Raw genomic sequence first — 57,671 nt, 5'->3', positions numbered from 1 at the left:
GGACGGACAGCAGCCGGTCGGCGATCCGCCGCGCCGCGGACGCCGAGTCGCCGGTGGCCGTGCGCAGCAGCAGGACCCGGAGCAGCCGGTCCTCCTCGCCGGGGTGGTGGCGCCCGTGGAGGGGGTGGGACGGTTCGGCGCGGGGGTCGCCGCCGGGGGCGCGGTCCCCGGCCCGGTGGCCGTCGTCGCCGGGGTGTCCCCCGCCCGCGCCGGGCGCGCGGCCGCCGTCGTGGAACCGTACCTGCGCCACCGCCTCGCGGAGCCGGGCCGCGGCGGCCGGGCCGAGGGTGCCCTCCGTCTCGCGCCGCGCCTGTTCCAGGACCTCCAGGGCGCCCGCCGTGTCGTCCAGGCGCAGCCTGAGGTAGGAGAGCCGCAGGGCGTGCCGGAACCTTTCGGCGGGCGCGGTGACGGTGGAGGAGTGGGCGGTCAGGGCGCGGGCCGCGGCGGGCAGGTCGAGGCCGCTGAGGGCCTGGATCCGCAGGGCCTCCGCCCGCCGCTCGTGCCCCGCGGGGACGCCGTGCAGCACGGCCTTCTCGATGAGCCGGCGGGCGCCCGCCGGATCGTGCTCGACCACGCCCTGGGCCACCTCCATGAGCAGCTGCGCCATCCAGGGTTCGTCCAGGCGGTGGGAGCGCAGCAGATGGGCGGCGACGTCCTCGCTCGGGTCGCCGCGGTAGCGCATCCTGCGGGCGGCGAGCCGGTGCAGTTCGGCGCGCTCGGCGCAGGGGATGTCCTGGTAGAGGAGTCCGGCGAGCAGGGGGTGGCGGAACTTCATGTCGTGGGGACAGAGCAGTCCCGACTCGGTGAGTCTGCTGATACATCGACACGCGTCCTCGGTGGGGACGCCGCAGAGGTCCGCGAGGAGGGCGGCGTCCACCGGGCCGCGCAGGATGCTGGCGGCGCGGGCGATGTCCAGTCCGTGCGGGTCGATCCGCCGCAGCATGCACAGGATGCGCTCCTTGACGGCCTGGAGTCCCAGTCGCTCGTCCGGCGGGGCGCCCGGGGCCCGGCCGGCGCGCCCTTCGGCCGGGTGCGCGGGCAGGGCGGGGTAGCCGGGGTGTGCGGAGAAGGCCGGGTATCCGGGGGCCGTCTGCGGCGCGGGCCGGCCGGCCCCGCCATGGGGACCGGCCGGCCCGGCGCCGTGGTCCGCGCCCGCGGGGACGAGGGGTCCGGAGCGGATCGCGGGCCCGGTCCGTATCTGCTCGGTCAGCAGGTAGGGGTTGCCGCCGGTCCCCGCGACGAGCGCGTCCACGGCCTCGTGGCCGTGGCCGTGGCCGCACAGGGAGGTGGCCAGGTCGAGGGCGGCGCTCGGGCTGAGGTCGCTCAGGTGGATGTGGCGGTCGGGGCGCAGCCCCTCCATGAACTCGACCAGCAGGTGCTGGTCGCTGGCCGGTTCGCCGCAGCGCTTGGTGGCCAGCAGGACGACGGGGAGGTTCTCCAGACGGCGGCTCAGGAAGCCGAGCCACAGCAGCGACGGGCAGTCGACGTGCTGGACGCTGTCGACGGTCAGCAGGATCGGGGTGCGCCGTGCCGCCCGGCCCACGCTCGCGCAGAGCTCCGCGAGGAGCGGGTAGTCGGGCTGGACCCGGCCGCCCTCGTGCGGCTCTCCGTAGGCGGCGAAGGTGCGGCCCCAGTCGTGGGCGGTGTCCGGCAGCGTCCCGAGCAGCTGGTGCACGACCCCGAGCGGGAAGCGCTGTTCCGCCGGTGACGCGGTGGCGGAGAGGACGAGCATCCCCTCGTCGCGGGCCGTCTCCTCGGCCCAGCGCAGCAGCGAGGTCTTGCCGGTGCCGATGATGCCCTCCAGCAGGGCCACGGCGCCCGCGCCCGCTCTCGCGGCGGCCAGTATCTCGATGATGGTCTTCGATTCCCCGCTCCTGCCGAACAGCTCCTTGGGCACCGCCCCACACCTCCCTGCCGAACAGTGGAATGACTCGGACGAGGTCGCCACTTCGGCAGGGGGAGGTCGAACGGAAAAGCTGTGGAGCCGACGCCGTCAAGGCCCTTTTCAGGTCATGGCCCGAAACGCCGCCGTCATACTGGAAATGCCTTCTTCAGACGACGTGGAGATCGATCGAAGTCCTCCACGCCGATCCCCCGAACACCGGTGAACGGCCCACACCTCCGAGGATCCCGACGCTAACACGGGGGCCGCCATATTTGTACAGCGGATCTCGTCGCACGGATTCCGGACGTATTCCTTCGGCCATTGCTTCGGTTCCACCGTATTGAGGGAAATGGGGGCCGCACGGGTACGGTCGGCACCCATGCACGGCGGTGACCAGTGAACGTCCCGGAATGCGGTGCCGCGCACGGCAGTTCACCACCGGCCAATTGGCGTGAATCTGATGGAGGGAGCGGTACCCGCGTGTCCGCGATGAGCGAGGAGCTCCGCACCGAACAGTTCGTCATGTCCCTGCGCGGAGTCGTGCCGTACGTGTACGAGCAGGCATGGCAGTCCGTCCTCGACGGCACCCCCCTGTCCCGCACCGCGCTCCACCGCGGCCCGGACGGCCTGCTGCGCCGCACGCTGCGGCCCGAGGTCCGCTTCCGGCTCCAGATCGTGGACTGGCGCGCCACCCGGGCCGCGGTGCAGGACGCCCGGCTCGCCGAACGCCTGGCCGGCGAGTGCGCGACCGGACTGCCCCTCGACCGGGCCCCGTTGATGTGCGCGACCCTGATCCGGCGCTCCGACCGCGACTGGACCTTCGCCTGGCGGTACGCCCGCGAGCTGATGGACCGGCAGGCGGGGCTGCGGATCCTGGAGGAGGCCGCGGACGCGTACGCGGTGCTGCTGCGCGGCGGCACCCCCCGGACCGCCGCCGCCCGCGCCCGGGGACCGGTGGCGCGATGAGCGGCGACCCGTCGGTGCGGCTCTTCTGCCTGCCCTTCGAGGGGGCCTCGGCGGGCGTCTACCTGCCCTGGGCCGAGGCGCTGGGGACCTCGGTGGTCGTCACCCCCGTCGAGCTGCCGGGGCGCGGCCGGCATCCCCGCACCCGTCCCTGCGGCCGGCTGGAGCCGCTGCTCGCCGAGATCATCCCGTACGTCGCCCGCATGCGGGACCGGCCGTTCGCCCTCTACGGGCACGGCTTCGGCGCCCTCCTCGCGTACGAGATCGCCGCCCGCCTGGAATGGGAGTACGACGCGGTGGCGGAGCGGCTGTACGTCTCCGGGGCCGGGGTCCCCCACCGGCGCGCCGCCCCCGAGCACGCCCTCGCGCAGCTGCCGGACGCCGAGCTGCTGCGGCGGCTCGGCCGGCGGGGCCGGATCCCCCCGGGCGCCCTCGACCCGCTGCGGGCGCCCCGGGTGCTGCCCGCGCTCCGCGCCGACCTCGCCGTCCTGGAGGCGTACCGGCGCGACCCGCGGCACGTCGTGCACTGCCCGGTCACCGCGATGGGCGGCAGCGAGGACCCGAGCGTCACCGGGGCCGACCTGGCCGGCTGGCGCCGCTGCACCCGGCGGCCCCTGCGGGTCGACACCGTCACCGGGGGCCACTACTTCCCGCTCACCGCCCGCTGGGAGCTGCTCGACACCTTCAGCCGGGACCTGATGCGCCCCCGGGTGCGCGCACCGCGGGCCGTCGGCGGCGGCCGTCCCCTCGTGCCGGCCGGTTCCGTTCCCCGTGGTCCGGCGGCCGGTCCCGGAACCGGCAACAAGAGTTGTCCGGTGTCCCCCGCGTCCCCATCCTGGCCCGCGGAGGTGACCGCATGACACCCACTCAGGACACCGGAGGCCCCGCCGGTGACGCCCTCGGCACCGCGGACAGGGCCGGGGGCGACGGCGCGGACGGAGCGGCACGCGCAGGGGGACACACAGGGGGACACGGAGACCGGCGCGCGGACGGGCCCACGGCGGGATCCGCCGGCGGGCCCGCGGAGGGGACCGCGGACCCGGCCGAGGACCAGGCCGGGCACCCGGCCGAGGACGAGACCGAGCAGGAGGCCGAGCTGCACGCCGGCTTCCTGGCCGAGGCCGTCCACTGGCTGCGGGGCCTGCTCGGCCCGGCGGACCGGGCCGGGACGGGCGTCCACCGGATCCTCGACATCGGCAGCGGCCCCGGTGTCGCCTCGCGCGCGCTGGCCGACGCCTTCCCGGAGGCGCGGGTCGTCGCCGTGGACCGGTCGGCCGCCATGCTCGCCCGGGCCCGCGCCCTGGCCGCCGAGCACGGACTGGCCGACCGGATCACCACGCGGCGGGCCGAACGGCCCGAGGAGTTCGCCCGGTCCGGCCCCGTCGACCTCATCTGGACCGGGAACGTCTGCCGCCACCTCGGCGACCAGCAGGCCGCCCTGCGGAGCATGGCCGCCGCACTGCGGCCCGGCGGACTGCTCGCCGTCGCCGAACGCGGTCTGCCACCGCGCTTCCTGCCGCGGGACATCGGCATCGGGCGGCCCGGACTCCAGGCGCGCCTGGACGCCGCGGCCGAGGAGCAGGTCACGGCCCGGCGGTCCCGGCTCCCCGGGGCGACCTCCGTGGTCGAGGACTGGCCCTGCATGCTGGCCTCGGCCGGGCTGGTCCCCGCCGGCACCCGCACCTTCCTCATCGAGTTCCCGGCCCCGCTCGACGTCCCGGTGCGGCGACACCTCCACGCCCGGCTGCGGGAACTGCTCGCCGGCCTCGGCGAGCGCCTCGACCTCGTCGACCGGCTCACCGTCGAGCAGCTCCTCGACGGGGACGCCTGCACCGGGGTCCTGTGGCGGCCCGACGCCTTCTACCTGACCGCCGTCACCGTGCACACCGCGCGTTTGTGCCGACCCCTCGCCGACCGCTGAATCCGGCCGGTGAATTCGTCACCTTGGCCACATCCGATCAGCGACGGAAAAGGAGAACGAATTAACTAAGGAGATTAGCAGCGCCCGTACTTCCGCAATGCCCCCGAAGCGCGCCCGCCCTCGGGGGCCTTCGGCATGTCCGGAATCCGCGCCCCTCCCGTAAGCCCCGTCCCACGGTCCCGGCGCGCCACCCGCACCCCTTGCCCGCGCTTACCGAACGCACCCGCACCAGGCCCGTAGGAACGCACCCCCGCAGATTCTTCGGTCAGCCCTACGGTCCCACCGTATTGAGGCCCTCACCCCCGCACTCCTACGTTCCTTCCCAGAACGGCCGATCCGGAAAGGAACCGATCCGGACGGCACCCGGGCGATGGACGGAGGACACGTGAGGATACGGATTCTCGGCCCGCTGCACGCCGAGACGGCCGGAGCCCCGGTCGTCCCTAGCGCGGCGAAGACACGGCAGATCATGGCGCTCCTGGCGCTCCACCCCGGCCACCCCGTCCCGGTGGCCGTCCTCAAGGAGGAACTCTGGGGCGCGCTGCCGCCGAGCAGCGCGCACAGCACCCTCCAGACCTACGTCCTCCGGCTGCGCCGGTCCCTGGCCGCCGCCCTCGGCGGGCCGTACGGCACGGAGGGGACGGGCGCGGGCAGTGGCGCCGCACGGGCACGGGCCCTGCTGGCCACCGGCCACGACGGCTACCTCCTGCGCGTCGCCGAGAGCGACGTCGACGCCTTCGCCTTCCAGCGCGCCGCGCAGGCCGGGCACAGCGCCTTCGCCGACGGCGACAGCGCCCGTGCCGCCCGGCTGCTGCGCGAGGCCCTCGCGCTGTGGAAGGGCCCGGCCCTGGTGGACGTACGGGCCGGGGCGGCGCTGCGGATCCACGCCGCCCGTCTCGAAGAGGCCCGGCTGCTCGCCACCGAACGCCGGCTCGACGCCGAACTGCGGCTCGGGCTGCACGGCGAGCTCCTCGCCGAGCTCGTCGAGCTGACCCGCCTCCACCCCGCCAACGAACGGCTCCACGCCCAGGCGATGGTGGCGTTCTACCGCGCCGGCCGCCAGTCCGAGGCGCTCCAGCTCTACCGGGGCCTGCGGCGGCGGCTCGTCGAGGAGCTGGGCCTGGAGCCCGCCCCGCGACTCCAGCGGCTGCACCAGGCGATGCTCTCGGTCGATCCGCGCCTGGACGCCCCCGCCCACGGCGGCCGGCCGACCCCGACCTTCGACCTCTACGCGGCCTGACCCCGACCCCTTCCCGCCCACACCTCCCCCGCCCGGCGCCCCGCTTCCCACCCGCGCCCCGGCCCCCTTCCCGCTCCCCACCGCAGCAGACACCCGAGAGAGGCGACACAGTGACGGACCCGGCCACGGACCAGGACCCGGCGCGGCACCAGGCCGCGCCCCCCGTACCCACCCTCTACGAATGGATCGGCGGCACCGAGGCGCTGGAGCGGCTCACCGAGGCGTTCTACGCGCGCGTCCGCAAGGACGAGATCCTCGCCCCGCTCTTCCGGCACATGGACGACGACCACCCCCAGCACGTCGCCACCTTCCTCGGCGAGGTGCTGGGCGGGCCGACGCACTACACCGAGCAGCACGGCGGCTACCCGCACATGGTCTCCCGCCACCGGGGCCGGGCCATCAAGCCGGAGCAGCGGGCCCGCTGGGTGGAGCTGATGCTGACGGCGATGGACGAGGTCGGGCTGCCCGAGGACGCCGAGTTCCGCTCGGCCTTCGTCGGCTACATCGAGTTCGGCTCGCGCCGCGCCATGGCCAACTCGCAGCCGGGCGTCGGCCCCGGCAGCCGCACCACCATCAAGAAGTGGGGCTGGGGCGAGGGCGTACCCGGTGACGAGTGACCCCGGGCCCGGCCTCCGGGGCGCCGGCCGGCGCGGCCCCCGGGGCGCCCGCCGGAACCGGCCCTCCCCCGGGCCCCCGCGCCGTCCCGGTATCGGCAACAAATGTTGTCCGCACGCGGAGCCCGGTTCCAGCATGGGGGCCACTGGTGATCACCACGATCCGGCGGACCGCCGAGGCCGGCAGACCGGCGCGCACCCGCCCTGATCCACCTGCCCGAACCGTCTCAACGAGGAGTCCGCTCATGCGTTTGGCCACCCCCGGGGCAGTGCGACGCGTCCCCCCGCACCCCGTCGCCGCCCCCCGCCCCACCGCCGTCCCGCACCCCGCCCCGACCCCGGCGACCGCCGGCACGCAGACGGGAGGCGGCCACCGATGAGCGTCCAGACCGAGCCCCAGGAAGCGGCCGCGCCCAAGGCCGGCGGACGGCTTCCGCTCGCCGTCTACCTGCTCGCGTTCAGCCTGTTCGCGATGGGCAGCGCCGAGTTCCTGCTCGCCGGCGTCCTCCCGGACATCGCCGACGACCTCGACATCTCCCTCTCCTCCGCGGGCGCCCTCATCTCGGCCTTCGCCATCGGCGTGGTGATCGGCGGGCCTCCGCTGGCCGTCCTGACCCTGCGCTGGCCGCGCCGGACGACCCTGGTGATCTCCCAGGCGGTGTTCGCCGCCGGCGTCGCCGTCGGTCTGCTGACCGACGACTTCACCGTGCTGCTGGTCACCCGCTTCCTGATCGGCCTCGCGTACGCCGGGTTCTGGGCCGTCGCCGCGGTCACCGCGATCTCCCTCGTCACCCCCGACCGCACCGCCCGGGCCTCCGGCGTCGTGGTCAGCGGCCTCAGCATCGCCATGGTCGCCGGCGGCCCGGCCGGCGCCTTCCTCAGCCACTTCACCGGCTGGCAGGGCGGGTTCTGGGCGGTGGTGGCGCTGACCGTGCTGAGCGCGGTCGCCACGATCGTCGCCGTGCCCGCGACCAAGGCGGCGCAGGAGCCCAGCGTGAAGCGCGAGCTGCGGACGATGCGGCAGCCGCAGCTGTGGGTGGTGTACGCCGCGACCCTGCTCAGCACCGCCGCGTACATGATCTCGTACAACTACCTCGCGGCCTTCCTCACGGACATCACCGGTGTCGACTCGGTGTGGGTGCCCGGCATCCTCGTCCTCTTCGGCATCGGGGCCTTCATCGGCCTCTCCATCGGCGGCCGGATCGCCGACGGACGCCCCCACCACGCCCTGCTCATCGGGGCCGGCGGGATCCTCGTCTGCTCGGTGCTGCTCGCGCTCCTCGCCGAGTACGCGGTGGCCGTCGTCCCGCTCGTCCTGCTCCTGGGCGTCGCCGGCTTCGTCCTCAACCCGGCGATCTACGGGCGGGTGTTCACCGTCGCGTCCGGCGCGCCAACGCTCGCCGGGGCGACCGCCGTCTCCATGTTCCAGCTCGGCATCAGCGTGGTCCCCGTCCTCGCGGGCGTGGCCCTCGGCGCCGGTGCCGGCCTCACCTCGATCCCGTGGCTGGGCGCGGGACTGGCCGTCCTCACCATCCCGGTCGTCCTGGTCGAGCGCACGATGGCCCGCAACCGGGCCGCCCGCACCGCCGAGACCGCGAGCGCCCCGGCGGGCACGACCGCGCAGGCGGTCGCGGACAACTGACCACCGTCATGACACACCACCGGTAGCCGCGGAGAGCTCCGTCCCCCGGGACTCTCCGCCGGCTCCCCCACAGGGAGGACCTCATGGACAACGAGCTGGGCTACGAACTCGGCACCTGGGTCGTGACACAGATTCAGAGCCCCGACCGCCCCACGCAGTCGACCTTCTCGCTGCTCGGCAGGGAATGGGACCTGTTGCCCGAGGTGTTCCCGCCCTACACCGACCCCGGTCCCGGCCTGTTCGCGTCCTGGGTGCCGTACGAGCGGGGCACCCGCTTCCTGGAGCTGGGCTGCGGCGCCGGCATCGCGGCGGTGCTCGCGGCGCAGCACGGGGCCGCGCGGGTGCTCGCCACCGACATCAACCCGGCCGCCGTGGAGAACGCCCGGCGCAACGCCGAACGGCACGGAGTGGCCGACCGGTTCACCGCGCTGACCAGCGATCTCTTCGACGGGCTGGACGCCGACGAGCGGCTCGACACGGTCTTCTGGAACACCCCCTTCATCGAGGCGCCCGCCGACCGCCCGTACGCCGGGCACATCGAGCGCGCGGTCTTCGACCCCGGGTACGGCCTGGTGAACCGCTTCTTCCGGGACGTGGTCCGCCATCTGGCCCCCGACGGCCGGGTCTACCTGGGCACCAGCGAGGCCATGGGCAACCCCTTCAAGATGCTGCGTGCCGCCGACGAGGCCGGCTTCGAGGGCAAGCGCCTGCGGACCGAGTCCGTCGAGCTGCCCGCCGCCGACTTCGGCGACTCGCCCGTGGTCGCGGCGCACACCGACGAACGCGGCATCGTCCACATGGACTTCACCCTCTACGAGTTCCGGCGCCGCTGACCCGCGCCGCTCCCGCGCACCTTCCCCGCACCACGCACCAGCAGTTCCGACGCCATCGACCCACCCACACCCATCGGGGCGCCCTGCCGTGCCCCGGGAGATTGGACATTGATGAACGCCAACAGGAACGCAGACGCGGTCGGCACCGGCTTCGACACCGTCATCGCCGGTAACGGAGTCCTGGGACTGTCGCTCGCCTGGGTCCTGGCGCGACGCGGCCAGCGCGTCGCCGTGCTCGGCCAACCCCACCGGCCCTGGGCGGGATCGGCCGCGGCCGGCGCCATGCTCGGCTGTTTCGGCGAGGTCACCACCTCGCTGCTGGCCACCGAGCACGGTCGCCACAAGCTCGAACTCGGCATCAAGGCGACCGAGATGTGGGGTCCGTGGCTGGAGGAGCTGGAGGAGCAGACGGAGGGCGCGCCGGTCAGGACCGCCCAGGGGACCACCGTCGTCCTCAACACCATCGGCACCGCCGAGATCGACGATGCCAACTACAACGCCATCCAGGCCGAACTCACCCGCTACGAGGAGCCGTTCGAGAACGTCGAGCCGGCCGACCTCGACTGGGTCGACGCCGAGCCGATCTCCCGTCCGCTGAAGGCCTTCCACATACCCGGCGAGCACGCGGTGAACGCCGCCGCCCTCCTGGAGCGGCTCGAATCGGCCGCGGTCCGGGCCGGCGTCACCCTCGTCCCCGAGTTCGCCACCCGCGTCGAGTACCAGGGCGAGCGGGTCACCGGCGTCGTGCTCGCCTCCGGCCGCACGATCTCCGCCGACCACGTCACCCTGGCCGCCGGGGCACGCACCCAGGAACTCCTGGACAGCCTGCCCGTGGGCCCCCGCATCCCCCGGCTGGTCAGCGGCTACGGCGTCTCCTCGCTGATCAGGACGCAGGACGGCACCAGCCCGGACAGCGTCATCCGCACGCCGAACCGCTCCTTCGCGTGCGGCCTGCACGTGGTGCCCCGTGGCGACGGACACGTCTACGTCGGCGCGACCAACGTCATCGCCGTGGAGCCGCGCGACACCCCCGAGATGCGCGACCTGGTCTTCCTGCTCCAGTGCGCCCACCGCCAGGTCCGCCGCAACCTCTGGAACAGCGAGGTCACCAAGGTCCAGGTCGGCAACCGGCCGGTCTCCATGGACGGCTTCCCGCTGCTCGGCGACGGCGGCATGCGGGGCCTGACCATCATGACCGGCACCTACCGGGACGGCCTGCACCTGTCGCCGCTGCTCGCGCGGGACTTCGCCGCCCGCATCCTCGGCGAGGAGCCGCAGGCCGACCTCGACCGGTTCGCTCCGCTGAGGCAGCCGTACCGCACCGGCACGCGCGAGGAGATCGTGGACCTCCTCATCGACCACCAGATGGGCATCGGGTACGAGCAGGACTGGACGATCCCCGTCGAGTGGCACCAGTGGATCGAGATGGACCTGCGCCCGGCCACCCTCGCCTGGGCCGAGGAGCTCGACCCCGAGTTCACCCCGCCGGCCGAGCTCCTCTTCGCCTCCCGCTTCGACCCGGAACTGGTCAGCCTGCTGCGGAAGTACTACGCGACCTGCCGCGAGTACCGCTGACCACCGGCGCGTTCCCGCACCCGTCCACCGCGATCGGTCCCACCCGAAAGGACACTCCATGGCTGTCGAGAACATCGACCCGCCCAGCCTCACCAAGCCGTACGGCTGGCACCAGCTGGCCGTCGGCACCGGAAGCCGCGTCATCTTCCTGAGCGGCCAGACCCCGCGCACCGCGGACGGCGAGCCGGTCGGCACCGGCGACCTGGCGGCGCAGACCGAGCAGGTCTACCTGAACATCGCCGCCGGTCTGGAGGCGGCCGGGGCGAGCTTCGAGGACGTCGTGAAGCTGACGATCTACGCGAAGGACTGGTCGCTCGACAAGTGGGAGGCGGTCACCGCGGGCGCCGAGCGCGCGGCCGCCCGGATCGGCGCCGACGTCGTGAAGCCGACCACCCTGGTCGGGGTGGCCACCCTCGCCGAGCCCGACTTCCTCATCGAGATCGAGGCCACGGCGGTCGCCGAGTAGCCGCCCGCCGCGCCCCGTCCCCCGCGGGGCGCGGCGGTTCGGCAGCACGCGCAGGCACGGATCAGGGCCCCGCCGGTCACGGCGGGGCCCTGATGCGCGTCCGGGGCCCGGGGCCCGGACGTGGGGCCCCGGGGTCCCGGGCGTCAGGACAGCGTGTGCTGCTTGGCCAGGAGGTCCTCGATCACCGCCGCCACCGTCTCCGGCGCGGGCAGTGCCGGGTGGCGGCTGGCCGTCCCGGTGGTGGGGTCGAAACCGTCGTGCCACTCGGGCTCGTTGACGAGCCCGCCGTCCTCGCGGATCCGCGCGATGTTCCGCTGCACGGCCGGCTTGTGCCACATCTTCGCGCCCATCACCGGGAAGTGGACCACCGGGTAGTCCACCGACAGCGCGACCGTGAGGAGACGGTTCGGCGCGGCGCCGGCGGCGGCCGAGGCGAGCGTGTGGGCGGTGGACGGCAGCACCGCGAGGATGTCGTGGTCGGCGGCGAGCCGGGAGGGCTTGTCGGTCGGCCAGTCCGCCGGGGACTCCCCGCTCACCACCCTTTCGGCGAAGAGCGCGACGCTCTCCGGGGAAAGGAACGAGGTGGCCGTGTGGGTCATCAGAACGGTGAACGTGCTGCCCTCGATCTGTCGGCGCATCGCCTCGACGTAGGCGGGGAGCCTGGTCACCGCGATGGATCCGGTGGCACCGATGAGTATGCGTTTCCCGGTCGACTCCGGGGAGTTTCGAATTCCCATGGGCTGATGATGCCGCCGTCGTCCCGCCGCAGGTCAAGGGCGCCTTCGGGGGGTGACAGGGCGCGTCCAGAGCCGGTCCAGCGAAAGTCCGGCGGGCGTGCGGCGGCCCGGAAATCCTTCGGTCGTCCCTACGGTCCCACCGTATTGAGACCGTTTGGCCGCAGTCCCTAACGTCGCTTCTCGCAAGGGAATTCGAAAGCCCGGCAGGGCATCCGAGGAAAAGGGACGGACGACGATGGAGGATCTCTTCGCAAGGCTGCGCGGCGGTGCCGGTCACCCCCGCCTGGACGAGGACCGGCTCCTCGAACTCAAGCCGCGGCCGGAACACCGGCACGACCCCTTCCCGCTGACCGACATCCAGCAGGCGTACCTGATCGGCCGCCACAAGGGTCTGGAACTGGGCGGCATCTCCAGCCAGTACTACCTGGAGTTCGACTGTCCCGCGCTCGACCCGGACCGGCTCGCCGGCGCCCTGCACACCGTGATCACCCGCCACGAGGCCCTGCGCACGGTGGCCGGGACCGACCAGACCCAGCGCGTCGTCCCCGCGGCCGAGGTGGAGCCGTACGACATCCGTGTCACGGACCTGCGCGGGCGGTCCGAGGCGGAGAGGTCGGCCGCCCTGGAGCAGCTGCGCTCCGAACTGACCGGCCTGCTCATGCCCCTGGACCGGGCCCCGCTCCTCGACGTCCGCGCCACCCGGCTCGACGAGGACCGGATGCGCCTCCACGTCACCGCGGACCTGCTCTTCCTCGACATGCGCGGGCTCCACCGCCTCATGGACGAGTGGCGCCGATGTTACGACGACCCGGCGTGGCGGCCCGAACCGCCGGAGGTCTCCTTCCGCGACTACGTCCTCGCCCGGGAGGAGCTGCGCGGCGACGCCCTGGGGCGGGAGTCCGCCGCCTACTGGGCGGACCGCCTGGCCGACCTCCCGGGCGCGCCCGAACTCCCCCTGGCCGCCGCGCCGGAGCAGCTCGGCACCCCCGGCTTCGTACGGCACCGGGCGCAGCTCGCCCCCGCACGCTGGGCGGCGCTCCGGGCGGCGGCCGAGCGGCACGGCCTGACGGCGTCCGGAGTGCTGCTCGCCGCCTACGCGGAGGTGCTGCGCACCTGGTCGCGGCGGCAGGAGTTCACCCTGACCGTCACCCAGTTCCACCGGCTCGGCCTGCACCCGCGGATCGAGGACGTCATCGGGAACTTCCTCGACCCGAGCCTCCTGGCCGTCGGGGGCCGCCCCGAGGAGAGCTTCGTCCGGCGCGCCCGCGACCTGGAGCAGCGGCTCCTGGAGGACCTGGCACACCCGCACGGCGGGATCCGGGTGCTGCGCGACCTGGCCCGCCGCCGGGACGACGGCCGGGCGTCGCTGCCCGTGGTCTTCTCCAGCACGCTCGGGGCCGGCGGGAGCGGTGCGCCCGGCGCCGGACGCCTGGAGTCCTTCGGGCCGCTGGTCCACGACCACAGCCGTACGCCGCAGGTGTGGCTGGAGAACCAGATCCTGGAGCTCGACGGCCGGCTCTCGGTCAACTGGAACGCCGTCGAGGGCCTGTTCCCGGCCGGCACCCTGGAGGCCATGTTCGCGGCGTACACCACGCTGCTCGACCGCCTGACCGACGAGCCGGACCTCTGGGACGCCACCCGCGGCGTCGTGCCGCTGCCGGCCGCGCAGGCCGCGGAGCGCGACCGGGCCAACGCCACCGCCCAGGACATCCCCGCCGCGCTGCTCCACGAGCTGGTCGCCGAGTCGGCCCGCCGCAGCCCCGACGCGCCCGCGGTGATCACGCCCGGTGCGGAGACCACGTACCGGCAGCTCACCGAGTCCGCCCACCGGATCGCGCACCGGCTGCTCCGCTCCCCCGGCACCGCGCCTAACGAGATCGTCGCCGTGTCGATGCGGCCCGGCGCCGCGCAGTACGCCGCGCTGCTCGGCGTCCTGCACACCGGCGCCGCCTACGTCGCCATCGACCCCGAACTGCCCGAGGAGCGGCGGCTGCGGCTGCTCGACCGCTGCTCGGTGCGGGCCGTCGTGACCGACCCCGAGCTGCGCGCGTCGCTCGCCTGGCCGGACGGCGTGACCGTGCTGACCCCCGAGGACCCGGAGACGCTGGCCTGCCCGGAGTGGGCGCCCGGCACCCGGCAGGGGCCCGACGACCTCGCGTACGTCATCTTCACCTCGGGCTCCACCGGCGAGCCCAAGGGCGTGATGATCACCCACCGGAGCGCCGCCAACACCGTCCAGGACATCAACCGGCGCTTCGACGTCGGCCCCGACGACCGCACCATGGCGCTCGCCCCGGCCGGCTTCGACCTGTCCGTGTACGACCTGTTCGGCGTCCTCGGGGCCGGCGGGACCGTCGTCGTGCCCGACCCCGCGCGCGGCAACGACCTGGCGCACTGGTCCCAGCTCGTCGGCCGGTACGCGGTGACCATCTGGAACAGCGTGCCGGCGCCCATGCGGATGTGGATCGACGCCCTGGGCGAGGGCGCGGTGCCGCGCGGCTGCCGGCTCCGCCTCGCGCTGCTCAGCGGCGACTGGATCCCGGTCGACCTGCCGGCCCGCATCCGCGAGAAGCTCCCCGCGATGCGGGTGATCAGCCTCGGCGGCGCCACGGAGGGCTCGATCTGGTCGATCCACCACCCCGTCGAGACCGTCCGCCCGGAGTGGTCGAGCATCCCGTACGGCAAGCCGCTCGCCAACCAGACCATGCACGTCCTCAACCAGTGGCAGGAGCCGTCCCCCGTCGGCGTCACCGGCGAGATCCACATCGGCGGCACCGGCGTGGCCCAGGGCTACCTGGGGGACCCCGGGCGGACCGCGGAACGCTTCCCGGTCCACCCGGTCAGCGGGGAGCGGATCTACCGGACCGGCGACCTCGGCCGCTACCTGCCCGGCGGCGACATCGAGATCCTCGGCCGCGAGGACTTCCAGGTGAAGATCAACGGCTACCGCGTCGAACTCGGCGAGATCGAGGCCGCGCTGCTGCGCCGGCCCGACGTGCGCACCGCCCTGGTCACCGCGCCCGCCCACGCCCGGACCGGTCAGCGGCAGATCGCGGCGTACGTGGTGCCCGAGGCGGGCGCCGCACCCGACCCGGTCGAGCTGCGCGAGGCGCTGGCCGCGGTCCTGCCCGGCTACATGGTGCCCAGCCGCTTCCTCACGCTGGAGACCCTGCCGCTGACCACCAACGGCAAGATCGACCACAAGGCGCTGCCGACGCCGTGGAACGACGACACCGAGGCCGCCGGCGGCCGGGTCGCCCCGCGCAGCCGGATCGAGGAACGCCTCTTCGCGCTCTGGTCCCAGCAGCTCGGGCACGAGGACTTCGGCGTCGAGGAGGGCTTCTTCGACATCGGCGGCGACTCCCTGCACGCGGTCGGCCTGCTCACGGTGCTCCGCGCGGAGTTCGGCATCGAGGCCGACATGGAACAGGAGATGGTCGAGGGCCTCTTCATGAACGCCTCGATCTCGTCCTTCGCCGAACTGATCGCCCCGGCGGCGGAGTCGGCGCGACCCGCATCGGCCGCGCCGTCCACTCCGTCCACTCCGTCCACTCCGTCCACGCAGGCTCCGGCGACCGAGGAGTCCGCCGTATGACCACGACCCCGGCGGGCGCCCCGGACTCCGCCGTCGCCGAGTGGGACCACGTCGTCGTCGGCGGCGGCTCGGCCGGCGCACTCGTCGCCGCCCGGCTCGCCGCCCGCGACTCCGGCACCGTCCTCCTCCTGGAGGCCGGCCCCGACCAGCCGGTCCCCCGCGACCGCGCCCACCCGCTCGCCGACGCCGGCCGGCTGGTCCTCGCCGGGTTCAACTGGGACTACCGGGCCAACCTCCGCAGCAGCGGACGCCTGGAGGACCTCCTCAAGGGCGGCGACGGCACCGCGGACCCGGCCCGCGCCCTCTGGGAACGCTTCCCCTACCAGCTCGGCAAGGTCGTGGGCGGCGGCTCCGCCGTCAACGGGGCCATCGCCCTGCGCGGGCTGCCCCGCGACTTCGCCGACTGGGCGGCGCTGGGCAACCCCGACTGGTCCTGGGAGCGGGTGCTGCCCTTCTACCGGGCCATCGAGAACGACGCCGACCACCCCGGCTCCGCGGCGCACGGCGACGGCGGGCCGCTCCCGATCCGGCGGACCCCGCGCGAACGGGTCCACCCGCTGGACGCCGCCTTCTGGGAGGAGTGCGGCCGCCAGGGCGTGGCGGACCTTCCCGACCTCAACTCCGGGGAGGAGGCCGGGGTCGGCCCGATCCCCGGCAACACCGTCGACGGCGAGCGGATCGACGCCGCCACCGCCTTCCTCTCCGGCGTCCGCGAGCTGCCCCGGCTCCATGTACGCCCCGGAGTGCGGGTCACCCGGGTGCTGTTCGACCCGCGGGACCGCACCCGCGCCGTCGGCGTGGAGACCGAACGGGACGGACGGCTCGACACCCTCCGCGCCCGGAACGTGATCCTGGCCGCCGGTGCCGTCGGCACCCCCGCGATCCTCCAGCGCTCCGGCGTCGGCGACCCGGCCCTGCTCGGGGCCCTCGGCATCGACCCGGTGGCCGACCTGCCCGGGGTGGGCCGCGACCTCGTCGACCACCCGTCCGTCGTCATCTGGTCCCGGCCGGCCGACGGCGTGTGCACCCCCGGACTGCCCTGGCGCCAGGTGGCGGCCCGGATGAGCAGCGGCTTCGACGAGGACGTCGACATCCAGACGGGCCTCCTCAACAACGTGGAGAGCCACACCATCCCCGGCTTCGTCGACCGGCTGGGCTGGCCCCTGGTCGTCGGCATGTCGGTGATGCTGCTGCGCCCCCGCTCCCGCGGCCGGGTCTTCCTCGACAGCGCGGACCCGCTGGCCGCGCCCGTGATCGAACTCGGCCTCGGCACCGATCCCGAGGACGTCGAGCGCCTCTGCCACGGGGTCCGCAGGGCGTGGGGCTTCTTGCGCTCCCCCGGCCTGTCGGCCCGGTTGACGCGGACGCAGTTCTGGAGCGACCGGATGGTCGCCAACGACGGCGTGCTGCGCAGCGGGGTCCGTCACATCATGAACCCCGGCTGGCACGCCGCCGGTTCGTGCCGGATGGGCCCGGACTCCGATCCGTACGCCGTCGCCGACCAGGAGGGTCGGGTGCACGGCACCCGCGGCCTGCGGATCGTCGACGCCTCGCTCTTCCCGACGATCCCCAGCGCCCCCACCAACCTGACCACCCTGATGCTGGCCGAGAAGCTGGCCCGGAGCATGGAGGAATGACCGTGCACCCTGTCACGAGCCCTCCGGTGCGGCTCTACTGCTTCCCGCACGCGGGCGCGACCTCGCAGGTCTACCGCGGCTGGCAGCCGCTGGGCGAGCCCCGGCTGCGGATCCGGGGCGTGGACGCCCCCGGCCGCGGCGCGCGCCGCCAGGAGCGCAAGGCGGTCAACTACCACGGTCTGGTACGGGCCATGGCCGAGCAGGTGGCGGCCGACCTGCTGGCCGAGCGCGAGCGGTCCCCCGGACTGCGCTGGGCGACCTTCGGGCACAGCTTCGGTGCCACCATGAGCCTCGCGGTGGCCGAGCACGTCGCCCGGCAGACCGGGGTGAAGCCGGTCCGGTCGGTGCTGTCGGGGGCGGTCCCGCCCGCCCTCCAGCGGCCCGGTGCCCTGCTCGCCGCCGTCCCCGACGACGAGCTCCTCGCCCGCACCGCCGCCGACGGCGGGACCCCGCCGGCGGTCCTCGCCGAACCGACGATGAGCCGGATCCTGCTGCGGATGCTCCGCGAGGACGACTGCGTGCGGGCGGAGTTCGCCCGGGAGGCGGCGGGCCTGCGGGTGGACTTCCCGCTCACCCTGATCGCCGCGCGGGAGGACGTCCACGCCCCGCCGGAGCGGGTCTGGCCGTGGGACGCGCACAGCTCCGCGCCGGTCCGCCGGGTAGAGATCGAGGGCGGCCACTTCGCGGCCGTCCGGCATCCCGCGGAGACGCTGACGATCATCACCGACGACACCGGCCCCGGGGAGGACTGAGCCGTGACACAGCACCGAGGCAGCCGCCCGCCGATCCGGTACGAGCCGGAGCACGAGCAGTTCCGGGAGACCTGCCGGGAGTTCCTCGCCCGGGAGGTTCTCCCGCACCACGCCCGCTGGGAGCGGGACGGCATCGTCGACCGCGAGGTGTGGCGGGCGGCGGGCCGGGCCGGGCTCCTCGGCATCGGCGTCGACCCGGCGTACGGCGGGGGCGGCGAGCCGGACTACCGCTACCCGGCGGTGTTCCAGCGCGAGATCATGTGGGCCCGGGCCACCGCGCCCGGCTTCGTCGCGCACAACGACGTCATCGCCACGTACCTCGCGGAGCGGACCACCGAGGACCAGCGCAAGCGCTGGCTGCCCGGCCTGTGCGCGGGCGAACTGATCGCGGCCATCGCGATGAGCGAGCCGGACGCCGGCTCCAACGTCGCCGACATCCGTACGACCGCGGTCCGCGACGGGGACTCGTACGTCCTCAACGGGCAGAAGACCTTCATCACCAACGGCGAGAACGCCGACGTGGTCGTCGTCGCCGTGAAGACGGACCCCGACCGCGGGGCCCAGGGCATCAGCCTCCTGGTGGTGGAGCGCGGCACGCCCGGCCTGACCCGCGGGCGCCGCATGGAGAAGCTGGGCTGGCACGCCAGCGACACCTGCGAGCTGTTCTTTGACGACTGCCGGGTGCCGGCCGAGAACCTCATCGGCAGGGAGAACGCCGGCCTGGCCTACATGATGGCCGGACTGCCCCGGGAGCGGCTGAGCATCGCGACCGTGGCGGTGGGGGCGGCGGAACGGATGCTCGCCGACACCCTGGAGTACGCGAAGACCCGCGAGGCCTTCGGCCGGCCGATCGGCGGCTTCCAGCATAACCGCTTCCAACTGGCCACCATGGACACCGAGCTGACCGTCGCGCAGGTGTTCCTCGACCACTGCGTCGCCGAGCTGAACGCCGGCCGCCTGTCGGTGACGGACGCCGCCAAGGTGAAGTGGTGGACGACCGAGCTCCAGGTGGACATCGCCAACCGCTGCCTCCAGATCCACGGCGGCTACGGCTACCTCAAGGAGAGCGCGATCTCCCGCGAGTGGGCCAACAGCCGCGTGCAGACCATCTACGGCGGGACGACGGAGGTGATGAAGGAGCTGATCGGCCGCTCGATGGGCCTCTGACGCGGGCCGCCCCCGAAGACCGCCCCGCCCGGCGCGCGCCCCACCCCCGACGCGCGCCGGGCGGGGCGTCGGGCGTCGGGCGTCGGGCGTCGGGGGACGAGTGCGGCGGGGGCTGGGAGGGGGCGTCCGAAAACAGCACCTGTCTTTGCAAATTCCGGGACGACTGCATGTAATGACGGCGTGGAGCAGCCCTCGTCCATCGCCCAGGCCCTGTCCGCCGTCGGTCCCCGACTGAAGCGATTGCGCACCGCCCGCGGCGTGACCCTCGCCGCCCTGTCGGAGGTGACCGGCATCTCCAAGAGCACCCTCTCCCGTCTGGAGGCCGGCCAGCGCCGCCCCAGCCTGGAGCTGCTGCTGCCCATCGCCCAGGCCCACCAGGTCCCGATCGACGAACTGGTCGGCGCGCCCGACGTGGGCGACCCCAGGGTGCGCCTCAAGCCGCACGCGGTGAACGGCAACACGGTGCTGCCGCTGACCCGGCAGCCGGGCCCGCTGCAGAGCTACAAGATGGTCCTACCGGCGAGCCGCGACACCCCGGAGCTGTGCACCCACGAGGGGTACGAGTGGCTGTACGTGCTCTCCGGCCGCCTCCGGCTCGTGCTGGCCGACCACGACATCGTCCTGGACCCGGGCGAGGTGGCCGAGTTCGACACCCGGCTGCCGCACTGGTTCGGCAGCACGGGGCAGGGCTCGGTCGAAGTCCTGAGCCTCTTCGGCCGCCAGGGCGAGCGCATGCACATCCGCGCGAGGCCGACAGGCCGGACGCCCGCCTCCGGCGACTGAGCCGGAGACGGGCGTGAGGGGGGAGGCGGCGCCAGGGGGGCTTGCCGATCAGGCCGCGGGCACGGGCTCCGACTCCCCGGCGGCGGCCCGGTGGGCGGCCAGGTCGCGCGCGATCTCCTCGTCCACCAGGTCGTGGTTGAGCGCGAACGCGGCAGCCGCTCCCATGCCGGCCGCGGTGACGGCCTGGGCGCGCGAGTCCACCACGTTGCCGACGGCCCAGAGGCCGGGGCGGCTGGTGCGCCCGGCGCGGTCGGTGACCAGCCAGCCCTGCTCGTCGCGCTCGCAGCCGAGCCCGTCGAAGGCGGAGTCGTTCGGGGTCATCTTCGGGAAGAGGAAGACCCCGGCGCAGTCGACGGTGCGCCCGTCGGCGAGCTCGACGGCGTGCAGCCGCCCGTCCTTGCTGAGCAGGTTGGTCACGGACTCCTCGACCACCCGGACCCCGCGGGCGTCCATGAGCTCCCGCTCGTCCTCGCTGAGCGGGCGGTCGTGGGAGACGTACACGACGTCGTGGGACCACTGGCGCAGCAGCAGCGCCTGCCCGGCCGACGCCGGGTGGACTCCGAGCACGACGATCTTCTCGTCCCGTACCTCGTAGCCGTGGCAGTAGGGGCAGAAGTGCACGTCGCCGCCCCAGAGCCCGCGGACGCCGGGGATCTCGGGCAGCTGGTCGCGCAGTCCGGTGGCCAGCACGACGTGCCGCGCGTCGAGCGACGCGCCCCCGTCGAGCCGCACCACGAAGCCGCCCTCGTCGCGGGGCTCCACCTGGTCGACACGCCCCTCGATCCGCACGGCCCCGTAGCGCGCGATCTCCGCGCGCCCGGTCTCCAGCACGCTCAGCGGGGACACTCCGTCACGGGAGAGGAAGCTGTGCATATGGGCCGAGGGAGCGTTGCGCGGCTCCCCGGCATCGACGACGGCGACACTGCGCCGCGCCCGGGCGAGCACGAGCGCGGCATTGAGCCCACCCGCCCCGCCGCCTATGACGATCACGTCGTACGAGGTCCGGACCCTGTTCTCCATGTGTGCGCCGGTCATGGCGATCACCTCCACCGCCAGGGTGCGGCCCCCCGGAAACGGGAACAATCTTTGTTGCCGTTTCCGGGACGGGGGCGGGGCGGCAGCAGGGGGAGGCGGCATCCCCCTGCCGGGAGGGTCCTGGGGGAGCGTGGCCGCCGGCGCACCCTCCCCCACCGGGTACGCGCGCAGTCACTCGCCCCACTTCATGTAGATGACCGGGGGCTCGCGGCCCGGCAGCTGGCGCAGCGGGGCCATGTCGAGGCCGAAGACCTCCCGCAGGGCGGTGGTCTCCCCGGGCCACTTGGGGTGGGCCAGCTCGTCGAAGGCCAGGATGCTGCCCTTGGTCAGATGCGGCTTGATGGCCAGCAGGAGCTCCTTCGTCGGCTGGTAGAGGTCCAGGTCGAAGTAGGCCATCGCGATGACCGTCTCAGGGTTCTCCTCCAGATAGCGCGGGACCGTCTCGCGGACGTCGCCCTGGACGACGAAGGAGCGCTGGGTGTGCCCGAAGGGCTCGGTGGCCTCGTGGGCGGCCAGCACCTCGCGCAGGTGGTCGACCTCGCCGTCCGGGGTGGCGAAGCGTCCCGGCACGGCGCTGGTGCTGACCTTGTCGACGTCCTTGATGTCGTCCGGGAAGCCGGTGAAGGTGTCGAAGCCGACGATGCGGCGCAGGGAGTTGTAGGGCTCGTAGATGCTGCGCAGGGCCGTGAGCGTCGCCAGGTGACGGCCGTGGAGCACACCGAACTCCATGATGGTGCCCGGCACTTCGGGCAGCATGCGGTAGAGCGCGTCCATGGAGAGCAGGTCGGCGAGCTGCTGGCGGCGCAGGTACACCGGCAGGTTGTCGATCAGGTACTCCGGCGGGATCGGCGTGTCGACGAGGAGCTTGGTCAGGCGCTCGCGGGCGTCCCTGTCCTGCGCCGACTCGTGCGGGACGATCCGCGGGTCGGTGTACGTGTTCTCGCTCATGGGGTGTGTTTCCCTTCGCTTCGTTTCGGGTGCGTGAGGTTCAGGAGAGCCAGCAGTCCGGGGCGGGACCGCCCCGGCCCACGGGAGGGAAGAGCTCGTCGAGCCGGCGGGTGAGCGGCTCGGGCAGGGGCTGTTCGAGGGCCTGGAGCGCGCCGTCGACATGGGCCCGTGTGCGGGGACCGATCACCGCCGAGGTCACGCCGGGGCGCGAGAGCGTCCAGGCCATGCCGACGACGGCGGGATCGAGGCCGTGCTCGGCGCAGAGCCGCTCGTAGGCGTGAACGGTGTCGTGCTGCTCCGCGAGGGCCTGGGCCGCGCGGCCCTGGGCGGACTTGACGGCCGATCCGGTGCGCTGCTTGGCCAGTACGCCGCCGAGGAGGCCGCCGTGCAGCGGGGACCAGACGAGCAGTCCGAGGCCGTGGGCCAGGGCCGCGGGGACGACCTCCAGTTCCGCGTAGCGGCACACCAGGTTGTAGACGCACTGTTCCGAGGCCAGGCCCAGGGTGTTCCTGCTCCGGGCGGCCGCCTGGGCGGTCGCGATGTCCCAGCCGGCGAAGTTGGACGAGCCCACGTAGCGGACCTTGCCCTGGGTCACCAGCAGGTCCATCGCCTGCCAGACCTCGTCCCACTGCACCGACCGGTCGATGTGGTGCATCTGGTAGAGGTCGATCCAGTCCGTCCCCAGGCGCCGGAGCGATGCCTCGCACGCCGCGACGATGTTCCGGGCGGACAGTCCGGCGTCGTTGACCCCGTCGCCCATGGGGTCGCCCACCTTGGTGGCCAGGACCACGCGGTCACGGCGGGACGGGTCCTTGCCGAGCCAGCGGCCGATGACCTCCTCGGTGTGTCCCTTGTGGACGCGCCAGCCGTAGGTGTTGGCCGTGTCGAGCAGGTTGACGCCCCGGTCGAGGGAGTAGTCCATGAGGTCGTGCGCCTCGTCCTCCTCGACCCGGCCGCCGAAGTTGACGGTGCCGAGCGCCAGGCGGCTGACGCGGAGGCCGGTGCGGCCCAGCTGGGTGTGCATCACGTGTCCTGCCCTCCGTGCGGCGTGGCGGCGACCGCGGACGCGGCGGCCTCGGTGTCGCTGATGCGGTCCGCGATGTCGCGGGCTCCGATGACGGCCAGCGCGACGCTGGTGAGGGTGGGGTTGCAGGCCGTGCGGGTGGGGATGACCCCGTTGCCCGCGACGTAGAGGTTGTCGACGCCCCACACCCGGCCGGCCGGGTCGCAGACGCTGGTGCCGTCGTCGTGCGCACCCATGCGCACGGTGCCCTGGTAGTGCAGGGAACTGCCCGAGGGCAGGACCCAGGCCCGCTCGCCCTCGGCGGGGCGGCCCAGCACGCCGCTCAGGCGCAGCGCCTCCTGTTCGGCCTCCGCGAGCGTCGCGCGGTCCTCGTCGTCGAGGGTGTGGTGGATCGTCATGGCGGGCATGCCGGCCCAGTCCCGTTCGGTCTCGCTGAACTCGAGCCGGTTCTCGGGCCGCGGGCGCTGGGACGTGAACAGGTGGACCGCGACCAGCGGTGCGTCCGCCTGCCGGGCCCGGGCGCCGTTCGACACGGTGGCGGGGTCGATGCGGGTCAGCATGGCGTGGAAGGGGTAGCTCCGGCCCTCGTACGGAATCCAGGTGACACCACCGGGCGCCTCCTCCCCGGCGGCGGTGTACCCGTGGACCTCGGTGAGGACCGAGACCTGCGGGTGCTCGTTGAGGTAGCGCCCGAGCGCCCGGGGGCGCACCCCCGAGGCGAACAGCAGCTGCGGGGTGCGCAGCGGGTCGGCCGCCACCACGACGTAGTCGGCGCGGACGATGTGGCCGGCTCCGGTGATCCGGTCGCGCAGGCGCACGCCGGCGGCCCGTCCGTCACGCATCAGCACCTGCTCGCACAGGGTGTTCGCGCGCAGTTCGACCGGGCCGTCCGGACCCGTGGGGAGGTCTCCGAGGATGACGTCCGTACCGTGGCGCACCAGTTCGCCGCCGACGCGGGTGGCGGCCAGGGGCATCGCCCGCACCGTGCGGTCGGGGGCGCGTCCCGCGTCGAGATCGCGGCCCAGCAGCCTGCGCACGTACGCGGCGAAGGAGGAGTCGTCGCACTGGGTGCTGTCCACTCCGAGCAGGCGCTCCGCGGTCGCGTAGGCCTCGTCGAGCGCGGTTCGGGGCACGCAGTCGACGCGCTCGTCGTCACCCGCGCGCGGTGCGGCGCCGAACCACAGGGTGCCCATGCCGCCCACGCCGCACATCTGCTGTGCGGCGGGCAGGCCGTCGGCCGTGACGTCGCCGGAGCCGACGGCGAACATGCCCGGCCTGTCGACGAGGGCACGCGCCCGCTCCTGCGGGCTCTGGTTGTGCGCGACGGCCGAGGCGGCGGCCGTCGCGTACGGACGCCGGCGGGGGCCCTGCGCGGCGACGCGGGCGCGCTGCTGTTCCCCGGCGTCGGTGATCGTGGTCAGGTGCCGGCCGGGCGGGTCCGTGAGCGCGGGGCCCGCCTCCACGACGAGGACGCGTGCCGTGGGGTGCGCCGCGTGGATCCGGTGGGCGTAGGTCGCGCCGGCCGGTCCGCTGCCGACGACGACCACGTCGACGGAGGCCGGGACGCCTCCGGCGCCTTCGGCCGCCGCGTGGGGCGGGTGTGGGGACATGCTGTTCCTCCCTCGGGGCTCGGGTCGGCGGGTCACAGGGACCGGGCGACGATGACGCGCTGGATCTGGTTGGTGCCCTCGATGATCTGGAGCAGCTTCGCCTCGCGCATCCACCGCTCGACCGGGTGGTCCTCGACGTAGCCGTAGGCGCCGAGCGCCTGGACGGCGTCCGTCGTGACCCGCATCGCGGTGTCGGTGGCGAAGAGCTTCGCGCGGGCCGCGGCCGCGGTGACCGCCGACGCGCTCGCACCGGAGTCCAGCGTGCGCGCGGCCTCGCGCACCAGGGCACGGGCGGCGGCGATCTGCGTGGACATGTCCGCGAGCAGGAACGACAGTCCCTGGAAGTCGATGACGGGCCGGGCGAACTGGTGCCGGGTCTTCGCGTACGCCACGGCGTGCTCCATGGCCGCGGAGGCGAGGCCCACCGCGCAGGCGGCGATGCCGAGCCTGCCGCGGTCGAAGAGTCCGGAGGCGATCAGGAACCCCTTGCCGGGCCTGCCGATCATCCGGTCCGCCCCGAGCTCGGCGCCGTCGAAGACGACCGAGGCGGTGGGCGAGGAGCGCACGCCCATCTTCTTCTCCGGGCGCTGCACGTGGAGACCGGGGGTGGTGGCGTCGGCGAGGAGCAGCGAGAGTCCGCGTACGCCCGGGCCTCCCGTGCGGCAGAAGACGTTGTAGAAGTCGGCCTGTCCGGCGTGGCTGGTCCACGCCTTGGTGCCGTCGACGGTGTAGGTGCCCTGTTCGCCGCGCCGGGCCGTGCTGGAGATGGCCCCGATGTCGGAGCCCGCCTCGGCCTCGGAGATGCAGTTCGCGCCGAGCTGCTCACCGCCGAGCATCCCGGGCAGCCACCGCTCGCGCTGGGCCTCGGTGCCGTACGCGGCCAGCGGGTAGCACGCGAGGGCGTGGATGTTGACCGACTGGGCGACCGCGAGCCACCGCTTGGCCAGGATCTCCAGGACGTGCACGTGCGTCTCGTGGCTCTGTCCGCCGCCCCCGTGTGCGGTGGGGTACGGCAGGCCGAGGAGGCCGGCCCGGCCGAGCGTGCGCAGGATGTCGCGGGGGAACCGTGCGGTGGCCTCGAACTCGTCCGCGCGGGGCGCGAGTTCCCTGTCGGCCAGGGTCTCGGTCAGCGCCAGCAGGTCGCGGACGACCTCGTCCTGTTCCGTCGGCAGGCGCCTCGGGAGGCTTTCCGTGAGGGGCAGGGCTGTCATCGTGACGTCGGTCCATCTTCCGGTGGGTGGGGGCGGGGGTCGGGCGCCCGGTGGGGGGCGAGCAGGGCCAGGGCGAGGGTGGCCGGGGGCTGCGGCCGGTCGTCGTACGCGACGCAGACGGCCGCGCCGTGCAGCGGGTGCAGCACCCGCCAGCGCAGGCCCCGGCGGCTTCCGCTGTCGGCCAGCAGAGGTCCCGGGTACGGGGCGGGCAGGTTGATCGGCGTGGTGCCGGTGGCCTTGGCGCACGCCTCGTGGATCGCCCAGCGCCGGGCGACCGCGACGCCCTGCCGTTCGGCTGGCAGGGCGGCCAGCTCGCGCTGCTGCGCCGGTGAGCAGCAGCGGCGCAGCAGCCCCGGGGTGGGCGGCACGGGGCCCTGGACGTCGATGCCCACGGTGCGGCCGCCGGCCACGGCGACGGCGATCGTGCCCTGGCTGTGCGAGACGCTGATGCCGGTGTCCGGCAGGTCCACCAGGACGGGCTTGCCGCGGTCGGTGGCGCCGATGCGGCAGGTCCGTGTCCAGCGCCCCAGGGAGCGTTCCAGCGCCCAGCGCAGCAGGGCGCGTCCGGCGGTGAACTCCTGTGCCCTGTGCGGCGCGTACCTGCGGGCCCGGCGCAGTTCCTCGGAGCTGAGCAGATGGGCGTGGGCCGCCGCCGTCGCCGCCGTGGCACAGGCCACGAGGATGTCGGGGCGGCCGGGGCTCATCTCCATGTGGCGGCTTCGGGCCAGACCCGCCTGACGCGCCTGACCGCGTAGTCCCAGTAGGAGCGCACCGACAGGTCCGCGTAGATGAAGTCCCGCTTGAGGGCGACGTCGTCGTCGGTGGCCCAGGTGTAGGGCACACCGCTCTGCTCCGCGAGCAGTTGCAGGCGGCAGGCTCGTTCGAGGACCTGGGCGAAGACCGCGGCGTGGCGCACGCTCTTGCCGACGATCACCCCGCCGTGGTTGCGCAGCAGCACGCCCTCGGCGTCGCCGAGGGCCTCGGCGATGGCGTCGCCCGTGGCCTGGTCCAGGACCGTGTTGCTGGTCCGGGTGAACAGGGCGAGATTGTCGGTGAAATGCGCGCCGTCGTGCGAGACGGGGCGCAGTTCGAGGTCCGTGGCGCCGAAGACGAGGGTGTGCGGGGCGTGGCTGTGCACGATGCCGTTGACGTCCGGCCGCGCCCGGTAGATCGCCTGGTGCAGGGGGAGCTCCGGCGGCGCGAGCGGGTCGACCGGGGCGTCGGGGTCGAGGGACGCGGCCACCACCTGGGCGGGGGTGGCCTCGTCGAAGCCGCAGAGGGCGTTCTTGATGAAGAAGGTGTCGGAGCCGGGTGTCCGGGCGGATATCTGGCCCTGGTTGAAGTCGTCGTGGCCGTCGAGGGAGAGCATGCGCGCCCCGGCGGCGATCTGGCCGGCCAGCCGGGCGGGCACCCGTGCGAGGGGGGCGCGGGAGGCCGGAAGGGTTGCGGTGCCCGTGGTCACGGAGTGTCCTCCCGGTCGTCGTCGGCGGTCCGGGCCGCCATGGTGGCCAGCAGGTCGTCGAAGACCTGGTGGACGGTGTACGTGCCGTGGGCGTGGCCGGCGGCCCACTGGGCGGCTCCGATCGCCCCGGCCGCGGCCGCGTCGAGGGAGTCCACCCGGTGGGTGAGCGTCAGGGACTGCTCGGGCCAGGTGAACCGGATCTCGTGGTCGCTGACGGCGGGGCCGCAGCGCAGTGAGGCGGTGTCGGCGGCGGGCCTGCCGGTGTGCCGCAGCCACTGGCGGGCGAGCCGGGAGGCCGTGGTGCTCGGCCGGTGCCGTTTGGCGGCGGGGTGGCGCTCGAGGACGGCCGCCTCGGGGACGGCGCCGGTGACGCCCGCGCGTTCCATGGTGGTGACGACGTCGGCGACGACGCGCAGCGCGCGGGTCTGGAGGTAGTTGCCCAGCGACAGGTTGGGGGCGAGGACGACGGCGGTACCGGCGGCCCTGTCCTCCAGCATCCGCAGGTGGTGTTCGTCGAGCCCGGAGACGCACTCCACGAGGGGGACGTCGAGGCGGGCGCTGAGACCGGTGGCGTGCGCGACGGCCTCGGGCGCCGAGCAGTCGACGAGGACGCCGGGCGGGGGCACCTGGTCCCACTGCTCGGGGCGCCGCGGGTCGAGGAGCGGGGCGGTGAGGCCCTCCTCCGTGGCGAGCCGGCGCACGGCCCGGGCGAGGCGGCCCGTGCCGAAGATCCCGATGACGGCCTCAGGCATCGACGGCCTGCTCTTCGCGGAGGTGACGGCAGACCAGTTCGACCAGGGTCTCGATGGTCTCGAAGTGCTGGCTCTCCTCCTCGGGATCGAGGTAGACGCCGAGCTCGTTCTCCACCGTGTCGATCATGCGGATGTAGGCCAGCGAGGAGTAGTTGACCTGGGGCAGCGACCAGCCGGCGGCGGCCAGGTCCTTCTCTGTCAGGTCGCCCTCCGCCGAGCTGAGCACAATGCGCACGAGGTGCGGGCGGATGTGGTCCGGGGAGGCCGTCATGGCTGCGTTCTCCTTGGGTGTGGTCACTGGAAGTCCTGCGGGGTGTCGAACAGGCGGCGCAGCTCGGCGGTGGCGGGCTTGCCGCTGGTGCCGCGGGGGATGCGGGGCACGATGCGGACGAGGCTGGGGACCTTGTACGGGGCGAGGCGCGCGGCGACGTGTCGGCGCGGTGCGGCGGGGTCGAGACCGGGGGCTCCGGCGAGCACCGCCGCGAGGGCGGCCGTGCCGTGCCGGTCGGTGACCTCCAGGACGACCGCGTCGGCCACTCCCGGCGCTCCGGCGAGGGCCGTGGAGACCTCCAGCGCGTCGATCTTGCGGCCGCCGATGTTGATGACCTGGCTGGTGCGTCCGGTCAGGACGAGGCTGCCGTCCCGCAGGTGCCCCACATCGCCCGTGGTGTAGAAGCCGTCGTGGTCGATCCGCTGCTCCAGCGCGCCGGGGGCGTTGAGGTAGCGGGTGCCCATGGACTGGCTCCTGACCGAGACGACGCCGGGCTCTCCGGCGGCGCCCGCGCGGAGTTCGACGCCGGGCAGGGGTTGTCCCAGCCCGGGGTCGGTGCGCGGGTCGGCGGCGTAGGTGAGGGGCCCGGCCTCGGCGATGCCGTAGTAGTTCTGCAGCGGCACGCCCGTGCTCTCCTCGAACAGCCGCTTGGTGCGCGGGTCCAGGGGGGCGGCGGACGAGATCGCCATGCGGAGTGCGGGCAGCCGCCCGGGGCCCGATCCGTTGCGGACCAGGGATTCGTACAGGGCGGGGAAGCCGATCAGGCGGGTGGCTCCGCTGTCGCGCAGGGTGCGGGTGACCGCTCCCGCGGTCGGCAGTCCGCCGCCCAGGCGCAGGCACGCGCCGACGAGGAACGCGGAGAGCAGGGAGGTGTTGAACGCCAGGCCGTTGGAGAGCGAGGCGAAGCACAGGATGGTGTCCCTGCTCGAAAGGCCGGTTCCCTCGGCCCAGTTGAGGGCCGCGCGATGCACGGCGTCGCCGCGGAACTCGATGCAGCTGGGGCGGCCGGTGGATCCGGAGGTGAAGCGGCAGACCTCCGTGTCCGGGTGCAGCCCGGGGCGGTCCGGCACCTCGGGGAAGCGGGTGACGTGCAGGGAGCCGGGAGCGGCGACGAGGGTGCCGTGGCCGGGCACGGGGGTGACGTCCTCGTGGACCAGCAGGTCGAGCCCGCAGTCGCCCTGGATGCCTTCGGTCTCCTGGGGGCCGGCGGCCCGGTCGATGAGGAAGGGGACGCAGCCGGCCCGCAGGGCGGCCAGGTACGTCACCACGTAGTCGGTGGAGTTCGCGGCCTGGATGCCGACGCGCGGCCGGTCGCGGCCGGCGAGGAGGGACCCGAGCCCGGTCGCGTGCCGGTCCGCCGCCGCGTCGAGTTCGCGGTAGGTCAGGGCGGTGCGCCGGTCGGCGACGGCGGGTGCGTCGCCGTGCTCGCGCAGGGCGCGGGCGATGATGTCGGAGAGCACGGCCGTCACCGCTGTCCGTGGGCGTGGGCGGGCGGGAGGCGGTCGATCTTGACCGTGGAGGTGCCGGGGGTGCCGAGCATGGCGACGTAGAGGACCTCGTCCTCGTCCGCGAGTCCGGCCAGGGAGTGCCAGCGGCCGGCGTCGAAGCCTCCGATGGTGGTGACCGCGGTGCCGGTCGCGGTGGCTCCGAGATAGACGAGGTGGGCCAGGGCGCCGGAGCGCAGCAGGGCTTCGTCGACGCCGCGCATGCCGCGCCGGAAGATGTCCTGGTGTCGCGCGTGGAAGACGACGGCCGCGCAGGTGTGGCGCAGTTGTTCCTGCCCCATGCAGATGCGCACGATGTCCTCGGCGGTCGCGTGGGCGGTGCCGGTGGGTTCGGCGGCCAGCTCACCGCCGCCGAGGACCGGATAGGCGCCGGGAGCGAGCCCGGTGACGCGGCGGGCGACCAGGGTGGCGCCGAAGCCGCCGGAGGCGGGCAGGTCGGTGTCGAGCGCGGTCCCCAGGGCCGACAGGGCCTCGCGCAGTCGCGGCAGGGGGAGTTCGGCGTCACCGAAGTCCCGTGCCGACCGCCGCAGTGGGGCGAGGTCCGCCAGCGCGCCGGAGCCGGACGGGAGTGCCCCGTCCGCGGGCTCCCCGCCGAGCAGGGGGCGCGGCAGGGGCTCGGTGGAGTGGTCCGGCGGGCTCTGGAGGCGGGGCAGCAGACCGCGCCAACATCGCTCCTCGGAACCGTTGCCGGCGCGGGGCACCGGTGGGACGCCCCGCCAGTCCGTGCAGGTCCAGGCGGACACGGACGGCTGCCCGGCGTCGACGCGGTCGGCCACGAGGAGGACGCTGTGGGGGACGACGTGGTGCTCGTCCAGGCGCAGCAGGGAGCCGAGACGCCCGGTGGCCGCCCTGGTCAGCCACTGGGCGCGCCGGTGGCTCCGGCCGGCCAGGCAGAGCAGGTGGGTGCCGAGGTGGGCGGCGTCCAGCTGGGCGTACAGATAGCCCCGGTCGTCGTACTTGCGGATGGACATCCACGGGCGTACGGCGATGAGGACCAGGAAGCGGTCGGGCGTGGGGAGGGCGAGCCCGCTCCGGGTCAGCGCGTCGGAGACCTGCGCTCCCTCGTGGAGCAGGCGGCAGGCGCGCCGGGTGACGTCCACCGAGAAGACCCGCGGCCCGTGGGGGCCGTTCGTGGCGACGTAGGTCTCGTACGGGTACAGCGCACCGGCCGAGGGGGCGGAGGGGCCGCCGTGGAGCGAGCCCTCGGCGGAGGCCTCGAGCAGGGCGAGCGCACCGTGCAACTCCTCGGGGAGGTCGATGCGTCGGGGTTCGGGGACGCCGTCGGGGACGGCGGCGAGGGACATCTGCTGCCAGAAGCGCAGGGCGTCGTCCACGGCCGCGTCGGCGGACCGGGGACCGGGGACGGTGCCCGCGTTCCCGTCGTCGGCACCGTCGGCCTCGACGCGCCCGGTCGGCCGGCCTTCCATCACGGAGGCTTTGTCGTTCACCGGTTTCGCTTCTCCTTCCTGCCGAGGTGGGTTCGGCCTCGGCGTCTGAGCTGTCTCTTGCGAATGGGCCACACCGCGCGACGAATACGCAGAGTAATGAAAGGAAGTCGATTCACCCATTCCCGGCAGCGACTTCAACCTTGCCAGAAGAGTTCCGATCCGTGTAGACCATTTGGTGACCGATAACGGCCGTGACCGGCTCAGGACATGCAGGGCGGGAATTCGATTAGATGCTGTTGCAGACATTTTCGGAGACTGAGATATCGCCGGTGGAGACACTGTCCGAACTGATCGCCACCCAGGAGCGCGCACTGCTCGCGGCCGACGAGGCGACCCGCTCCCTGCGGACGCAGCTGTCCGCCCTCGCCGTGCACGCCGCCGGACCCGCCGAGGCCGCCGCCTCGGACGTCGAGGAGATCGCCGACGCGGTCCGCGTCCGGGCCCTGCTGGACTCCGTGGCCACCATGGCGCGGCAGCAGATACGGGTCATCCAGCCGTCCGCGGTCGCCCGCCGGCTGATCGCGGAGTGGCCCGTGGGGGACGCGTACGACCCCGGGGGCGGCGTCGGTGTCCGCACCATCCACCAGAGTTCCCTGCTGCGCAGCGAGCAGGCCGCCTGCTATCTGGAGCGGCTCTCGCGGCGCGGTGTCCACGTGCGGCTCGCGCCGCTGCTGCCGTTCCGCCTGATCCTGGTGGACGAGGCGTTCGCGCTGGTCTGCCCGCCGTCGACGACCCTGCTGATCCGGCGGCCCGCGCTGCTGCAACTCCTCGGCCGGGTCTTCGAGTTCTGCTGGGACGACGCCCGCGACCTGCACTCCCCGCCGATGCCCGCGGCACGCCGGGAATCCGCCGTGCCGATCACCGGGAACGGCGGTCAGGACATCGTCCTCAGCGAGCAGGAGACGGTCATCCTGCGGCTGTGGGCGAAGGGGCGACAGGACGCCGAGGTCGCCCGTGAACTGCGCGTGTCGCCCCGCACGCTGCGCCGCATGGTGTCCGCGCTGCTGCGCAGGCTCGGCGTGAACAGCCGCTTCGAGGCCGGGGTTGTGGCGGCCCGCTCGCCCCGGCTCCTGGAGGGGGCGGGACACCCGCCCCTGCCGTCCTGACGCGCCGCACCACCCGTCCCGGTCCGTCCGACCTTCCCTTCCCGCCATCGAGGAGTCCGTGTGTCCACCATCCCCGCCCCGTCCGCCGTCGACGCGCTCCACGGCCCGCCGCTGCCCGTCCTCGGCGCCGACGTCCGCGTTCCCCTCGTCACCGGGGACGAGGTGTCCTACGGGGCGCTCGACTACGCCGCCAGCGCCCCGGTCCTGAGGAGCGTCTGGGACGACGTCAGCGCCTACATGCCCTACTACGGCAGCGTGCACCGCGGGGCCGGCCACCTGTCCCAGCTGTCCACCGACCTGTTCGAGCAGAGCAGGCGAACGGTCGGCGCGTTCCTCGGCTGCCGGGCCGACGACGAGGTCGTGTTCACGCGCTCGACCACCGACTCGCTGAACCTGCTGGCCGCGGCGCTCCCGGCCGGGGCCCAGGTCTACGTCTTCGAGACGGAGCACCACGCCGCCCTCCTGCCGTGGCCGACCGGGCGGCTGACCGTGATGCGGGCTCCGGGCAGCGCCTACGAGGCCGTCGAGATCGTCGCCGAGACGCTGGCGTGCCACGATCCGCAGCGGCCCGGCCTCGTCTGCGTGACCGGAGCCTCCAACGTGACGGGCGAGATCTGGCCCGTCGGGTCGATCACGGAGGTCGCGCACGCCGCCGGAGTGCGCGTCGCCCTGGACGCCGCCCAGCTGGTCCCGCACCGCCGGGTGGACGTCGCGGGACTCGGCGTGGACTACGTCGCGTTCTCGGGGCACAAGATGTACGCGCCGTTCGGGGCCGGAGTGCTGGCCGGGCGCGCCGACTGGCTCGGTACCGCGGCGCCCTACCTGGCCGGGGGCGGCGCGAGCAGGCGTGTCGTGCACGGGGAGGGCGCCCTGTCCGTCGAGTGGCAGCAGGGGGCCGCGCGGCACGAGGCAGGGTCGCCGAACGTGGTCGGCGTGCACGCGCTGGCCTCCGCGTGCCGGGCGCTGACGGCGGCGGGCTTCGACGCGCTGGCGGCCCGCGAGGAGGCCCTGCTGGAGCGGACCCTGGCCGGTCTGGCCGGCATCGAGCAGGTCAGGGTGCTGTCCCTGCTGGGCGGGACGGCGCCGCGGGTCGGCGTGATCAGCTTCGTGGTCGACGGCTGGAACAGCGCCCACCTCGCCGCGGCGCTCTCGGCCGAGTACGGCATCGGGGTGCGGGACGGCATGTTCTGCGCCCATCCCCTGGTCCGCGGCCTGTTGGGCAACGCACCGGACCACTCCGACGAGTGCGGCGCCCCCGAGCCGCTGGCGCCCGGCGCGCGACAGGTCAACGCGGTCCGGGCCAGCTTCGGCGCCGGCACGCCCGTGGAGCACCTGGACCGCCTGGTGGCCGCCGTGGCCGCCCTCGCCCGGGACGGGGCCCGGTGGACCTACCGCACCGAGGCGGGACGCTGCGTCCCCGTGCGCTGAACCCCCGGAGATCGCGCAGTGTGCCCGCCCGCCGTACGGCGGGCGGGCACACTGTTTCCCGCTGGAATTCCGGTTGTGTGCGCACGCATTGTTCTCGGCCGCTCATTTCGACACCGCAAACAATTCACCGGCACACAGACAATGGCCGTTTCGGAGGAATCCGAGGGGATGAATTCTTCCGGCCGTCGGTCACCGAAGGTAGTCGACGGAGCGGGCCGGACGGCTCAGTAGGCGGGCATCGCGGGGTCGATCCGCTGCGCCCAGGCCAGGATGCCGCCGCCCACGTGGACCGCGTCCGGGTGGCCGCTGCGCTGGACCACGGCGAGGACCTCCGCGGAGCGGATCCCGGCCCGGCACAGCAGCACCGTCCTGCGGTCCGCGGGCAGCCGCGCGGCGGCGTCGCCGTGCAGGAACTCCCCCTGCGGCACGAGCACCGAGCCCGGCACGTGGGCGAAGGCGTACTCGTCCGGCTCGCGGACGTCGACCAGGTGGACCGGTCCGCCCGCGTCGAGCAGTTCCCTCAGCTGCTCGACGGAGATCGTGGACTCCCGCGCCGCCTCGGTCGCCGCGGGCGACAGCAGCCCGAAGAAGGGCTCGGCGGCGACGGGTTCGGCCGGGCGCGCGGCCCGCTCGTGCGGGCGCAGCGGCACGGTCGCGCAGGTGCCGGCCATGGCGTCGTACTTCATCACGCGGCCGACGAGCGGCTCGCCCCGCCCCGTGAGCAGCTTGACCACCTCGGTGGCCAGGGCGACGCCCAGCCAGGCGCCGACGACCTTCAGCGTGCCGGACATCCCGCGGAAGTAGGGGGCGGGAGGCGTCGCGAACACGTCCCTGAGGCCCGGGCCGTGCCGGTCCCAGAAGACCGAGACGCGCCCTCCGCCGGCGTCCATGGAACCCCACACGAAGGGGATGCCCGCCTCGGCGCAGACGTCGTCGACGAGCTGGCAGCGGGCCAGGTCCTCCCCCGCGCAGACCACGAGGTCGTAGTCCTGGACCAGTTCGCGCGCACGGGGCAGCTCGAACCGGTCCTCGGCGACGGCGCGCACGAACGGATGGGTGCGCCCGAGCGCCCGGGTCCAGGCCGTGGCACGGTCGGCGGGCTCCTCGTCCGGCAGCCCGAGGTAGCGGTCCCATGGGTTCGTCGGCGAGCCGTCGGCGATGCCGATCGTACCCACGCCGGAGTCGGCGAGATGGGCGATGAGCGGGGCCCCGATCTCGTCGGCGCCGACGACCAGCACCTGGCCTCCGGCCAGCCGGCGCTGCCCCTCGGCGCCGTGTCCCGCGAGGATCAGCTGGTGTGCCTGGCGGCTCGTCTCGTCGGCCGGGAGGCCGGTGGCGGATCGCGCCACGGGGTGAAGCGGCATGCGGGTCTCCTCTGGGTGTCCGGGAGCGGTCACGGCTGCTGCTGGTCGTCGGCCTCGGCGGCCCAGGCGGGAACGTGCAGGATCTCCACCACGGCGGCTCCCCAGTTGAAGCCGTAGCCGGTTCCGGCGAGGACCACGCGGTCCCCCGCCCGCAGCCGACCCGTGACGAGCAGGTGGTTCAGTCCGGCGACCTGGTCGCCGGAACCGAGGTGGCTGACCTGCCGGCCGAACTCCCAGGTGGTCCGCTCCCCGCCCACGCCCAGGTCCTCCAGCATGTTCCACCAGCGCACGGTCCGGCCGTTGTGGGGCATCACGAACCTGGCCACGTCCGCGACGTCGGTCTTCGCCTCGTCCAGTGCCTGCTCGATGCAGGCGCCGATGCCGCCGGCGATCCGCAGGGAGATCGCCTCCAGGTCGTCCAGGTTCCTGCGCATGAAGTCCGTCTTGCGGGCCCGCATGTTCAGCGGCTTGTCCCCGGACGCCGGGGCGTCCTTGAGGCCACGGCCGCGGTACATGTGCTCCAGTGTGGAGTCGGAGGTCATCGCGCAGGACAGCACCTTGGCGAAACCGGGCTTGCGGCCGAGGAGCAGGGCCGTGCCGCCGTCGGCCATCACCGTGCCGCTCTCGGTGCGGAAGCGGTCGAAGCCGGGCTCGCAGAAGCGTTCGCCCGTGGTGATCAGTACGGTGGCGTCCTCGTCGTGTCCCGCGAGGTGCCCGGCCGCCAGCGCCAGCGCCGCCATTCCGCCGTTCGACTTCTGGTCGACCTCGACGGCCGGGGCGCTCCCCCCGACGGTGTGGTGCTGGATGTAGGAGGAGGGCGTCCACATGTCCTGGCCCTGGAAGTAGGCGCTGGCGTGGAGCAGCATGCGCACGTCGTCCGGCGACGTGGCGTCCCCGGCGCGGTCGAGGGCCTGTCGGACCGCGGCCACGGCGAGGTCGGGGGCGAACGTGTCATCGGAGACCGTGACCCCGAGGAGGGCGTTGGCGGTGTACTCGGTGGAGGCATAGCGCCCGTCCCGTACCGCCTCCTCGAGATCGAGACGGCGGCCCAGCCGTACACCCAGGGAGGTGAGGTAGATGTCGTTGAGGATCATGTCGGGACCTTTCGGACGTGCAACGGTGGTTTCGCGGCGGGCCGGTGGGACCGGTCCGCCGCGCGGAGTGCCTCACAGATAGGCCCCTCCGGTGGTCTCCAGGCGCTCCCCGGTGATCCACCTGGCCTGCTCCGATGCCAGGAAGGCGACGGCGTCCGCCACGTCCTCGGGCTGCCCGAGCCGTCCGAAGACGGTCAGCGCCGCCGCCGCGGCGGCGTCCTCGGGGTGCGCCCGCATGCGCGCACGGTGGAAGTCCGTCTCGATCAGCCCGGGAGCGACGGTGTTGACCGTGATGCCGCGGGGGCCGAGCTGCGCCGCGAGGGAGCGGCTGAACGCCTCCAGCGCGCCCTTGCTCATGGCGTACGGCAGGACGTGCGGGTGGGCGATGCGGTTGGCGACCGAGGAGACGTTGACGATCCGCGCGCCGTCGCGCAGCAGCGGCAGGAGCCGCTGGACGACGAAGACGGGGGCCTTGACGTTGACGGCGAAGACCCGGTCCAGGTCGGCTCCGGTGAGGTCGGTGATGTCGGCGCGGCAGCCGATCCCCGCGTTGTTGACCAGGACGTCGAGCCCGCGGTCGCCGGTCCGTTCCACCAGGCCTTCCCCGACGCGGGCGGCGAGGGTGGCGATGGCCTCCTCGTCCGCCAGGTCGGCTCGCACCGCGAAGGCGTCGCCGCCGGCGGCTCGCACCGCGGCCACGGTGTCCTCGGCCGCCGCGTCGTCCTGTCCGTAGTGGACGGCCACCACGCTGCCGGGTCCCGCGAGCCGTTGGACGACGGCTCGGCCGATGCCCCGGCTGCCGCCGGTCACGAGTGCGGTGCGCGGTGCGGTGTCCGCTGTCACGGGGTGCCTCCTGTCGAGGGGGAGACGACGGATGTCGTCACGGGCGGGCGAGGAGTGCGGAGAGGACGTGCTCCAGGCACGCCTCCGGCTCCGGGTCGAGGTCTTCGGCCCGCCACGCGACGAAGCCGTCCGGGCGCACGAGCAGCGCCCCGCCGTCGAGGACGCCCGCCCCGGCGCTCCAGGAGCCGTCGTCGATGCGGTGTCCGTCGGCGGCCACGCCTCCCAGGGAGGCCGAGGCCTTGCCGAGCGCGTCGAGCCAGGGCGCGCCCGCGGGGCCGGTCAGGAGGGTGAACCGTCCGTCGACCAGGTCGAGCGTGGAACGGACGCCCTCCTCACCGGGCAGCCAGCGGTGCGGCAGGCGCGAGCCCGGAGCCCCGTCCAGGTCGCGGACCAGGTCCTCGGTGGAGGGCGGCTCGGCCGCAGCGTCGAGCACGGCGGCGGAGGAATAGCGGTACCCGAGGTGCACCACCGGGGCGTTGAGCGCTCCGGCGGCCGTCCTGCGCTCCCGCCCCTCGGGGCCGGTCGCCCAGTGCAGTGCGGGGTCCCCCAGGCGCAGGGTCGACTGTTCGAGGGCGGACCTCGCCACGGGGAGGCGTTCGGCCTCGTAGGTGTCGAGGAGCGCCTCGTGCGCCGTCCCGTGGAGGACGTGGGCCAGCTTCCAGGCGAGGTTGTGGGCGTCCGCCACTCCCGTGTTCATCCCGAAGGCGCCGACGGGCGGAATGGCGTGGGCGGCGTCCCCGGCGAGGAAGACGCGCCCGGAGCGGAACCGGTCGGCGATCAGGCCGCGCACCTGCCAGGGCAGGATGCTCAGCACCTCGGGGGTCACCCCGGTGTCGCGGCCGATCGCGGCCCGGATGCGCTCGGCGCACCGCTCGGGTGTGAAGTCGGCGGCCTTCGTGCCGGAGTCCCGGGGGTAGCGGAAGTGGTAGATCCACTCGGTGTCGCCGTCGACGGGCAGCAGCCCTCCGGGCGCCTCGGGGGTGGTGAGGTCGCACACCACGAAGGTGTGGCCGCGGGTCAGCGCGGACAGGTCTGCCCGGAAGAGCACACTGATCAGCGGGTCGCCGATGACGCCGGGGCCGCTGGTGCCGATTCCCAGCGACTCCCGTACTCCGCTGCGCGCGCCGTCCGCGGCGACGAGGTAGCGGGCCCGTATCTCGCGGGTCCCCCGTTCGTCGGCGACCTGTGCGGTCACCCCGTCCTCGTCCTGTGTGAAGCCCCGCATCTCGACGCCGAACTCGATGCGGGCCCCGGCCTCCCGGGCCGCCGCGGCGAGGACGCGGTCCAGCCGTCCCTGGGGACAGGTGCCGCGCAGGCTCTGCGGGGTCAGACCGGCGTAGGGGTCGTCGCGGGCCGGAGCCCGCAGCGCCTCCTCGTCCAGGGCTGCCTCGGCGAGGGTGCGCGCGGCGACCATCTGGAGCCGGCTGCCGGTCATGTCCACGCATTCGGCGTCCACGGCGTCGGCGAGGCCCGCGGCGCGCAGGATCTCCACGGTGCGCGGGCCGATCCCCATCGCGCGCGGGTGGGTGGGCGGGGCCTCGCGCTGCTCGACGACCGTGCAGGGGATGCCTGCCCGGGCCAGGAACAGGGCGGTGCACAACCCCACCGTGCTGCCCCCGACGACCAGTACACCGGGGTTCTCGTTGGGCATGGGTGTTCCGTTCGGGTCAGGGGAGTTCGGTGGGGGGAGCCGCGTCGAAGGCGGGCGTGTGGGGGGCGCCGGGGTCCCAGGACGCCACGAAGCGCGGCCGGCGGGAGACGTCCATCAGCTCCAGGTCGATGCCGAGGCTCTCGACCTTGTGGTACGTGTACGGCCGGCCCAGCGGGCAGGCGCTGAACTCCTGGGCGAAGCCCGCTTCGGACAGTCGCGCGGAGCTCGCCGTGACGTCCTCGGTCCAGTAGCCGAGGTGGTGGCAGCGGGCGCCCAGGGACGAGTCCCACGGGCTGCCCTCGGGGCCTTGGACGAGCTCGATGTAGGGCGGCCCGCCCCGGGTGAAGGCGAGCCGGTAGTCCCACTCGCCCAGGGAGTCCTCGAGGATTCCCGACCACTCGGCGCCGACGCTGCGCGTCAGGTCGTCCATGGACCGCTCGATGTCGGGGACGACGAAGCACACGTGGTAGAACACGGCTCAGACCAGCTTCTCGATCACGTTCAGCACCTCGGCGGGTACGGGCATGGCCCTGGCCTCGTCGGCGAGCGCCGCGGCCCGTTCGCGGTAGGTCTCCCGGGTCAGCAGGTCCTCCGCAGCGCCGGCCAGCGCGTCCGGGGTGTCGTCGCCCGGCATGACGCAGCGCGCGGAGCCGTACGCGGCCAGCCGCTGCGAAGGGGCCACCAGCTTGGGCATGTTGGGGACGAGGAGCTGCGGGATGCCGTGGACCATGCCGGTCAGCGCCGTACCGCCGCCCGCGTGGTGGACGAGCAGGTCGCACGTCCTCGCCACCGTGTCGAAGGGCAGCCAGCCGACCTTGGTGCCGGTCGCGGCGCTCAGCTCGTCGGCGACCGCGGCCGGTGCGCTGACCAGCAGCTCGGCCTCGAGGGGCGCCAGCTTGCGGACCAGTTCGACGAGGTAGTCGAAGAAGTAGCCGGGGGCGGTCTTGGTGCCGGCGGTGATGGCGACCCGGGGCGCGGACCCCTTGGTGTACATCCACGGCTCGATCCGGGGCTGTTCGTTGCAGGGGATCCACCGCATCGAGACACCCTGCGGGGCTTCGGGGTCGCGCACGCTGGGCGGGCAGACGTCGATCCACAGCGACTGTGCCGGGATGCCGTCCAGGCCGAGCGCCTCGAGTTCGGGCCGCATCTCGATCCCGGCCGCCACGTCGACGGCCTGCGGCTCGCCGGAGTCCCACGCCTGGCGTACGTAGGGCACTCCGATGCGCGCGGCGAGGACGGCGGCCGAGTAGGTGAGGGTGCCGCCCACGACGACGTCGGGGCGCCAGGCGCGGGCCAGTTCGAGGAGCGGCTCCTGGTAGAGCGCCGCCATGCGGCCGAAGGCGTGGCCGATGGACCGCATCCGGACGTCGGGGTCGTCGGACGGAGGGACCGGCGTGCCGTCCCGGTCGGTGGTGATGTGGTGGCGGATGGGGACGTCGGAGACGCAGACGCCGGCGAGTCCGGCGCCGGCGATCGCCGCCATCGTCTCCTGGTTGGAGGCGACGAGCACGTCGTGGCCGGCGTTGCGGCCGGCGGTGGCCAGCGGGGTGAGCGCGTAGACGGTGGCAGGGCTGCCGCCCGTGACGAAGAGGATGCGCAAGGGAGAACCTCACTCGGGGTCGGGAAGGGACGGGTGGGGGGAGAGCTCGTGGGGCCCGGGGGCGTGTCCCTCCGGGTGGTCGGCGGCGCGTGCCGTCGAGGCAGGCACCGGGGCGCGGGGCCTTCTCAGGCCCGGGGCAGGGCGCCTTCCCTCGCGTGCTCGGGGAGCTGGGCCCCCGCGGGCGGCGCCGCGTCCGCGACGCGGCGGGGTCCGCCCCAGCGGCGCATGACCGGCGTCTCCACGCCGTGGTAGAGGGCCAGGGACAGCAGCAGTCCGACCACCAGGGCGGCCAGGGAGACGAGCACGCTCTGCACGGTCGTCAGCGGGTGCGACGCTCCGGCGATCCGCTCACCGATGAAGGCCAGCACGATGCCGTGGAGGAGGTAGAAGGCGAACGACACCTCGCCCAGGCGACGCATCACGCGCGAGGTGAGGCCCGTCCGCAGGCCCCCGGCGTCGGCGGAGGCGAGTGCGGCGATGAACAGGGCGAGCGGGACGACGGTCACGGCGGCCGCGGTGAACAGCATCGGGGTGTACAGGCCCACGACGTAGGCCACGACGGTCAGCGCCGCGGCGGGCAGCGCGCCCAGGCCGATCCACCGTCCGCTGAGGACGACGCGTGCCATCAGCATGCCGAGGACGAACTCCAGCAGCCTGGACAGCGGGAAGATGTAGACGAACCACAGGCCCTCGACGGAGACGCCGTCCAGCCACGCCCCCACCGCGGGGAAGGCGGGCGACGACGGCAGCAGACGGGTGGCCGCGAGGGGCAGCAGCATGACGGCGGCGGCGAAGCCGGCGGCCCACCACCACAGACGGCCCGCGCGGATCCGGCCGACCAGGGGCAGCAGGAGCGGGAAGAGGGCGTAGAAGAGCAGCTCGCAGGAGAGCGACCAGCTGGCCCCGTTGACGCTGAGGAAGACCGCGGGGTCGGACGACCAGGACTGCTGCAGCAGCAGGTTGAGCACGGCGGTGCCGAGCGGTGTGGCGGCCGCGGCGTACACGGCCATCGCCAGGGCGAAGGTCACCAGGTGGTTGGGGAAGATCTTCACCAGGCGGCGGCGCAGCACCCGGGCGTACGTCTCCCCCGGGCGTGCCGACCAGGTCAGGACGAAGCCGCTGAGGACGAAGAAGAAGGAGACGCCGATGGTCCCGGCGGTCTTCGTGGCGGTCATCAGACCGTCGGCGGCGCCGGAGCCCGGGGCGAAGACGCCGGCCGTGGCGAGGTGGCAGACGAACACCAGGGCCGCGGCGATGAACCGGGCTCCGGTGAGGGAATCGAGTCGTGGGTGGCGCACGGCACCCGCGGCGCTGTCCATGGGGATCTCCTGAATCGGGGTGGTGTGGGGTCAGACCCGGGCGAGGGCCCTGACGTGCCTTCCGTACACGGAGCCGGCGGTGAGCTGGTCGGCGAGCTCCCTGAGCTGGTCCATGCCGATGAAGCCCATGCGGAAGGCGGTCTCCTCCAGACAGGCGATCTGCATGCCCTGGCGTTTCTGGAGGACCTGTACGTACTGGCTCGCCTCCATGAGGCTGTCGTGGGTGCCCGCGTCGATCCACGCGTTGCCCCGGCCGAGCTGGACGATCCGGCTGCGCCCCTCCTGGACGAGGAGGCGGTTGACGTCGGAGATCTCCAGTTCGCCGCGGGCCGAGGGCGAGATCTTCTCGGCGTACGCCAGGGCGTCGTTGCTGTACATGTACAGCCCGGTGACGGCGATGTTGGAGGGTGGTTCCGCGGGCTTCTCCACGATGTCCACGAGCTCGCCCCCGGCGTCGAGCACGGCGACTCCGTAGCGCTCGGGGTCGGAGACGGGGTAGCCGAAGACGGTGCAGCCGTCGACCTCCTGCGCGGCCCGGTGCAGCGTGGCGGGCAGCCCCTGGCCGTAGAAGATGTTGTCGCCGAGGATCAGGCAGACGTCCTCGTCACCCGCGAACTCGCGTCCGATGACGAGCGCTTCGGCGATTCCGCGCGCTTCGTCCTGCACCGCGTACCGCAGGTCGAGACCGAGGCGGCTGCCGTCGCCGAACAGGGATCGGAAGGCTTCGAGGTGGCTGCTGTTGGTGATGATCAGGATCTCGCGCATCCCGGCGAGCATCAGCACCGACAGCGGGTAGTACACGAGGGGCTTGTCGTAGACGGGCAGGAGTTGCTTGGAGCTGGTGGTGGTCAACGGCAGCAGCCGGGTCCCGGAGCCGCCGGCCAGCAGAATTCCGCGCATCGCGATGGGTTTCCTTGCCTCGGGGACGGTCAGTCGACGGTGCCGGCCGGCACGTCGGGTCGTCGGGTACGGGGCGGCAGCCCGGCACCGGGCGGTCGCCACCAGTCGGGGTTGTCCCGGTACCAGCCGACCGTGGCGGCCAGTCCGGTGTCGAAGTCGTGGAGCGGCCGGTAGCCGAGCTCGTCCCGCGCCTTGCTCCAGTCGACCGAGTAGCGCAGATCGTGGCCCTTGCGGTCGGCCACCCGTTCGACCGAGGACCAGGTCCGTCCGGTGGCGGCGAGGAGTCGCCCGGTGAGCTCGCGGTTGCTCAGTTCCCGTCCGCCGCCGAGGTGGTAGATCTCGCCGGGCCGGCCCGCACGGCGCACGAGGTCGATGCCGCGGCAGTGGTCCTCGACGTGCAGCCAGTCGCGCACGTTGGCCCCGTCCCCGTACAGCGGCACGGAGAGTCCGTCGAGGAGCCGGGTCGTGAAGAGCGGGATGACCTTCTCCGGGTGCTGCATCGGCCCGTAGTTGTTCGAGCAGCGGGTGACGCGCACGTCGAGGCCGTGGGTGCGGTGGCAGGCCAGGGCCAGGAGATCGGACGACGCCTTGGACGCGGAGTAGGGGGAGTTGGGGCGTACGGGATGGCCCTCGTCCCAGGAGCCGTGCTCGATCGACCCGTACACCTCGTCGGTGGAGATGTGCACGAAGGTGCGCACCCGGTGGCGGAGCGAGGCGTCCAGCAGGCTCTGCGTCCCGAGGACGTTGGTCCGGAGGAACGCGCCGCTGTCCTCGATCGAGCGGTCGACATGGGACTCCGCGGCGAAGTGCACCACCGTGTCGACGCCGGGCAGCACCGCGTCGAGGGTGTCACGGTCGCAGATGTCGCCCAGCCGGAAGCGCAGCCGGTCGTCGCCGGCCAGGTCCGCGAGGTTGGCGGGGTTGCCGGCGTAGGTGAGCTTGTCCAGGACGGTGACCGCGCTCACCTCGGCGTCGGCCGACCGGAGCAGCATGCGGACGTAGTGGGAGCCGATGAAGCCCGCGCCCCCGGTGACGAGCAGGTGCGTGCCCTTCTGCATGTACTCCTCCTGGGAAATAAGAGCATGGCGATCGGCCGCCCGAGAACAGCGCGACGGTCAGGAACATAAATCAACCGGAAGAATCCTGTAAAGCCTCTTCGAGTTGAGCCCGGAAGCAATCAAAGATAAAGCGATGCATGTAACCGCACATTCTCGAAACCTTTGCAGGCAACCGCATCGACGATGCAGGTAAATAGCTTCTGACGTGCAGCTATTGACACTTGACCGAAGTCGCGAGGGGCGCGTACCTTGCGGATCAATTGCGTGTCACACCGCCGGGCAGCACGGCCGGAATTCGACGGGAATTTCCCTCTGACTCGAATACCCGAACCGCCCGGGCGGGCACGTCGACATATCCAGGAGGGGAAACCAGGTGGGGCAGAGTACGGCCGGGGTCCACACGGTGAGAACCGGAGGGGCGGCCCCGCACCCCGTGGCGGAACAGCAGCCCGTCTGGCCCGACCGGCAGGCGCTGGGACACGTTCGCGCGGCGCTCGCCGACCGCCCCGGTCTCGTCACCGCCGAGGAGACCGCCCGGCTCAGGGCCCTGCTCGGCGAGGTCGCCGCGGGCGACCTGCGCGTTCTGCAGGCGGGCGACTGCGCGGAGGACCCGGCGCACTGCACCCCGGACGGGGTGCGCGGCACCCTGCGCCTGCTCGACGGGCTGGCCGCCGCGATGGAGGACGGTACCGGGCGGGGCGTCCTGCGCATCGGCCGGATGGCGGGCCAGTTCGCCAAGCCGCGCTCGCACCCCGTGGAACGGGTCGGCGGCCGCGAACTCCCGGCCTACCGGGGCCCGATGGTGAACGCGCCGGAGCCGGTGCCGTCGGCACGCCGCCCCGACCCCCGTCGGCTGCTCCGGTGCTACGACCTCGCCGCCACCGTCCATGCGGCGCTGGCCGCGCAGGGACGCGCCCCGACTCCGGCCGGCGACGCGTCCGTGTACACCAGCCACGAGGCGCTGCTGCTCGACTACGAGCAGCCGATGCTGCGCGAACTGCCGGACGGCGCGCTGCTCCTGGCCTCCACCCACCTTCCGTGGATCGGTGAACGCACCCGGCATCCGGGGGGCGCCCACGTCGGACTGCTCTCCCGGGTCGTCAACCCGGTGGCCTGCAAGGTCGGCCCCACCACGACGGAGGCCGAGCTGCTGGCCCTGTGTGCCGCACTGGACCCCGGCCGCAGCCCCGGGCGGCTCACCCTGGTGGCCCGGATGGGCGCGGCCCGCGTCCGCACCGCGCTTCCCCCGCTGGTACGCGCGGTACGGAAGGCCGGTCACCCGGTGATCTGGCTGTGCGACCCCATGCACGGGAACACCGTGACCGCCGCCGACGGTCGCAAGACGCGTGTCGTGGCGGAGCTCGTCGACGAGGTCGAGGCGTTCCAGGACGTGGTGCTCGCCGAGCGCGGTGTCGCGGGCGGCCTGCATCTGGAGGCCGCCGCCCGGGAGATCGCCGAGTGCGTGTGGTCCCCGCACGAGGCTCCCGCGGGTCCGTACACCACGCTCTGCGACCCCCGGCTCAACCTGCCCCAGGCCGGCCACCTCGCCAGGTCCTGGCACGCCTGACAGGGCGGCCGCAGGCCGGCTCCGGCCGGCCTCCGCCGATCCCGTACGGCCCCAAGTGATGTGAGGAGAAGCAGCTTTGAAGATCAGCGAAGACACCGGGAAACGTCCGTCCGCCGCACTCGTGAGCGGCGTCGCGCTGGTGACCGGCGCGACCGGTGGCATCGGTGCGGCCGTGGTGCGCACCCTCGCCGGGGCGGGCGTCCACGTGGCCGCCCTCGATCTCGACACCCCCTCCCTGGCCGAACTGGAGGGGTCGGCCCGGGCCGAGGGCCTTCCGGTGACCGCGTTCGCCGCGGACGTCACCTCGGCCTCCGAGGTGGAGGCGGCCGTCGCCGCGGTGGAGGAGAGGCTGGGCCCGATCGACCGCCTCGTCAACGTGGCCGGCGTGATGCTCGCCGCCCCCGTGCTGGCGCTGGACGAGGAGGACTGGGAGCGCACCTTCGCGGTCAACGCCTCCGGCGTCTTCCGGGTCTCCACCGCCGTCGCACGCCGCATGGCCGGGCGGGGGCGCGGCTCCATCGTGACGGTGGCCTCGAACGCGGCGGTCGTCCCCCGGACCGGGATGGCCGCGTACGCCGCGTCGAAGGCCGCCGCGGTCGCCTTCACCAAGAACCTCGGTCTGGAACTCGCCCGCCACGGCGTGCGCTGCAACGCCGTCTGCCCCGGCTCGACCGACACCGCCATGCTCCGCTCCCTCTGGTCGGACGACAGCGGCCCCGAACGGTCGCTGCACGGGTCCCCGGAGGACTTCCGCGTCGGCATCCCGCTCGGCAGGTTCGCCACCCCCGAGCACATCGCGGACGCCGTGGCGTTCCTGCTGTCCGAGCGGGCCGCGCACATCACCATGCACGACCTGCAGGTCGACGGAGGCGCGGCGCTGGGCCGCTGAGAGGTCTCCGAAGGTCCCGCCCGGCTCGCGGGCGGACGGCAGGCGCCTCCGCGCAACCCCAGGCCCGCGTCCCCACCGGTCGTACGACATCCGGTCCGACTCCACCAGGAGAACATCCCCATGGCCATACCCGGCATCGCCCCCTATCCCATGCCGCAGCAGGAGGAGCTCCCCGCGAACACGGCCTCCTGGCGCCCTGATCCGCGACGTGCCGCCGTCCTGGTGCACGACATGCAGCGCTACTTCGTGGCCCCCTTCCCCGCCGGCCAGGAACCCGCGCTCAGTCTGGTCGCCAACACCCGCAGGCTCGTCGAGCGGAGCCGGAGCCTGGGCGTGCCGGTCGTCTACACCGCTCAGCCGGGGGACATGACGGAGAGCCAGCGCGGTCTGCTCAGGGACTTCTGGGGGCCGGGCATGCAGACGGCGCCCGAGCACCGGGCGATCATCGACGAGGTGGCGCCGTCGCCGCGCGACGCGGCGGACTCCGTCTTCACGAAGTGGCGCTACAGCGCCTTCCACGGGAACGGCCTGCGGGAGCACCTCGGTCGCCTGGGCCGCGACCAGCTGATCATCTGCGGCGTGTACGCCCATGTCGGCTGCCTGATGACGGCGGTGGACGCCTTCACCCACGACGTCGAGACCTTCCTCGTCGCGGACGCCGTCGCCGACTTCTCCGAGTCCCACCACCGGTCCGCCCTGGAGTACGCCGCCGCCCGGTGCTCGGTCGTCCTCCCCACGGACTCCGTCCTCGCCGGACTCGGCGCGGCGGAACTCGTCGGACAGGACTGAGGCGATGACATCCGAGGACTGTCGCTTCCGGGAGCTCCTGGGCCGCGTGCTCACCGGGGAAGCCCCCGACTTCGCCCTGCTGCACCGCCCCGAGGCCGTGGGCGACAAGGTGGAACTCCTGCTCGGAGACGTGAGCGAGGTGACCCGGCTCGCCGACATCCCGTCGGCCCCCCGGCCGCGGGAGGCGGGACCGGGCCACGAGACGCTCGTCCTGGTGCCCTACCGCCAGGTCGTCGAACGGGGCTTCGCCTGCCACGACGACGGCTCTCCCCTGCTCGCCCTCAGCATCTCCGACCAGGCCGCCCACCCCCTCGACGAGGCCCTGGCCCTGCTGCCCGACGTGCCGGTCGACCTGTCGAACGGACACTTCGACATCGACGACGAGGCGTACGCCTCCCTCGTCCGCCGGGTCCTGGAGGAGGAGATCGGCAACGGCTCGGGGGCCAACTTCGTCATCAGCCGCGCCTTCACCGCCGACCTCACCGACTGGTCCCCCGCCGTGGCGCTCAGCCTGTTCCGCAGGCTGCTCGGCGGCGAACGCGGCGCGTACTGGACGTTCGTGGTGCACACCGGCGACCGGACCTTCGTCGGCGCCACCCCCGAGCGGCACATCAGCCTCTTCGACGGCACGGCCGTCATGAACCCCATCAGCGGCACACTGCGCTACCCGCCCGGAGGCCCCGGCCTCGACGACGTGATGCGCTTCCTCGCCGATCCCAAGGAGTCGGCCGAACTGCGCATGGTGGTCGACGAGGAACTGAAGATGATGGCCCGCATCTGCGACGGGGGCGGTCGGGTCGTCGGTCCGTACCTCAAGGAGATGGCCACCCTCGCCCACACCGAGTACCTCATCCAGGGCAGTACCACCCGGGACGTCCGCGAGATCCTCCGCGAGTCGATGTTCGCCCCCACGGTCATCGGCAGCCCGCTGGAGAGCGCCTGCCGGGTCGTCCGGGAGTACGAGCCGCGTGGGCGGGGCTACTACAGCGGCGTCGTCGCGCTGATCAGCCGGGACGTCAACGGCAACCCGTCGCTGGACTCGGCGATCCTGCTGCGCACGACGGCCGTCACGGACCGCAGGCTGCGCCTCGCGGTCGGCGCCACGCTGGTGCGCGACTCGGACCCGCACTCGGAGGTGGCCGAGACGCACGCCAAGGCGCGCGGCGTGCTCGGCGCCCTGGGCGTGGCCGGGCCCTCGACGACCCGCCGGGCGACGGGCTCCGGGCTCTCCGACCATCCGCTGGTGCGCGCGGCCCTGGAGGACCGCAACGCGGATCTCGCACCGTTCTGGCTGGACCTCTCGCCGACCACCGCCGTTCCGGCCGCGCTGCGACCGCACGAGGGCCGGCGCGTCCTGGTCGTGGACGCGGAGGACGACTTCACGGCGATGATCGCCGTGGTGCTCCGCTCCCTCGGACTCCGGGTCGACGTACGGCGCCACGACGACCCCGGCGGCACGGGCGGGTACGACCTGGTGATCATGGGACCGGGCCCCGGTGACCCCCGCGACACCGGAAGCGCCCGCATCACCGCGCTGCGTCACTCGATGCGGCGGCTGCTGGCCACCTCGACGCCCTTCCTCGCGGTGTGTCTGAGCCACCAGGTGCTCGGCCTCCTGCTCGGGCTGGAACTGGTGCGCCGCGAGCGGCCCAACCAGGGCGTCCAGCGGAAGATCAGCCACTTCGGCGAGCACGTCGTCGCGGGCTTCTACAACACCTTCGCGCTGAGCAGCGCCGACGGCGTGGTCGAGGTCCCCTGGCTCGACGCCCCCGTGGAGATCAGCCGCGACCCGGACACCGGGCAGGTGCACGGGCTGCGCGGACCCGGCTTCGCCTCGCTGCAGTTCCACCCGGAGTCGCTGCTGAGCCGGGACGGCGTGGCCGTGCTGACCGAGACGGTGGCCGCCCTGCTCGCCCCGTCGGCCGACGCCCCCACGGACCGGCCGGCCCTCGCCTCCACACACCCGTCACCGTCGACCACGAGGTGGACACCGTGCTGAACATCGCCATAGCGGGCGGCGGCATCGGCGGACTCGCGTCCGCCCTCGCCGTCGCCCGGGCCGGGCACACCGCCCACGTACTGGAGCGCAACGCCGAGTTCGCCGAGCTGGGAGCGGGCATCCAGCTGGCCCCCAACGCCTTCCGCGCCCTGCGCCGGCTCGGAGTCGCCGGACCGGTGCAGGAACGTGCCGTCCGCGTGGACGCCCTGCGCCTCCTCGACGCGGACTCGGGCGCGCTGCTGACCGAGATGGCTCTGGGCGACACCTACCTGAGGCGGTTCGGCGATCCGTACGCCGTCGTGCAACGCGGCGACCTGCACAGCGCGCTGCTGAGTGCCTGTCAGGAGCACGAACGGGTCGTCATGCACCCCGGCACGGCCGTGACCGGCTACCGCGACACGCCCGACGCGGTCCACGTGGCCACCGCGGACGGGCGGACGGTGGTGGCCGACGCCCTGGTCGGAGCGGACGGCATCCGCTCCCGGGTGCGCGCCCGGATGCTGGGCGACGGGCCGCCGCGGGTCTCGGGGCACACCATCCACCGCACCGTCGTACCGATGACCGAGGTACCGGCCGAGCTGCGGTGGAACACGGTGAACCTGTGGGCGGGTCCCGGCTGGCACCTGGTCCACTACCCCATCGCGAACGGCGAGAAGCTGAACCTGGCCGTCACGCGCGACGACGGAGCACGCACCGCCGTGGCCGGCGTCCCCACCGGCCGCGACGAGGTCCTGGCCGCCTTCCCCTCCCTGCATCCGCAGGCCCGCGCCCTGCTCGGCCTCGGCCGTGACTGGCGGACCTGGGTGCTGTGCGACCGGCCGCCGACCGCGACCTGGACCGAGGGCCGCGTCTGCCTGACGGGCGACGCCGCCCACGCCATGCTCCAGTACGCCGCGCAGGGTGCCTGCATGGCCCTGGAGGACGCGGTGGTGCTCGGCGAGGTGCTGGACGGCACGCCCGCGGACGTGGCCGGGTGCCTGGCCCGCTTCGCCGCCCTGCGCGGCGAACGCGCCGCCCGGGTCCAGGAGGTCTCCTCGTGGATGGGACACGCCCTCTACCACCCCCAGGGCGCCGCGGCCGCCGAGCGCGACGCGATGCTCGCGGCGCTGTCCCCGGACGACCTGTTGACGGCCGTCGACTGGCTCCACGGCCACGACGCCGGCGACCCGGCCCGCCGCGGCGCCGCCCGCACGGCCGTACTCACCTGACGTGCGGGGGCCGTCGTGATCACGACGTGCGCCCTCCCGCCCTTCCTCAAGCCGTGACCAGGGGGCTCCCGAGCTCCCGCAAGAAAGGACGACCCAGCGTGGACACCACCGAGCGCGGTCTGGCGCGCCGACTGCAGTTGCGGCAGGCCCTGGTGTGGCTCGAGGCGGCACGCGGCGACAGCCACGCGGCGCTGCTGCGGGGGCTCGACGACGACCCCCGCGCCCACTGGGAGCGGCTGCGCGAGCGCCCGCTGACCCGCAGCCGCACCGGCGACCGGGTCGCCGCGCGCCACGCGTCCGTCAGCGCCGCGCAGTCGTCCCCCGCCCTGCGCCTCGTCCCGCTCCGGGACGTGACGGGCGGTCCCGGGGGCGTGCCGTGGCCGGACGCCGAAGCGGAGTCGCCGGACCACGTCGATCAGGCCTGGCAGCGGGCCCTGGAGCGGGCGGGCGAACGGCCGGACCTGGTCGACGTCGCCCGCGACGCGGCCGTCGGCACCCTGGCGGCCGCGTGGGGGCTCGGCCAGGACGCCGAACAGACCCTGCGCTCCGCCGTCGCGGGCGCCGCCGGGGCACTCGACGCGCCCTTCTACGCACAGAGCCACGCCCGCACCCGCGAGATCGCGGGGGCCGTGGCGGTCCTGCGGCGACTCGTTCCCGAGGGCGCCGCCGGGGGACTGGCCGTCGCCGTCGCGGGGACGTCGATGGCGACCGACCTGGTGACCGGCGCCGTCGCACTCGGCCTGCCGCCGGGCGGTGCACCCGGGCTCTCCCGGAACCTGTGGGACCAGGACCCCGACCGCGCCCGGCGCACGGTGCTGGAGACGCTGCGCCTGGCCCCGCCCGTACGCCTCGAAGCGGCGACCGCGGAGACCGGGTGCGTCCTGGCGGGCGAGGAGATCGAAGCCGGGGAGCGGGTCGTGTCGCACCTGGGGGCCGCGAACCGCGATCCCGAGGTGTTCGCCGACCCGGACCGCTTCGATCCGGACCGGGCCGGGGACGAGCTGGCCGCCGTACGCGTGCCGGGCGCGGCCGGCGCGGGCGCCCTGTCCTTCGCCGTGACGTGCGCCGCGCGGGGCCTGCTCGCGCTCGCCGCGCTCCGCCCCCGCCCTGCCACCGGGCCCCTGGTCCGCCGGACCGCCGCCCCCGTGTCCCCGTCCCTGCTCGCCTGCCCCGTCGTCTCGGGCTGACCGACGACGGCCCTCCGCCACCGGACGGGCCCAGTGAGGAAGTACCCAGCGTGAAGATCCTTTTCGTCAGCATGCCCCACCCGACGCACTTCCAGCCGATGCTGCCCCTGGCCTGGGCGCTGCGCGCGGCCGGCCACGAGGTACGCGTCGCCGGGCACCCGGACCTGACGGAGACGTCCACCGGGGCCGGCATGACCGCGGTTCCGGTCGGCACGCCCGCCTGGTATGCCGACGACCCCTACGAACCCGCGCTGTACTCCCGGTTGATGGGCGCGGGAGCCTCCGACTTCCTCGGCTCCTTCGACTGGCCGGGGTCCGACCCGTCGGCCTGGGGCTGGGAGGGGCTGCTGGGCCTGGAGAAGGTGCTCGTCCCCGCCCTCTACACCGGGATCAACAGCGACCCGATGATCGAGGAACTCCTGGCCTACGCCCGCCATTGGCAACCCGATCTGGTCGTCTGGGAGCAGCTGACCGTCGCGGGCGCGGTGGTGGCCGAACTCCTCGGGGTGCCGCACGCCCGGTTCGTCTACGGTCTCGACTTCATCGGCCGGGCCCGCGAGGCGTTCCTTCGGCGGTACGAGGAGCAGCCCGAGGCGCACCGGGAGGACCCCACCCGCGAGTGGTTCGAGCCGGTCATGCTCCGGCACGGCGGCTCCTGGACGGAGCGCTTGCGCACCGGCGGGTTCACCATCGACACGTCGGTGCCCAGCACCCGGCTCGACACCGGCGGCGCCGTCGAGGGACTGCGCTACGTGCCGTACAACGGTCCCTCCGTCGTCCCGGAGTGGCTGCGCGAGCCGGCCGGCCGGAGGCGCGTGTGCCTGACCCTGGGTCGCTCCAACGAGCTGGAGAACACGGGAACCACGGTCGCCGAGATCCTCGGCGGGCTCGCCTCGCTGGACGTGGAGGTCGTCGCCACGCTCGGTGCCGAGGAGGCCGCGGGCCTCGGCCCGCTCCCGGACAACGTCCGGCTGGTGGACTTCGTTCCGCTGCACGACCTGCTCCCCACCTGCGCGGCCGTCGTGCATCACGGGGGCATCGGCTCACGGCTCACCGCCGTGCACCACGGCGTGCCCCAGCTGGTCCTCGGCTACGGCTACGACACGTGGATGATCGCCCGGCGCCAGGAGGAACTGGACGCCGGACTCGCCCTGGCGGCCGCGGACGCCACGGCCGACTCCGTCCGCGACCGCGTCGCGCGGCTCCTCGACGAGCCCCGCTTCACGGCGGGCGCCGCACGCATGCGGGACGAGCAGCTGGCCCAGCCCTCCCCCGCCGACTTCGTCGCCACGCTGGAGCGCCGCGTCGAGGAGTGGGCGGAGGCGGCGCGATGACCGTGTCCGCGTCGCCCACCACGCTCCCGGCGCACGCGGCGCGGGCCCTGCGCCTGGCGCGCTCGGCCGCGACCCTGTCCACGAGCGCGGGTACGGACGCGGACTGCGTCCGCTGGCTCGCCGAGTGCGCGGAGCGCCTCGCCGCCGAGGTCGAGCCCGTACCGCTGGACGCGCTCGCCGGCTGGCACCGCAGGCCGGACACGGGCGACCTGGTCCACGAGAGCGGCCGCTTCTTCTCCGTGGAGGGCCTGTCGGTCGAGCGTCCGGGGGCGGCTGTCGACCGGTGGTGCCAGCCGGTCGTCAACCAGCCGGAGACCGGCATCCTCGGCCTGCTGATGACGGAGATCGACGGGGTCGCGCACTTCCTCATGCAGGCCAAGATGGAACCGGGCAATCACAACGGGGTCCAGCTGTCGCCCACGGTGCAGGCCACCCGGAGCAACTACACCGGCGCGCACCGGGGGCGCCCGGTCCCCTATGTCGAGTACTTCCGCGACGCCCGGCGGCACACGGTGCTCGCGGACGTGCGCCAGTCCGAACAGGGCGCCTGGTTCTTCCGCAAGCGCAACCGCAACATGGTCGTCGAGGTCCGTGAACCCGTCGTCGTACGGGACGGCTTCCGGTGGATGACGCTCGGGCAGATCCACCGGCTGCTGGCCCTGGACGACGTGGTCAACATGGACGCGCGCACCGTGCTGTCCTGTCTGCCCCTCGAAGGCCCCGGCCTCCACGAGGACGCGCCTAAGGGCCGGGACCCGTTCCGGGCCGCGCTGCTCAGGTCCTGCGCCGCCGGCGTCGACGAGGCCGCGCACTCGATGTCCTCGGTCCTGCACTGGATCACGGAGGCCCGCAGTACCTGCGAACTCCAGGCCCGGACGGTGCCGTTGGACCAGGCCGCCGGCTGGCGCACCGAGGACGGCAGGATCCGCCACGAGAGCGGCCTCTTCTTCGACGTGCTGGGTGTCCGGGTGCGGACCCGGGGGCGCGAGGTGGACCGCTGGACCCAGCCCCTGGTCGCGGCAGGGGGGCGGGGCCTCATCGCCTTCCTGACCCGGAGCATCGACGGCGTGCTGCACGTACTCGTGCAGGCCAAGGACGAGCCCGGGCACACCGACACGGTCGAACTCGCGCCGACGGTGCAGTGCAATCCGCGCAACTACTCCGTCCTGCCGCCCGCGGCCCGGCCCGCGTTCCTCGACGAGGTGCTCGCCGCGGGACCGGAGCGCATCAGGTTCGACACCACCCTCTCCGAGGAGGGCGGCCGGTTCCACCACACCCGCAACCGCTACCTGATCGTCGAGGCGGACGACGACCAGGGCGAGCCGCCGGGTTACCGCTGGGTGACCCTGCGGCAGCTCTCCGCCCTGCTGCGCCACAGCTACTACCTCGACGTGGAGGCCCGCAGCCTCGTCGCGTGCCTGCGCAGCCTCCTGGTCGTGCCGCAGTGACGCTCACGACGACATCACAGAGAAAGGACGTGACGATGATGGATTCCTCCCGCGCCCGGCTGATCCGGGACATGGTGCGCATCCGCACCGTGGAGGAGGTGCTCGCCGACTACTACCGCGACGAGCAGGAGATGCGTACCCCGACGCACTTCTCCATCGGTCAGGAGGCGACCGCGGTGGGCGTGTGCTCGGTGACCACCCCGCGGGACTGGGTCTATTCGGGACACCGCTCGCACGCCCCGTACCTGGCCAAGGGCGGTGACCTCGAAGCGCTCGTCGCGGAGCTGTACGGCAAGGAGGCGGGCTGCTCGCGTGGCCGGGGCGGCTCCATGCACGTGATGGACCAGGCCGCCGGGTTCGGCGGATCGGCGGCCATCCTCGGCGAGATGATCGCCGCCGCCGTGGGCGCCGGCTGGGCGTTCGCCCGGGCCGGCGAAGCGAGGGTCGCGCTCACCTACTTCGGTGAGGGGGCCGCGGACGAGGGCGTGTTCTTCGAGTCGCTGAACTTCGCCGCGGTGCACCGCGTCCCGGTGGTCTTCGTCTGCGAGAACAACCGCTACTCCATCTCGTCACCGCTCGGGGTCCGGCACGCTCCGGGCACCTCGGTGCGCGGCCGCGCCGAGGCGTGCGGGGTGCGGTCGCTCGCGGTCGACGGCAACGACGTCTTCGCCGTCCGGGACGCGGCCCGCGACGCGGTGGAGCACGCGCGCGACGGGCGCGGCCCGGTCCTGCTCGAACTCGCGACCTACCGCTGGCGTGCGCACGTCGGACCCGGCCTGGACCACGACCACGGCTACCGCTCGCAGGAGGAGATCGACTCCTGGACCGCGGCCTGCCCCATCCTGCGCGCCGCCGACGCGGTGCGCGGGGAGACTCCCGGCATCGACACGCTGGTGGAGTCCTGGCGCGCCGAGTTCCGCCAGGAGGTCCACGCGGCCGTCGACCGCGCCAAGGCCCTGCCCTTCCCCGACACCGCCGGGCTGCTCTCGGGCGCGTACCTGCCCGCGGCCCGCTGACCGCGGCACATTCCAGGCAAGAGGAGATCGGACATGCGGACCCTGACCTACTGGCAGGCGATCAGCGAAGCCACCGTGCAGTGCATGGAACGCGACGAGAGGATCTTCGTCGCCGGTGAGGGCGTCGACGACGTGGCCGGGGCGTTCGGCACCACGAAGGAGGCGTTCCGCCGGTTCGGCGCGGGCCGGGTGGTGGACATGCCCAACGCGGAGAACGCCACCGCCGGCATCGCCGTCGGCGCGGCCGCCGCGGGACAGCGCCCCCTCGTGGTGCACGTACGCGCGGACTTCATGTTCCTGGCGATGGACGCCCTGGTGAACATGGCGGCCAAGTGGCGCTACACCTACGGCGGCGACAAGGGGGGCGTGCCGGTGGTGACCCGCGGTGTCGTGGGCCGGGGCTGGGGTCAGGGCTCGACCCACTCGCAGAGCCCGCACGCGACGTTCGCCCACTACGCGGGGCTGCACGTGGCCACGCCCGCCACACCCGCCGACGCCAAGGGCATGCTCGTCCAGGCCCTGACCGGCGACACCCCCGTCGTGCTGATCGAGAACCGCAACCTGTACCCCCTCGTCGGCGAGGTGCCCGAGGAGCCGGTGCCCGTCCCCTTCGGGGTGGGCCGGATCGCGCGCGCGGGCACCGATGTCACCGTCGTGGCGGCGTCGTTGATGGTGCACGAGGCGGAGCGCGCGGCGGAGCAACTGGCCGAGCGCGGTATCAGTGTCGAGGTGGTCGACGTCCGCAGCCTCCGGCCGCTGGACGAGGGGATCATCTGCGAGTCCGTCGCCAAGACCGGCCGGCTCGTCGTCGCCGACACCAGCTGGGCCCGGTACGGGTTCACGGCCGAGGTCGCCGCGGTGGTGGCCGAGCACGTCCCGCACGCACTGCGCGCCCCGGTCCGCCGCGTGTCCCTGCCCGACAGCCCCGCGCCCGTGTCGCATCCGCTGGAGGAGGCGTTCCACCCGAACGCGAGCAGCATCGTGTCGGCCTGCCTGGACGTGTGCGGGGAGTCCGGTGCGGTGCTGCCTCGGCTGGCCAGTGTGAGCGCCGGCTTCCAGGGCCCGTTCTGAGCGCCCTTCCCCCACCACCCGAGTACGTCGATCGATGTGAGGAGCAACCGGTGCAGGTACGCGAGTTGAAGATCGAAGGGGCCTACGAGTTCACCCCGCAGGTGTTCGGTGACCCCCGGGGAGTCTTCCTCTCCCCCTATCAGGAGGATGTGTTCACCGAGGCCCTGGGACGGCCGCTCTACCCCGTCGTGCAGTCCAGCTACAGCGTCTCCAAGCGGGGTGTCGTGCGGGGCATCCACTTCACGGCCGTGCCTCCGGGCATGGGGAAGTACGCCTACTGCACACGCGGCAGGGCCCTGGACTTCATCGTCGACACCAGGGTCGGGTCGCCCACCTTCGGCATGTGGGACTCCGTCGAGCTCGACCCCGTGGACTGCCGGTCGGTCCACATCCCGATCGGGGTGGGGCACCTCTTCGTGGCGCTCGAGGACGACACCACGATCTCCTATCTGCTGTCCACGGGTTACGAGCCGCAGCGGGAGCACGCGATCCACCCGCTGGACCCGGAGCTCGGCCTCCCCTTCCCGGACGGTCTCGACCTGCTGCTGTCGGAGCGCGACCGCACGGCTCCGACACTCGCCGAGGCCCGGGAACTGGGCATCCTGCCCGGGTTCGAGGAGAGCCTGCGGCTCGACGCGCGGTCGGGAGCGGCGCGGGGCTGAGGGCACCGAGGCACCACACGCGCGAACGCCGTGGTGGGAGACCCGGATCGGGTCTCCCACCACGGCGTCGTGCGCTCCGGGGCAGGGGCTGCCCTAGGCGGCGTTCGCCTTGGCGACGATGTCGTCGGCGACACCGCGCGGGACCTCGGCGTAGGAGTGGAACTGCATCGAGTAGTTGGCGCGGCCCGAGGTCTTGCTGCGGAGGTCGCCGACGTAGCCGAACATCTCCGACAGCGGCACGAGACCGGTCACCACCTTGGCGCCGTGCCGGTCCTCCATGGACTGGATCTGGCCGCGGCGGGAGTTGATGTCGCCGATGACCTCACCCATGTAGTCCTCGGGTGTGGTGACCTCGACGGCCATCATCGGTTCGAGCAGCACCGGGGACGCCTTCCGCGCGGCCTCCTTGAAGGCCATCGAACCGGCGATCTTGAACGCGAGCTCGGAGGAGTCGACCTCGTGGAAGGCTCCGTCCAGCAGGGTGACCCGGATGCCCGTCAGGGGGTAGCCGGCGAGCACGCCGAGGCTCATGGCCTCCTGGCAGCCGGTGTCCACGGAGGGGATGTACTCGCGCGGGATGCGCCCGCCGGTGACCTTGTTCACGAACGCGTAGTCGTCTCCTTCGATGGGTTCGATCGCGATCTGCACCTTGGCGAACTGACCGGTGCCACCGGTCTGCTTCTTGTGGGTGAAGTCGAGCCGGTCGACCGTTCCGCGGATCGTCTCGCGGTAGGCGACCTGCGGCTTGCCGACGTTCGCCTCGACCTTGAACTCGCGACGCATGCGGTCGACGAGGATGTCGAGGTGGAGCTCGCCCATGCCGGCGATGATGGTCTGGCCGGTCTCCTCGTCCGTGTGCACCTGGAAGGAGGGGTCCTCCTCCGCGAGACGCTGGATGGCGACACCCAGCTTCTCCTGGTCGCCCTTGGACTTGGGCTCGATGGCGACCTGGATGACCGGGGTGGGGAAGTCCATGGACTCCAGGATGACCGGGTTCTTGTCGTCGCACAGCGTCTCACCGGTGGTGGTCTGCTTGAGGCCCATGACGGCGACGATGTC

General features: G+C 73.5%; 50 protein-coding genes (1 of these 50 running past the window's edge). 27 read left to right on the top strand and 23 right to left on the bottom strand.

Features of this window, described 5'->3' with window-relative positions; genetic code table 11:
- Positions 1–1,897: the 5' portion of a LuxR C-terminal-related transcriptional regulator gene (locus ACF09E_RS29790; RefSeq protein WP_392208566.1), read on the bottom strand. The gene continues 1,166 nt to the left of window position 1, outside the view; the window shows 1,897 of its 3,063 coding nt (coding positions 1–1,897); its start codon is at positions 1,895–1,897; the stop codon falls past the left edge of the window.
- Positions 1,898–2,365: 468 nt separating this feature from the next.
- On the opposite strand from ACF09E_RS29790, the gene ACF09E_RS29785 reads away from it, so the two are divergent.
- From ACF09E_RS29785 to ACF09E_RS29745, 9 genes are all read left to right on the top strand, one after another.
- Positions 2,366–2,851: a hypothetical protein gene (locus tag ACF09E_RS29785; protein ID WP_392208564.1), complete on the top strand. Its 486-nt coding sequence runs from the start codon at positions 2,366–2,368 to the stop codon at positions 2,849–2,851.
- A complete protein-coding gene (locus tag ACF09E_RS29780; protein WP_392208562.1) occupies positions 2,848–3,708 on the top strand; it encodes a thioesterase II family protein in 861 nt (286 codons plus the stop codon). Before ACF09E_RS29785 ends, ACF09E_RS29780 begins: the two co-directional genes overlap by 4 nt.
- Positions 3,705–4,769: a class I SAM-dependent methyltransferase gene (locus ACF09E_RS29775; RefSeq protein ID WP_392208560.1), complete on the top strand. Its 1,065-nt coding sequence runs from the start codon at positions 3,705–3,707 to the stop codon at positions 4,767–4,769. Before ACF09E_RS29780 ends, ACF09E_RS29775 begins: the two co-directional genes overlap by 4 nt.
- A 385-nt stretch (positions 4,770–5,154) precedes the next feature.
- Positions 5,155–6,009, top strand: coding sequence for a BTAD domain-containing putative transcriptional regulator (locus ACF09E_RS29770; RefSeq protein WP_392208558.1), 855 nt, complete (start codon positions 5,155–5,157; stop codon positions 6,007–6,009).
- Positions 6,010–6,119: 110 nt separating this feature from the next.
- The gene (locus ACF09E_RS29765; RefSeq protein ID WP_392208556.1) at positions 6,120–6,626 is read left to right on the top strand and encodes a group II truncated hemoglobin; all 507 of its coding nucleotides are present in this window, start codon (positions 6,120–6,122) and stop codon (positions 6,624–6,626) included.
- A gap of 373 nt (positions 6,627–6,999) precedes the next feature.
- Positions 7,000–8,265 (top strand): Cmx/CmrA family chloramphenicol efflux MFS transporter, encoded by a 1,266-nt coding sequence (locus ACF09E_RS29760; RefSeq protein WP_392208554.1) that lies wholly within the window; start codon positions 7,000–7,002, stop codon positions 8,263–8,265.
- A gap of 83 nt (positions 8,266–8,348) precedes the next feature.
- A complete protein-coding gene (locus ACF09E_RS29755) occupies positions 8,349–9,098 on the top strand; it encodes a methyltransferase (RefSeq protein ID WP_392208551.1) in 750 nt (249 codons plus the stop codon).
- 111 nt (positions 9,099–9,209) lie between these two features.
- On the top strand, positions 9,210–10,673 hold the full coding sequence (locus tag ACF09E_RS29750) for an NAD(P)/FAD-dependent oxidoreductase (protein WP_392208549.1): 1,464 nt from the start codon (positions 9,210–9,212) through the stop codon (positions 10,671–10,673).
- Between the two features lie 58 nt (positions 10,674–10,731).
- On the top strand, positions 10,732–11,139 hold the full coding sequence (locus ACF09E_RS29745; RefSeq protein ID WP_073906487.1) for a RidA family protein: 408 nt from the start codon (positions 10,732–10,734) through the stop codon (positions 11,137–11,139).
- Between the two features lie 143 nt (positions 11,140–11,282).
- Here the strand turns inward: ACF09E_RS29745 and ACF09E_RS29740 are convergent, their stop codons facing one another.
- On the bottom strand, positions 11,283–11,876 hold the full coding sequence (locus tag ACF09E_RS29740) for a flavoprotein (protein WP_392208547.1): 594 nt from the start codon (positions 11,874–11,876) through the stop codon (positions 11,283–11,285).
- A gap of 235 nt (positions 11,877–12,111) precedes the next feature.
- Here ACF09E_RS29740 and ACF09E_RS29735 point away from each other — a divergent pair, with 235 nt between their 5' ends.
- The 5 genes from ACF09E_RS29735 to ACF09E_RS29715 all read left to right on the top strand — a co-directional run bounded on the left by ACF09E_RS29735 (position 12,112) and on the right by ACF09E_RS29715 (position 19,810).
- Positions 12,112–15,471 (top strand): amino acid adenylation domain-containing protein, encoded by a 3,360-nt coding sequence (locus ACF09E_RS29735; protein ID WP_392208545.1) that lies wholly within the window; start codon positions 12,112–12,114, stop codon positions 15,469–15,471.
- Positions 15,468–17,108 (top strand): GMC family oxidoreductase, encoded by a 1,641-nt coding sequence (locus tag ACF09E_RS29730; RefSeq protein ID WP_392208543.1) that lies wholly within the window; start codon positions 15,468–15,470, stop codon positions 17,106–17,108. The genes ACF09E_RS29735 and ACF09E_RS29730 overlap by 4 nt, the downstream gene beginning before the upstream one ends.
- Complete coding sequence (locus ACF09E_RS29725; RefSeq protein ID WP_392208541.1) at positions 17,105–17,860, top strand: thioesterase II family protein; 756 nt, start codon at positions 17,105–17,107, stop codon at positions 17,858–17,860. Before ACF09E_RS29730 ends, ACF09E_RS29725 begins: the two co-directional genes overlap by 4 nt.
- Before the next feature lie 3 nt (positions 17,861–17,863).
- The gene (locus ACF09E_RS29720) at positions 17,864–19,027 is read left to right on the top strand and encodes an acyl-CoA dehydrogenase family protein (protein ID WP_392208539.1); all 1,164 of its coding nucleotides are present in this window, start codon (positions 17,864–17,866) and stop codon (positions 19,025–19,027) included.
- A 180-nt stretch (positions 19,028–19,207) separates the two neighbouring features.
- Positions 19,208–19,810 (top strand): helix-turn-helix domain-containing protein, encoded by a 603-nt coding sequence (locus ACF09E_RS29715; protein ID WP_055603314.1) that lies wholly within the window; start codon positions 19,208–19,210, stop codon positions 19,808–19,810.
- A 48-nt stretch (positions 19,811–19,858) separates the two neighbouring features.
- Here the strand turns inward: ACF09E_RS29715 and ACF09E_RS29710 are convergent, their stop codons facing one another.
- The 11 genes from ACF09E_RS29710 to ACF09E_RS29660 all read right to left on the bottom strand — a co-directional run bounded on the left by ACF09E_RS29710 (position 19,859) and on the right by ACF09E_RS29660 (position 31,076).
- The gene (locus ACF09E_RS29710; protein ID WP_388803263.1) at positions 19,859–20,845 is read right to left on the bottom strand and encodes an NAD(P)/FAD-dependent oxidoreductase; all 987 of its coding nucleotides are present in this window, start codon (positions 20,843–20,845) and stop codon (positions 19,859–19,861) included.
- A gap of 171 nt (positions 20,846–21,016) precedes the next feature.
- Positions 21,017–21,793: a class I SAM-dependent methyltransferase gene (locus tag ACF09E_RS29705; protein ID WP_148005412.1), complete on the bottom strand. Its 777-nt coding sequence runs from the start codon at positions 21,791–21,793 to the stop codon at positions 21,017–21,019.
- A 40-nt stretch (positions 21,794–21,833) separates the two neighbouring features.
- Positions 21,834–22,817: an aldo/keto reductase gene (locus tag ACF09E_RS29700; RefSeq protein ID WP_392208814.1), complete on the bottom strand. Its 984-nt coding sequence runs from the start codon at positions 22,815–22,817 to the stop codon at positions 21,834–21,836.
- A complete protein-coding gene (locus tag ACF09E_RS29695) occupies positions 22,817–24,427 on the bottom strand; it encodes a GMC oxidoreductase (RefSeq protein WP_392208537.1) in 1,611 nt (536 codons plus the stop codon). The genes ACF09E_RS29700 and ACF09E_RS29695 overlap by 1 nt, the downstream gene beginning before the upstream one ends.
- Before the next feature lie 32 nt (positions 24,428–24,459).
- The gene (locus ACF09E_RS29690; RefSeq protein WP_392208535.1) at positions 24,460–25,638 is read right to left on the bottom strand and encodes an acyl-CoA dehydrogenase family protein; all 1,179 of its coding nucleotides are present in this window, start codon (positions 25,636–25,638) and stop codon (positions 24,460–24,462) included.
- The gene (locus tag ACF09E_RS29685; RefSeq protein ID WP_392208533.1) at positions 25,635–26,348 is read right to left on the bottom strand and encodes a 4'-phosphopantetheinyl transferase family protein; all 714 of its coding nucleotides are present in this window, start codon (positions 26,346–26,348) and stop codon (positions 25,635–25,637) included. Before ACF09E_RS29685 ends, ACF09E_RS29690 begins: the two co-directional genes overlap by 4 nt.
- Positions 26,339–27,100: a class II aldolase/adducin family protein gene (locus ACF09E_RS29680; RefSeq protein WP_392208531.1), complete on the bottom strand. Its 762-nt coding sequence runs from the start codon at positions 27,098–27,100 to the stop codon at positions 26,339–26,341. Before ACF09E_RS29680 ends, ACF09E_RS29685 begins: the two co-directional genes overlap by 10 nt.
- The gene (locus ACF09E_RS29675) at positions 27,097–27,852 is read right to left on the bottom strand and encodes a dihydrodipicolinate reductase C-terminal domain-containing protein (protein WP_392208529.1); all 756 of its coding nucleotides are present in this window, start codon (positions 27,850–27,852) and stop codon (positions 27,097–27,099) included. Before ACF09E_RS29675 ends, ACF09E_RS29680 begins: the two co-directional genes overlap by 4 nt.
- A complete protein-coding gene (locus ACF09E_RS29670; RefSeq protein ID WP_392208527.1) occupies positions 27,845–28,123 on the bottom strand; it encodes a hypothetical protein in 279 nt (92 codons plus the stop codon). The genes ACF09E_RS29675 and ACF09E_RS29670 overlap by 8 nt, the downstream gene beginning before the upstream one ends.
- Before the next feature lie 23 nt (positions 28,124–28,146).
- On the bottom strand, positions 28,147–29,583 hold the full coding sequence (locus ACF09E_RS29665) for a class I adenylate-forming enzyme family protein (RefSeq protein WP_392208525.1): 1,437 nt from the start codon (positions 29,581–29,583) through the stop codon (positions 28,147–28,149).
- A 5-nt stretch (positions 29,584–29,588) separates the two neighbouring features.
- Complete coding sequence (locus ACF09E_RS29660; RefSeq protein WP_392208523.1) at positions 29,589–31,076, bottom strand: nitroreductase family protein; 1,488 nt, start codon at positions 31,074–31,076, stop codon at positions 29,589–29,591.
- Positions 31,077–31,345: 269 nt separating this feature from the next.
- Between ACF09E_RS29660 and ACF09E_RS29655 the strand changes: the two genes are divergently transcribed.
- Positions 31,346–32,182, top strand: coding sequence for a response regulator transcription factor (locus ACF09E_RS29655; protein ID WP_392208521.1), 837 nt, complete (start codon positions 31,346–31,348; stop codon positions 32,180–32,182).
- Between the two features lie 60 nt (positions 32,183–32,242).
- Positions 32,243–33,610 (top strand): aminotransferase class V-fold PLP-dependent enzyme, encoded by a 1,368-nt coding sequence (locus ACF09E_RS29650; RefSeq protein WP_392208518.1) that lies wholly within the window; start codon positions 32,243–32,245, stop codon positions 33,608–33,610.
- A 224-nt stretch (positions 33,611–33,834) separates the two neighbouring features.
- Here ACF09E_RS29650 and ACF09E_RS29645 read toward each other — a convergent pair whose 3' ends face one another.
- The 9 genes from ACF09E_RS29645 to rfbB form a co-directional block, all read right to left on the bottom strand.
- On the bottom strand, positions 33,835–34,974 hold the full coding sequence (locus ACF09E_RS29645; RefSeq protein ID WP_392208516.1) for a ThiF family adenylyltransferase: 1,140 nt from the start codon (positions 34,972–34,974) through the stop codon (positions 33,835–33,837).
- Between the two features lie 29 nt (positions 34,975–35,003).
- Complete coding sequence (locus tag ACF09E_RS29640) at positions 35,004–36,068, bottom strand: ketoacyl-ACP synthase III family protein (protein WP_392208514.1); 1,065 nt, start codon at positions 36,066–36,068, stop codon at positions 35,004–35,006.
- 72 nt (positions 36,069–36,140) lie between these two features.
- Complete coding sequence (locus tag ACF09E_RS29635) at positions 36,141–36,911, bottom strand: SDR family NAD(P)-dependent oxidoreductase (RefSeq protein ID WP_392208512.1); 771 nt, start codon at positions 36,909–36,911, stop codon at positions 36,141–36,143.
- Positions 36,912–36,948: 37 nt separating this feature from the next.
- Positions 36,949–38,562, bottom strand: a complete 1,614-nt coding sequence (locus ACF09E_RS29630) for an FAD-dependent monooxygenase (protein WP_392208510.1) — start codon at positions 38,560–38,562, stop codon at positions 36,949–36,951.
- Positions 38,563–38,578: 16 nt separating this feature from the next.
- A complete protein-coding gene (locus ACF09E_RS29625) occupies positions 38,579–39,037 on the bottom strand; it encodes a VOC family protein (RefSeq protein ID WP_392208509.1) in 459 nt (152 codons plus the stop codon).
- A gap of 3 nt (positions 39,038–39,040) precedes the next feature.
- Positions 39,041–40,165 carry a glycosyltransferase gene (locus tag ACF09E_RS29620; RefSeq protein ID WP_392208507.1) on the bottom strand — a complete coding sequence of 375 codons (1,125 nt, stop codon included), beginning with the start codon at positions 40,163–40,165 and terminating at the stop codon, positions 39,041–39,043.
- 125 nt (positions 40,166–40,290) lie between these two features.
- The gene (locus tag ACF09E_RS29615; protein ID WP_392208505.1) at positions 40,291–41,484 is read right to left on the bottom strand and encodes an acyltransferase family protein; all 1,194 of its coding nucleotides are present in this window, start codon (positions 41,482–41,484) and stop codon (positions 40,291–40,293) included.
- Between the two features lie 30 nt (positions 41,485–41,514).
- Entirely contained in the window at positions 41,515–42,384 is an 870-nt protein-coding gene (gene rfbA, locus ACF09E_RS29610) for a glucose-1-phosphate thymidylyltransferase RfbA (protein WP_392208503.1), read from the bottom strand.
- 29 nt (positions 42,385–42,413) lie between these two features.
- Positions 42,414–43,442 carry a dTDP-glucose 4,6-dehydratase gene (gene rfbB, locus ACF09E_RS29605; RefSeq protein ID WP_392208501.1) on the bottom strand — a complete coding sequence of 343 codons (1,029 nt, stop codon included), beginning with the start codon at positions 43,440–43,442 and terminating at the stop codon, positions 42,414–42,416.
- Between the two features lie 433 nt (positions 43,443–43,875).
- Here rfbB and ACF09E_RS29600 point away from each other — a divergent pair, with 433 nt between their 5' ends.
- From ACF09E_RS29600 to ACF09E_RS29550, 11 genes are all read left to right on the top strand, one after another.
- Positions 43,876–45,009 carry a 3-deoxy-7-phosphoheptulonate synthase gene (locus ACF09E_RS29600; protein ID WP_392208499.1) on the top strand — a complete coding sequence of 378 codons (1,134 nt, stop codon included), beginning with the start codon at positions 43,876–43,878 and terminating at the stop codon, positions 45,007–45,009.
- A gap of 76 nt (positions 45,010–45,085) precedes the next feature.
- Entirely contained in the window at positions 45,086–45,898 is an 813-nt protein-coding gene (locus tag ACF09E_RS29595) for a 2,3-dihydro-2,3-dihydroxybenzoate dehydrogenase (protein ID WP_392208497.1), read from the top strand.
- A gap of 120 nt (positions 45,899–46,018) precedes the next feature.
- Complete coding sequence (locus tag ACF09E_RS29590; protein ID WP_392208495.1) at positions 46,019–46,687, top strand: isochorismatase family protein; 669 nt, start codon at positions 46,019–46,021, stop codon at positions 46,685–46,687.
- A gap of 4 nt (positions 46,688–46,691) precedes the next feature.
- Entirely contained in the window at positions 46,692–48,686 is a 1,995-nt protein-coding gene (locus ACF09E_RS29585; protein WP_392208493.1) for an anthranilate synthase family protein, read from the top strand.
- On the top strand, positions 48,680–49,894 hold the full coding sequence (locus ACF09E_RS29580; RefSeq protein WP_392208491.1) for an FAD-dependent monooxygenase: 1,215 nt from the start codon (positions 48,680–48,682) through the stop codon (positions 49,892–49,894). Before ACF09E_RS29585 ends, ACF09E_RS29580 begins: the two co-directional genes overlap by 7 nt.
- Before the next feature lie 98 nt (positions 49,895–49,992).
- Positions 49,993–51,081, top strand: coding sequence for a cytochrome P450 (locus ACF09E_RS29575; RefSeq protein WP_392208488.1), 1,089 nt, complete (start codon positions 49,993–49,995; stop codon positions 51,079–51,081).
- 50 nt (positions 51,082–51,131) lie between these two features.
- Complete coding sequence (locus ACF09E_RS29570) at positions 51,132–52,415, top strand: activator-dependent family glycosyltransferase (RefSeq protein ID WP_392208485.1); 1,284 nt, start codon at positions 51,132–51,134, stop codon at positions 52,413–52,415.
- On the top strand, positions 52,412–53,863 hold the full coding sequence (locus tag ACF09E_RS29565) for an NDP-hexose 2,3-dehydratase family protein (protein WP_392208483.1): 1,452 nt from the start codon (positions 52,412–52,414) through the stop codon (positions 53,861–53,863). The genes ACF09E_RS29570 and ACF09E_RS29565 overlap by 4 nt, the downstream gene beginning before the upstream one ends.
- A gap of 35 nt (positions 53,864–53,898) precedes the next feature.
- Positions 53,899–54,879, top strand: a complete 981-nt coding sequence (locus ACF09E_RS29560; RefSeq protein ID WP_392208482.1) for a thiamine pyrophosphate-dependent dehydrogenase E1 component subunit alpha — start codon at positions 53,899–53,901, stop codon at positions 54,877–54,879.
- Between the two features lie 33 nt (positions 54,880–54,912).
- Positions 54,913–55,950 carry an alpha-ketoacid dehydrogenase subunit beta gene (locus ACF09E_RS29555; RefSeq protein ID WP_392208480.1) on the top strand — a complete coding sequence of 346 codons (1,038 nt, stop codon included), beginning with the start codon at positions 54,913–54,915 and terminating at the stop codon, positions 55,948–55,950.
- 50 nt (positions 55,951–56,000) lie between these two features.
- The gene (locus ACF09E_RS29550) at positions 56,001–56,612 is read left to right on the top strand and encodes a dTDP-4-dehydrorhamnose 3,5-epimerase family protein (RefSeq protein ID WP_392208478.1); all 612 of its coding nucleotides are present in this window, start codon (positions 56,001–56,003) and stop codon (positions 56,610–56,612) included.
- 93 nt (positions 56,613–56,705) lie between these two features.
- Here the strand turns inward: ACF09E_RS29550 and ACF09E_RS29545 are convergent.
- Positions 56,706–57,671, bottom strand: a 966-nt coding sequence (locus ACF09E_RS29545; RefSeq protein ID WP_392208476.1) for an elongation factor G, incomplete at its 5' end; no start/stop codon positions are given.

The sequence above is a fragment of the Streptomyces sp. NPDC014891 genome (genome assembly GCF_043081085.1).
Taxonomy (GTDB): Bacteria; Actinomycetota; Actinomycetes; order Streptomycetales; family Streptomycetaceae; genus Streptomyces.
The sequence above is the reverse complement of the archived record's forward strand: the minus strand, read 5'-3'. Positions and strand labels throughout refer to the sequence as shown.

Coding starts and splice junctions, on each gene's coding strand:
- ACF09E_RS29555 (WP_392208480.1), top strand. CDS start 54,913: ATGCGGACCCTGACCTACTGGCAGGCGATCAGCGAAGCCACCGTGCAG.
- ACF09E_RS29725 (WP_392208541.1), top strand. CDS start 17,105: ATGACCGTGCACCCTGTCACGAGCCCTCCGGTGCGGCTCTACTGCTTC.
- ACF09E_RS29695 (WP_392208537.1), bottom strand. CDS start 24,427: ATGTCCCCACACCCGCCCCACGCGGCGGCCGAAGGCGCCGGAGGCGTC.
- ACF09E_RS29705 (WP_148005412.1), bottom strand. CDS start 21,793: ATGAGCGAGAACACGTACACCGACCCGCGGATCGTCCCGCACGAGTCG.
- ACF09E_RS29585 (WP_392208493.1), top strand. CDS start 46,692: ATGACATCCGAGGACTGTCGCTTCCGGGAGCTCCTGGGCCGCGTGCTC.
- ACF09E_RS29690 (WP_392208535.1), bottom strand. CDS start 25,638: ATGACAGCCCTGCCCCTCACGGAAAGCCTCCCGAGGCGCCTGCCGACG.
- ACF09E_RS29750 (WP_392208549.1), top strand. CDS start 9,210: ATGAACGCCAACAGGAACGCAGACGCGGTCGGCACCGGCTTCGACACC.
- ACF09E_RS29775 (WP_392208560.1), top strand. CDS start 3,705: ATGACACCCACTCAGGACACCGGAGGCCCCGCCGGTGACGCCCTCGGC.
- ACF09E_RS29615 (WP_392208505.1), bottom strand. CDS start 41,484: ATGGACAGCGCCGCGGGTGCCGTGCGCCACCCACGACTCGATTCCCTC.
- ACF09E_RS29640 (WP_392208514.1), bottom strand. CDS start 36,068: ATGATCCTCAACGACATCTACCTCACCTCCCTGGGTGTACGGCTGGGC.
- ACF09E_RS29740 (WP_392208547.1), bottom strand. CDS start 11,876: ATGGGAATTCGAAACTCCCCGGAGTCGACCGGGAAACGCATACTCATC.
- ACF09E_RS29590 (WP_392208495.1), top strand. CDS start 46,019: ATGGCCATACCCGGCATCGCCCCCTATCCCATGCCGCAGCAGGAGGAG.
- ACF09E_RS29685 (WP_392208533.1), bottom strand. CDS start 26,348: ATGGAGATGAGCCCCGGCCGCCCCGACATCCTCGTGGCCTGTGCCACG.
- ACF09E_RS29745 (WP_073906487.1), top strand. CDS start 10,732: ATGGCTGTCGAGAACATCGACCCGCCCAGCCTCACCAAGCCGTACGGC.
- ACF09E_RS29670 (WP_392208527.1), bottom strand. CDS start 28,123: ATGACGGCCTCCCCGGACCACATCCGCCCGCACCTCGTGCGCATTGTG.
- ACF09E_RS29760 (WP_392208554.1), top strand. CDS start 7,000: ATGAGCGTCCAGACCGAGCCCCAGGAAGCGGCCGCGCCCAAGGCCGGC.
- ACF09E_RS29730 (WP_392208543.1), top strand. CDS start 15,468: ATGACCACGACCCCGGCGGGCGCCCCGGACTCCGCCGTCGCCGAGTGG.
- ACF09E_RS29675 (WP_392208529.1), bottom strand. CDS start 27,852: ATGCCTGAGGCCGTCATCGGGATCTTCGGCACGGGCCGCCTCGCCCGG.
- ACF09E_RS29735 (WP_392208545.1), top strand. CDS start 12,112: ATGGAGGATCTCTTCGCAAGGCTGCGCGGCGGTGCCGGTCACCCCCGC.
- ACF09E_RS29755 (WP_392208551.1), top strand. CDS start 8,349: ATGGACAACGAGCTGGGCTACGAACTCGGCACCTGGGTCGTGACACAG.
- ACF09E_RS29565 (WP_392208483.1), top strand. CDS start 52,412: ATGACCGTGTCCGCGTCGCCCACCACGCTCCCGGCGCACGCGGCGCGG.
- rfbA (WP_392208503.1), bottom strand. CDS start 42,384: ATGCGCGGAATTCTGCTGGCCGGCGGCTCCGGGACCCGGCTGCTGCCG.
- rfbB (WP_392208501.1), bottom strand. CDS start 43,442: ATGCAGAAGGGCACGCACCTGCTCGTCACCGGGGGCGCGGGCTTCATC.
- ACF09E_RS29780 (WP_392208562.1), top strand. CDS start 2,848: ATGAGCGGCGACCCGTCGGTGCGGCTCTTCTGCCTGCCCTTCGAGGGG.
- ACF09E_RS29710 (WP_388803263.1), bottom strand. CDS start 20,845: ATGACCGGCGCACACATGGAGAACAGGGTCCGGACCTCGTACGACGTG.
- ACF09E_RS29630 (WP_392208510.1), bottom strand. CDS start 38,562: ATGCCCAACGAGAACCCCGGTGTACTGGTCGTCGGGGGCAGCACGGTG.
- ACF09E_RS29700 (WP_392208814.1), bottom strand. CDS start 22,817: ATGCACACCCAGCTGGGCCGCACCGGCCTCCGCGTCAGCCGCCTGGCG.
- ACF09E_RS29645 (WP_392208516.1), bottom strand. CDS start 34,974: ATGCCGCTTCACCCCGTGGCGCGATCCGCCACCGGCCTCCCGGCCGAC.
- ACF09E_RS29560 (WP_392208482.1), top strand. CDS start 53,899: ATGATGGATTCCTCCCGCGCCCGGCTGATCCGGGACATGGTGCGCATC.